The organism is Arthrobacter sp. TJ-58 (assembly GCF_058269295.1).
Genome location: NZ_JBZCNM010000003.1, coordinates 632,647 through 688,638 on the forward strand (window position 1 = coordinate 632,647; position 55,992 = coordinate 688,638).

Below are 55,992 nucleotides of genomic sequence, written 5' to 3' on the forward strand. Positions count from 1 at the left end.
CCGTGCCCCCGGTTCCCGAGCGGACCGTCCGGAACCTCACTCCGGCCACGCCCATTCCGCAGCGCACCGAACAGCTGCAGCTCTCCGGCGACGTGACCTACACCCTGCCGCCGTCGGAATTCCTGCCCGCCGGGCCTCCCGCCAAGGAACGCTCCGAGGCCAACGACGCCGTCGTCGACGCGCTGACCAATACCCTGGACCAGTTCAAGGTGGAAGCACACGTCACCGGATTCAGCCGCGGTCCCACGGTGACGCGCTATGAAATTGAGTTGTCGCCGGGCACCAAGGTGGAGCGGGTGACCGCTCTGTCCAAGAACATCTCCTACGCCGTGGCTTCCTCCGACGTTCGCATCCTCTCGCCCATCCCCGGGAAGTCCGCGATCGGCATCGAGATTCCCAACGCGGACAAGGAAGTGGTGGCCCTGGGCGATGTGCTTCGCTCCAACGCCGCCCGCAAGACCGAACATCCGATGGTGATGGGCGTCGGCAAGGACGTGGAGGGCGGCTTTGTGGTGGCGAACCTCGCCAAGATGCCGCACCTCTTGGTGGCCGGTGCCACCGGTGCAGGCAAGTCCTCGTTCGTGAACTCCATGATCACCTCCATCCTGATGCGCTCCACCCCTGATGAAGTGCGCATGGTGATGGTGGACCCCAAACGTGTGGAACTCACCGCGTATGAGGGCGTGCCGCACCTGATCACGCCGATCATCACCAATCCCAAGAAGGCCGCCGAGGCCCTGCAGTGGGTGGTCCGTGAAATGGACACCCGCTATGACGACCTGGCCAACTTCGGTTTCAAGCACATCGACGACTTCAACAAGGCCGTCAAGCTGGGCAAGGTTGTTCCGCCGGCCGGTTCCAAGCGCGTAGTGCGTCCCTACCCGTACCTGCTGGTGATTGTGGATGAGCTCGCGGACCTGATGATGGTGGCCCCGCGCGACGTGGAGGACTCCATTGTCCGCATCACCCAGCTGGCCCGTGCCGCGGGCATCCACCTTGTCCTGGCCACCCAGCGTCCCTCCGTGGACGTGGTCACCGGCCTGATCAAGGCCAACGTGCCCTCCCGCATGGCCTTCGCTACGTCCTCCGTCACCGACTCCCGCGTGGTGCTGGACCAGCCAGGCGCCGAAAAGCTCTTGGGCCAGGGTGACGCGCTGTTCCTGCCGATGGGCGCCAACAAGCCCATCCGCGTGCAGGGTGCCTGGGTCACCGAGTCGGAAATCCACCGCGTGGTGGAGCACGTCAAGGGACAGCTGGGCGCCGTCTACCGCGAGGACGTCACGGTCACCGCGCCGAAGAAGCAGATCGAAGATGACATCGGCGATGACATGGACGTCCTGCTTCAGGCCACCGAACTGGTGGTCACCACCCAGTTCGGGTCCACCTCCATGCTCCAGCGCAAGCTCCGCGTCGGGTTCGCCAAGGCCGGACGCCTGATGGACCTGCTGGAGTCCCGCGGCGTCGTCGGGCCCTCCGAAGGCTCGAAGGCCCGCGACGTGCTCGTCAAGCCCGATGATCTGGCAGCCACGCTGGCAGCCATCAGCGGGGGAGAGGGCGCCAGCGGGCCGTCGGCCGCTGAAACTGCCGCCCTGGCGGACAACGCCAACGTTAACCACGGGTTCGACTCCGATCCGCTCGCCGGCCCCGTGGACCTGGTGGCCCAGGACCTGGAGGGCCGCCAGCAGGCGACCGAGTACCACGACGGGGGAGACGACGGCGAGGACGGCGGATCCGAGGACGCGTGGAGTCTGACCGGCCGCTGAATCCCCGCTAGGCTGGATGTGTGAGCAACTCTTCTACCGGGAACGCCCCCCTCCTGAACATCGCCAACGTCCTGACGGTTGTGCGGATCCTGATGGTTCCGCTTTTCATCTGGCTGCTCCTGGCCGATGACGGCCGGCACGGCCTCTACCGCTGGCTGGCCGTGGCCACCTTCGCCGTCGCCATCTACACCGACAAGCTCGACGGCGACCTGGCCCGCAGCCGGGGACTGATCACCGACTTCGGCAAGATCGCGGATCCGATCGCGGACAAGCTGCTGATCGGTTCAGCATTGGTGATGCTGTCCGCGCTGGGCGAGCTGTGGTGGTGGGTGACCATCGTGATCCTGGTTCGGGAAATCGGCATCACGCTGCTGCGGTTCGTGGTGATCCGCTACGGCGTGATGGCAGCCTCACGCGGCGGCAAGCTCAAGACAGTGATCCAGACTTTCGCGATCTTCCTCTTCCTGCTGCCGCTGACCACGTGGCTGGGCAGCTGGGCCTGGTGGATCAGCGCCGTGGTGATGGCCGCCGCACTGGTGGTCACCGTGGTGACCGGTGTTGACTATGTCGTCAAGGCGCTGCAGCTGCGCCGCAGGGCGCTGCAGAGTCCGGGCGCCAGGTGACATCGGCTCCCGATGCGGCCGCTGTGGTTTCTGCGGCTTCGGACGCAGGCCTCACCGTGGCAACTGCGGAGTCCCTCACGGCAGGCATGGTGGCTGCCGAGCTGGGCGCGGTTCCAGGCGTATCGGCAGTACTTGCCGGCGCAGTGGTGGCTTACTCCAACTTTGTGAAGAATAAAGTCCTGGGAGTCGACGCCGACCTGCTTGCCGCGGCGGGATCCGTCGACGCCGGGGTGGCGGGGCAGATGGCCGAGGGTGTCCGGCGGTTGCTGGAGACGGACCTGGGCGTGTCAACCACGGGAGCCGCCGGGCCTGAGCCGCATGACGGCAAGGCTGTGGGCTGCGTGTTTATCGCCGTCGCATCGCCGCAGGGCACTGTGGTGGAAGAGTATTTGTTTTCCGGAGACCGGGCAGCCATCCGCCGGCAGGCCTGCGACGAAGCACTTGTACTGCTGGGCCGGGTCCTTGCGGAGCACCCCTGAATCGGGTCCTGAGAACCGGGCAGCGGCAACGGGAACAAATCCCGGAGACGCTCAGTTGTTAGTATCAGGAACCGCCAAGGTTTCCCGATTACGATCTTTAAATATCTGCGGGGCAACCGCAGCCGGACCACATAGGGAGCAGGACGATACAGATGGTTAAGCAACCCGTATCCGTGAACGGCGTTATTCGCTGGCGGGATGTAGGGTTGGCGGAAGATGCACACCGGGAGCCAAAGGAGCGCAAAATGGTTGTTCTTCGTCATGAAATTGGCGATGTCTTGCGCGATGTCCGTCAGCGTCAGGGTCGTACCCTGCGCGAGGTATCGCACAGCGCACGCGTTTCACTTGGCTACCTTAGTGAGGTGGAACGAGGCCAGAAGGAAGCATCATCGGAACTTCTGTCCTCCATCTGCACCGCACTTGATGTGCCATTGTCCCTGATGCTTCGTGAGGTCAGTGACCGGGTGGCGAGTGCAGAAGGCATCGCCATACCTGACACCGTGCCGTCGGAATTCTCGCGCGAGTTTGCCCGCGAATTCCCCGAGGACATGGCTCGGGACCTGGCCCGCACACCGTAGACCTACATCAACAAGGCTGCAGCTCCTCGGCAGCTTGTCCACCAAAACCAAAAAGGCCCCGCCGCAAGGCAGGGTCTTTTTGCTGTCTCCACAGGCTGTTCACCTCTCGCGGCCTTTTGAGGTTCGGGCCGGCGGGCTCAGTGTTCGCGGGCGTACGAGTCGTTGAGCTTGGTCAGCAATGACCCCAGCTGGACAAGGTCCTCTTCCACCCAGTCCTGGAGCAGGGTCCGGAACAGGTCCTTGCGGGCCGCCTGGGTCCGCGCCAGTGCCTGTGAACCGGCCGGAGTCAGCGAAATGGTCTGGGCCCGGCCGTCGAGCGGGTCGGCATGCTTCTGCACCAGGCCAAGGCTTTCCAGCATGACAATCTGGCGGCTCACGGACGGCTTCCCGATGCCGATGCTTGCCGCGATATCTGTCAGCCGCATCTCCTGATGCTGCTGCAGCAGCACCAGGAGGCCGTAGGCCGCCGGTTCCATATCCGGATGCACCTGACGGGCAACCTTGCTCGAATTCGAACGGGCACGGCGCCACAGTACTGACAGCTCATGTTCAAGGGTGTCTATCGCGGTTTCATTGTGCTGCAGTTCGGGGGAGGACTCCGTCTCGCTCATAACTCCTATTCTAGGCATTTGAGCACAGGGTCCCCTGCGGAGGCCCTTGGCCTGAGCCGGTACGAAGTCATCAGCCGGCTCCTGCGGACGTGAGAAGATTAAGCGATGCGACTCAGTGATTTTTGGCGGCTTATGGACGACGAATTCGGTTCGGCCTACTCCCGTGTGCTGGCTTCGGACCTCGTTCTGGGCTCCCTTGGCGGCAAGACGGCAGAAGAGGCGCTGAAAGGCGGAATTGAGCCCAAATCCGTGTGGCTGGCAGTCTGCGATGTTCAGGAAGTGCCCCCGGAACGGCGGCTGGGCAGGGACATTCCGCCAAAGAATTAGCAGTTGGCTTGATCTGCAGCAGGACACGCCGAAGCACATATTCGAATACCTGTTCGGATGCGGCTATGCTCCTACACAAGGGCGATGCGACCGCAGAACTGCCCCGGATATCCCCACGGCAGTCCGCTCCGCTGTTTTGTCAGTGCCGCCGCATATGGTCGTAGGTGAGCAGGACAACCGGCCTTCGGGCCACGTAAAACTCAAACAACCGAGGTGAAGAATGGCAGCAGCAGTCGACCGCGCAAAGGCTCTTGAAGCAGCGCTGGCCCAGATCGACAAGCAGTACGGCAAGGGCTCGATCATGCGGCTCGGAGACGAGGTCCGTGCTCCGGCAGAAACCATCTCCACCAGCTCGATCGCGCTGGACCTGGCGCTCGGCATAGGCGGACTCCCGCGGGGCCGCGTCGTGGAAATCTACGGCCCGGAATCCTCGGGTAAGACCACCCTGGCACTGCATGTTGTGGCCAACGCCCAGAAGAACGGCGGCATTGCCGCCTTCATCGATGCGGAGCACGCCCTGGACCCCATCTACGCCGCGCGCCTGGGCGTAGACACCGATTCCCTGCTGGTATCCCAGCCGGACACCGGTGAACAGGCCCTGGAAATCATGGACATGCTGATCGGTTCAGGATCGGTGGACGTAGTCGTCATCGACTCCGTGGCAGCCCTCGTTCCCCGCGCCGAAATCGAAGGCGACATGGGCGACAGCCACGTCGGCCTTCAGGCCCGCCTCATGAGCCAGGCGCTCCGGAAAATCGCCGGTCGCCTGAGCCACACCAACACCACGGCAATCTTCATCAACCAGCTCCGTGAAAAAATCGGCGTGATGTTCGGCAGCCCGGAAACCACCACCGGCGGCAAGGCCCTGAAGTTCTATGCTTCAGTGCGCATTGACGTGCGCCGCATTGAGACGCTGAAGGAGGGGACGGTTCCGGTAGGTAACCGCACCCGCGCCAAGATCGTCAAGAACAAGATGGCCCCGCCCTTCAAGCAGGCCGAGTTCGACATCATCTACGGCACCGGAATCTCCCGTGAAGGCGGGCTGATCGACATGGGCGTGGAGCATGGCTTCGTCAAGAAGTCCGGCGCCTGGTTCACCTATGACGGAGACCAGCTGGGCCAGGGCAAGGAAAATGCCCGCAAGTTCCTGCGCGACAATCCTGAGCTCACGGATGAACTGGAACGCCGGCTGCGCGAAAAGCTGGGCATCAACGGACCGGCATCCGAGGAAGCTCCGGCTGAACCGAAGCTCAAGGCCGTTCCGAAGAACTCATAGTTCACATGCACGAGCAAAACAGCGGGTTTTCCGGTGCCGATGAGGCGGCCGGAGAGCCCGCTGCCGTTCCTGCGGACCGTGAGCGGGATCCGTATGCCGCAGCACGCAACATTGTGCTGCGGCAGCTGACGAGTTCTCCGAAGAGCCGCCGCCAGCTGGCCGTCAAACTGGCTGAAAAGGAAATACCCGAGGACGTTGCCGGGGCCGTGCTGGACCGTTTCGAAGAAGTGCAGCTGGTGGACGACGCTGAGTTTGCCCGCATGTGGGTGGCCAGCCGGTCCCGGTCCAAGTCCCTGGCCCGGGGAGCCCTCAAAAGGGAACTGGCCGAGAAGGGCATCTCCGGGGACCTGGCCGCCGAGGCGTTGGAACAGGTCAGCGACGAGGACGAATATGGTGCAGCCAGGGCACTGGCCCGCCGCCGGCTGCAGTCCTCAGTGGACCTTTCGGACCGGGCGGCAAGGGACAAACAGGCCAGGCGCCTGGTGTCCATGCTGGCCCGCAAGGGCTACTCCCCGTCGGTGGGCTACCGGGTTGTCAATGAAGTCATCGGCGATGTGCTGGACCAGCCGCCCGAAGAGGACTGGTAAAAAACCCTAGGTTGATCCGTGGGCGGTACCGTATGCTGAGCCACGATGTTAACACTGTTGCTGCCGGGGAAGAAGTCAACTGCTGCTTCCCTAGGTTCCGTCGTATTGGCCGGAGTGCTTACCGCCTCCGCCTTTACTGCTGTGCCTGCGGTGCTCGCTCCTGCCCCTGCTGCCGCGGCGGACTACCCCTCGTGGGAAGAAGTTGAGCAAGCCAAACGCAGCGCCGGGGCCAAAGCGGACCAGGCCGCGGAAATTGAAGCACTTCTGGATGAACTCTCTGCTGACGCCGGCACGCTCGGAACCGCCGCCGTGCAGGCCTCTTCCGACGCCCGGAGAGCGGCCGCGGAAGTTGATGCCGGCAGCCGTGCCGTTGACGTCTTATCCGCCCAGCGGGCTGAGGCCGCCGGAGCCGCAGCGGCGCTCACCGAGCAAATGGGCGCCCTTGCCGCGCAGACTTACAAAACCGGCGGAATGGACTCCAACTTGATAATGCTCCTGGATGCCGATGCAGGGGCCGGAGCTCTGGACCGGCTCGCCGCGCTGCAGGGGATCAGCGGCCGGACGGACAGCCTGCAGGCTCAGGCCGCGGCCGCCGAATCCGTTTTGGGGAGTCTCGAAGAGCGGGAAGCTGCCGCCCTGAAGAGCCGGGAAGAATCCGCTGCCGAGGCCCGCCGGCTTGAGGCCTCGGCCCGGGCCGCGGCAACTGACGCAGATGCTGCGGTACGGGAAGTCCAGGTGCGAAGCGCTGTCCTGCTGGAACAGCTGGCGGCCCTTCGGAGCACCAGTGCGGCAGTGGAAGCAGAGCGGCTGAAGGGCATGGAGGCGGAGCAGACATACATCAGGCAGCAGCAGGAAGCGGAAGAAGCGGCCCGAAGAGCCCAAGCAGAAAAGGATGCTGTGCCGGACAGCACACAAAAGCCTGTTCTTCCACCTTCTGCGGGCCCGGATCCGGTGATTAATCCCACGGTTGCGCCCTTGGTACCAGCTCCCCGTCCTGCCACTCCAGCCCCATCACTCCCTCCGTCCTCACCCGCTCCGCAACCGGATCCAAGGCCGGAACCTGCGCCGGCCCCCGGTCCGGAGCCCGTTCCAACCCCGTCTCCCGGGCCGGTCGACGACCCTGCGGGGGCACAGGCCTACGCTGCCGGACGGCTGGGCGCCTATGGTTGGGGACAGGACCAGCTCAGGTGCCTGATCAACCTGTGGCAGCGTGAGTCCGGCTGGCGGACCAGCGCAAACAACCCCTACAGCGGCGCCTACGGCATCCCCCAATCCCTGCCCGGGGACAAGATGGCAAGCATCGGACCGGACTGGCGCACCAACTACCGGACCCAGATCGAATGGGGTCTGGGGTACATCCAATCCCGGTACGGCAGCCCCTGCTCCGCCTGGCAGCATTCTGAAGAAAAAAACTGGTATTAGAACTTCTTCTTCCTGGACCTGTCAATCCGGCCGTTACCGATTCGAGACACTGACCCAGAATCCATCTGTACCGTCTCGGTGCTATGACTTCCCCCCACAAAGATGCCCTCGGCAACGAAGACACCGCAGTACGGAACGCCTCCGGCCAGGACGGCTCCCACCACATCCTCAACCAGGAACGCCTGCGGATCCACCGCAGCCGCAAGCTCCGTATTGGTGCCGTTGCCGTGGCAGGCGCGCTGGCGTTCTTCGGTATTGCCGGAGCCTCGGTACAGAACGACCAGCTGCGCGCCAACCTGGTGAGCCTGACTTCACCGACAGCTGCACCGGAATCGATCTCCACCCCCTCCTCAGAGGACGACGCGGAGCCCGCCGCGGACGCCACCCCTGAAGCGCAGCAGAAGGCGGCCGACGAAGCGGCTGCCGCGGATGCGCAGAGCCAGGAGGCCGAAGCGGCCGCATCAGCCGAGCAGGCCAAAGCAGCACAGGACGCCAAGGCAGCAGAGGACGCGAAGGCAGCAGAGGATGCAAAGGCCGCCGAAGCGGCCGCCGCAGACGCAGCCAGGGCCGCCGAAGAAACCAAGGCTGCAGAAGCCGCCGCCGCCGAGGCCGCCGCCGCGGAAAACGCCCGGCTTGCGGCCGAGCAGGAAGCAGCGGCACGGGCAGCTGCAGCCCGGGCTGCCGCCGACCGTGCGGCAGAGGAAGAAGCTGCTGCAGCTGCAGCAGCGGTCCCCGTGGATGATCCCGCCGGAGCCAAGAGCTACGCGGCGTCGGCCCTGGCCGGCCACGGCTGGGCAGCCTCCGAGATGACCTGCCTCAACACGCTGTGGGAGAAGGAATCCAACTGGATGACCAGCGCCACCAACGCCAGCAGCGGAGCGTACGGGATTGTGCAGTCACTTCCCGCGGAGAAAATGGCCTCATCGGGACCGGATTACCTCACGAATCCCAAGACCCAGATCAACTGGGGCCTGAGCTACATCGAATCCCGGTACGGCAGCCCCTGCTCCGCACTGAACTTCCACTACGCAAACAACTGGTACTAAACCCGGCAGCAACTTCCCCCGGGGGCAGCGCCCGCCCGGGCGTCCTGCGGCAGGTACCCTAGGACTGTGAGTTTGACTGTATCTTCCCCCGAATCTTCCCCCGTATCTGCGCCGCTTGCTGCCGAGCACCTTGAGCACCCGCGCACCTATCAGGTGCGCACCTTCGGCTGCCAGATGAATGTCCACGATTCCGAGCGCATCTCCGGACTGCTGGAGAACGCCGGTTACGTGCCGGCTGTCGGGGAGGAAGCCGACGTCGTCGTCTTCAATACCTGTGCGGTGCGGGAGAACGCGGACAACAAGCTGTATGGAAACCTGGGCATGCTGGCCCATGTCAAGGAAACCCGTCCGGGCATGCAGATAGCCGTGGGGGGCTGTCTGGCGCAGAAGGACCGCGACACCATCCAGCGCAAGGCTCCGTGGGTGGACGCCGTGTTCGGCACGCACAACATCGGATCCCTGCCGGCACTGCTGGAGCGGGCCCGGCACAACGACGATGCACAGCTGGAAATCCTGGAATCCCTGGATGTTTTCCCGTCCACGCTGCCCACCAAACGGGACTCTGTGTACGCGGGGTGGGTCTCCATTTCCGTGGGATGCAACAACACCTGCACGTTCTGCATCGTTCCCTCCCTGCGGGGCAAGGAACGTGACCGGCGCCCCGGCGAGATCCTTGCCGAGATCCAGGCGCTGGTGGACGACGGCGCCATCGAGGTCACGCTGCTGGGACAGAACGTGAATTCGTACGGCGTGGAGTTCGGCGACCGCGGCGCGTTCGCCAAGCTGCTGCGTGCCTGCGGCAGCATTGAGGGCCTGGAGCGGGTGCGCTTCACCAGCCCGCATCCGGCGGCCTTCACACAGGACGTCATCGATGCGATGGCTGAAACCCCGAATGTCATGCCGCAGCTGCACATGCCGCTGCAGTCCGGCTCGGACAAGGTCCTCAAGGACATGCGCCGGTCCTACCGGTCCAAGAAATTCCTGGGCATCCTGGACAGCGTGCGTGAACGGATGCCGCACGCGGCCATCTCCACCGACATCATTGTGGGCTTCCCGGGGGAGACGGAAGAGGACTTTGCCGCAACGCTGGACGTCGTGGAGAAGTCCCGCTTTGCCACGGCCTTCACCTTCCAGTACTCCAAGCGCCCGGGCACTCCCGCCGCTGACCTTCCGGACCAGCTGCCCAAGGCCGTGGTCCAGGAGCGCTTTGAACGGCTGACCGCGCTGCAGGACCGCATCGCCGCCGAGGAAAACGCCAAGCAGGTGGGAACCACGGTGGAAGTCATGGTCACGGCCGGCTCCGGCCGCAAGTCCGAGGAGACCGGACGCCTCTCCGGCCGCTCCCGCGACCAGCGCCTGGTGCACTTCTCCGTTCCCGAGGGCTGCGAGGTGCCCCGTCCCGGAGACCTCGTCACCGTGCCCGTGACCTCCGCGGCTGCCTTCCACCTGGTCTCGGATCCTGCCACCGCGGCCGACTATTCCCTGCGCCGCTCGCGTGCAGGGGACGCATGGGACCGTTCGCAGGCAGAATCCTGCGGAGTTCCCGCTCCCGGAACAACAGGGGGCAAGACCGGGGTTTCCCTCGGCATGCCAGCCCTGCCGCCGCGCTCCTAATGCCGGGCTTTATCTTCCGGTGCGGCCGGTGCGGCCGGTGCGGCCGGTGCGGCCGGTGACTGCCGCAGCCAACGCGCCCGCCCGCCCGGTCATCGCCGTCGTCGGACCCACCGGCTCCGGCAAGTCGGACCTCGGCGTGTCCCTGGCCCTGCAGCTCGGCGGGGAAGTCATCAATGCCGATGCCATGCAGTTCTACCGGGGCATGGACATTGGTACCGCCAAGATCAGCGTCGAAGAGCGCCGCGGCGTTCCGCACCACCTCCTGGACATCATGGATGTCCGGGAGGAAGCCAGCGTTTCGGCCTTCCAGGCCTCGGCCCGCGATCTCATCACGGAGATCCAAAACCGAGGAAAGTATCCAATCCTGGTGGGCGGTTCCGGTCTCTATGTGCGTGCGGCGCTTGATGTGCTGGAATTTCCCGGTACGGATCCGGCCATGCGCGCTGCCCTGGAACAGGAGCTTGAGGAAGTGGGCCTGGAGGCGCTGCGCGAGCGGCTGCGGGCAGTGGATCCGGTGTCCGCGGACCGGCTCGGCGACGGCCGCCGGGTGGTGCGCGCCCTGGAAGTCCACCGTCTGACCGGCAGGCCGTTCAGTTCCTTCATGCCCGTCCGCGAGTACTTTCAGCCGGCCGTCCAGATCGGCCTGAGCGTGGAACGCAGTGTGCTGCACCGCCGGCTGGCAACGCGCGTGGACCAGATGGTGGACCGCGGGCTGCTGGCGGAAGTGGAAGTGCTGGCGGGGCGCGGGCTGCGCGAGGGCCGGACCGCCGGCCGCGCCCTGGGTTACTCCCAGTTCCTGCGGGTGCTCGACGGCGAATCAACCGTGGCCGAGGCAGCCGAACAGACCGTGGTTGCCACCCGCCAGTTTGCCCGCCGCCAGCTGACCTGGTTCCGGGCAGACCCCCGCATCACCTGGCTGGACTGGGATGATCCCGATCTGACCGCCAGGGCCGCCGCCGTTATCCTTGAACAGTGAACACAACTCTTTCTGCTCCGCTGTCCGCTTCCGGCCTGCCCGCGTCCCTGGCCGGTCTTCCCTTTGCCAAGGGCCACGGCACCGGCAACGACTTCATCCTGGTGGCCGACCCCGCCGGGGAACGGAACGTCACCGCCGAGGAAGTGGCCGCCGTGTGCGACCGGCACCGCGGCATCGGCGCCGACGGCTTCATCCGGGCCGTGCGCTCGGAGCACCTGCCGGAGGGCCAGGGCCTGCTGCAGAGCGACCCCGCAGCGGAGTGGTTCATGGACTACCGCAACTCGGACGGCAGTATTTCGGAGATGTGCGGCAACGGAGTCCGCGTCTTTGTGCACTTTCTGCTCGCCGAAAATCTCGTGACCCTGGAAGACGGCGAGACCCTGACCATCGGCACCCGTGCCGGCCTTAAGACCGTCACCCGGGTGGACAGCGGCTACGCCGTGGACATGGGCCCGTGGGAATTCATCTATCCCGACCATGCGGCCGCCAAGGCCATGGACGCCGTCGTCAACGCGGCAGGCCTGGAAGTTCCGCGGCCCGGACTGTCCGTCAGCATGGGAAACCCGCACACCGTCGTGGCCCTGGCCGAGCTGTCGGAACTCGCCGCAACCAGCCTAACCGTGGCACCGACCGTCCAGCCCGAACCGGAGCACGGCACCAACGTGGAATTCGTGGTCCCTGCCGAGCCTTTGGTGGAGAACGGCGTGGGAATGCTGACCATGCGCGTGCATGAACGGGGAGTGGGAGAGACCCTCTCCTGCGGCACCGGAGCCTGCGCCGCTGCCGTCGCCACCCGTTTCTGGGCCGGCCGCGAAGCCCCGAACGACTGGGCAGTCACCGTGCCCGGCGGCGTCGTCGGCGTCCGGTTCCTGACCGCCGAGGACGGCCGCGAACACGTGGAACTCAGCGGCCCCGCCGTCCTCGTGGCCCGCGGAACCCTGCTCTAGCAAGCACCTGCGGAGCCGGCCCTGGGCAACGGCCCGAGGCCGGCTCCGGGAGCGGGAAATGCCCGGCTTACCGCCGGAATAAAGCACTGCGGGGTGCTGTTGAACCAGTCATGGTATTGAGCACGCAGTTAGATCCACCCCACGGTTAGGCACTTAGCCAACGGCGGGCTTACGCACAATCTTCAGCACACGGAAAGACTTCGCGGTGCTGTGCCGGGACACCGAGTAGGCAGTCCCCAGTTGATCAGCAATCCACTTTTGCAGCGAATCGGCACCCAAATTCTTCTGCACCACCAGCCACGCGGTTCCCTCCGGCGCCAGCCGGGGAAGCCACAGGAGCAGCAGGGCATGGAGTTCGTCCTTGCCGATGCGGATGGGCGGATTGGACCAGATGGTGTTGAACCGGAGGTCCGGATCCACGTCTTCGGGCTTGGAGACGCTGACGTTGTCCAGGCCGAGCGCGGCGGCATTGTCGCGGGTCAGGCCCAGGCTGCGCTCATTGACATCCACCGCGTACACGCGGGCACCGGGGGACTTCAGTGCCATGGTCAGGGCCACCGGTCCCCAGCCGCAGCCGATGTCCAGCAGGTTGCCGGTGGGGGAGGGCGCAGGAACTTCATCCAGAAGCACCACCGTCCCCTTGTCAATGGCATCGGGGCTGAAGATGCCGCCGGAGGTAACGAGCGTGCGTTCGCGCCCGTCCAGGAAAACGTGGAGCGGCCGGCGGACCTCGGGCCCGGACGGCTGTGAACTGAAGTAATGGTCTGAACCCATAACAAACCAGATTAGTGGGTCTGCTGCAGGCAGCGGAAACCGGATTCAGCGGCGGGCAAATTCCGCCCCCAAATGTCCGTGCCCTGACTTACCATGGATAACACGGCTTATAAGGAGAATATGACGATCAACAATTCCCGTCCTGGCACGTCCGGTTCCGCTCAGCCCACACCGGAGCTGAGCCCCGAAGACATCCAGGGGGTCATTGACAGGATCCTCGCCAAGGAAAGCGCTGCGGAGGCCAAGGCTCCCGCCCGGGACGCCCCGCGGGGCAGGGCCCAGGCCCTCTCCTCCGAGGACGCCGGGCACTCGGTGCACGACGGCGACCAGGAGGACCTGCGCGAGCGGCACGCACTGCGGCGCGTGGCGGGCCTGTCCACCGAACTCGAAGACGTTACCGAAGTTGAGTACCGCCAGCTGCGCCTGGAGCGCGTGGTGCTGGCCGGCCTGTGGAGCGAAGGAACGGCGGCCGACGCCGAGAATTCCCTGCAGGAACTGGCAGCCCTCGCCGAAACGGCAGGCTCCGAGGTGCTCGACGGCGTCATCCAGCGCCGCCTGAAGCCGGACCCCGGAACATTCCTGGGCTCGGGCAAGGCGCAGGAGCTCAAGGACATTGTGGCCGCCACCGGTGCGGACACCGTCATTGTGGACAGCGAACTGGCCCCGTCCCAGCGGCGCGGACTTGAGGACATCGTCAAGGTCAAGGTCATCGACCGGACGGCCCTGATCCTGGACATCTTTGCCCAGCATGCCAAGTCCCGCGAGGGCAAGGCCCAGGTGGAACTGGCGCAGCTCGAATACCTGCTGCCGCGACTGCGCGGCTGGGGTGAATCCATGTCCCGGCAGGCCGGTGGCCAGGTGGGCAGCGCAAGCGCCGGTATGGGTTCGCGCGGTCCCGGTGAAACCAAGATTGAGCTGGATCGGCGGAAGATCCGCACCCGGATGGCGAAACTCCGCCGGGAAATCGCGGGCATGAAACCTGCACGCGAAACCAAGCGTGCCAACCGGCAGCGCAACCAGGTTCCCTCCGTGGCCATTGCCGGTTACACCAACGCGGGCAAGTCTTCGCTGCTGAACCGGCTGACCGACGCCGGTGTCCTGGTGGAGAACGCCCTGTTCGCCACCCTGGATCCCACCATCCGCAAGGCCCAGACCGAAGACGGCATCGGCTACACCCTGGCCGACACCGTCGGGTTCGTCCGGTCGCTGCCGACACAGCTGGTGGAAGCTTTCCGCTCCACGCTGGAAGAAGTCGCGGACGCCGACCTGATCCTGCACGTCGTGGATGCATCCCATCCTGATCCCGAGGGCCAGATCGCTGCGGTGCGCACGGTGCTCACCGACGTCGACGCCCGCAACGTGCCGGAAATCATTGTCCTGAACAAGGCCGATGCCGCCGACCCGTTTGTCCTTGAACGGCTTCGCCAGAAGGAACGCCGCCACGTGGTGGTCTCCGCCCGGACCGGCGAAGGTATCGACGAGCTGCTGCAGGCCATCTCCGAGGGGATTCCCCGTCCGGCCGTGGACCTGACACTGATGGTTCCCTATGACCGCGGAGACGTGGTGTCGCGGCTGCACAGCCCGGACACCGAGATCCTCTCCGTGGAGCACTCCGAAACCGGAACCAGGCTGCACGTCAGGGTCCGCGAAGGCCTCGCTGCTGAACTGGAGCCGTTCGTCACCCATGAGTAAGGACACCACCGGCGAAGTCCTGGAACTGCTGGACACCGCCGTTGCCGGCATGGGCGGCCAAAACCGCCCGGGCCAGCATGAAATGGCCCGCCAGGTTACGCAGGCCATTGACGAAGGCAAGCACCTGCTGGTCCAGGCCGGCACCGGGACCGGCAAATCGCTGGCCTATCTGGTCCCGCTGATCCACCACTCGCTCGAGAGCACCAAGCCCACGCTGGTCTCTACGGCCACGCTGGCCCTGCAGTCCCAGATTGTGGGCCGGGACCTGCCGCGGCTGCTCGAGACGCTCAAGCCCCAGCTGCCGCGGGAAGTGGACGTGGCACTGCTCAAGGGACGCAGCAACTATGTCTGCCTGCACAAGACCGGCGGGGGTTTTCCCGAAGAGGAAGACCCCGCCGGTGCTTTGTTCACCCTCGGGGACGACCACGGAGTGGCTCACCCGTCACCGGCTCCCACCTCGGCCATGGGCCGCGAGGTGGTGCGGCTGCGCGAGTGGGCCGAGGAAACGGACACCGGAGACCGGGATGACCTGGTTCCGGGCGTCAGCGACCGTGCGTGGCGGCAGGTCTCTGTCACCTCCATGGAGTGCCTGGGCGCCCAGCGCTGTCCCGTGGCGGCCGAGTGCTTCAGCGAGCGGGCACGCGCCTCCGCCGCCGTGGCCGACGTCGTCATCACCAACCATGCGATGCTGGCCATCGCTGCCTTTGAGGGTTTGGCTGTGCTGCCGGACTATGACGTGGTGGTCATTGATGAGGCGCATGAACTGCAGGACCGCGTCACCGGAGCCGTTACCGGGCAGCTGTCCGGCACTGTCGTGTCTGCAGCTGTGACGGCTGCGCGCAAGCACACCTCCGCCAGCGTGGAAGAGCTGGCGCAGGCGGAGCGCGCCTTCGAGAAGTCCATGGAGGGTGTGCCGTCGGGGCTGCTGGCCAGCGGGCTGAACGAGGAGCAGGAGCAGGCCGTCAACCGCATCCGTGAAGCGTGCCGCGTGGCCCTCTCCGATTCGAAGCCCGAACCGGGGGAATCCGCCGACGGCGGCCGCCAAACGGCGCGCTCACGGCTGATGGCGGTGCTGGAGGTCTGCGAACGGCTGGTCTCGGCTCCGGCGGCCGGCGAGGTGATCTGGGCCTCCCGGCCCAGTTCGTTCTCGCCGTCGGGCGGGTTCTCGCCCCCGGACGAAACGGCACCGGCCACCTTGAACGTGGCTCCGCTGTCAGTGGCGGGGCGGCTGCGCGAGGGATTGTTCGACGGGCATACCGTAGTCCTGACCTCGGCCACCCTGGCGATCGGCTCCGAGTTCGGCCCGGTGGCCGGTGCCCTGGGCCTGCTGGGCCCCGGTGCGCCGTCCTGGACCGGAACCGACGTCGGCAGTCCCTTCGACTATCCCCGCCAGGGGGTGCTGTACGTGGCGAAGGACCTGCCGAAGCCCGAGCGCGGCACTTCGGAGGCCCAGCTGGACGAGATTGAAGCGTTGCTGAAGGCGTCCAACGGCGGTGCCCTGGGTTTGTTTTCCTCGCGCCGGGCGGCTGAAGACGCTGCGGATGCCATGCGCACCCGGGTGGATTTCCCCATCCTGTGCCAGGGGGAATCTTCCATGTCCTCCCTCGTGAAGCAGTTCTCGGAGGAACCCGACACCTGCCTTTTCGGCACCATGTCACTGTGGCAGGGCGTGGACGTTCCGGGTGCCGCCTGCCGGCTTGTGCTGATCGACCGTATTCCGTTCCCGCGCCCCGATGATCCGCTGATGACCGCCCGCACCCGCGCGGTGGCCAAGGCCGGGGGCAACGGCTTCATGTCCGTGGCGGCCACCCACGCCGCAGTGCGCCTGGCGCAGGGCGCCGGGCGGCTGATCCGTGCTGCGGGGGACCGCGGCGTGGTTGCCGTGTTGGACTCGCGGCTCGCGACGGCCCGCTACGGAGGATTCCTCCGGGCCGCCCTGCCGCCGTTCTGGTCCACTACGGATCGTTCCGTGGTGCTGTCGGTCCTGGGCCGGCTGGCGGAGCAGTCCGCTGCCGAGGAGCTTGCCACAGACAAGCCGGGATCCCGGACGTAAGAGGGCGGAACATCAGGGGAACGCAAATGGCGGCCGGAAGAATCTTCCGGCCGCCATTTGCGTCCCGGCGTTCTGGCCCGGGACGGGGATTCTCGCCCTAGAGCGAGCGCATCACCGAGACAACCTTGCCCATGATGACTGCATGGTCGCCCACGATGGGCTCGTAACGCGTGTTCTGGGGCAGCAGCCAGGTGTGGCCGTTGCGCTGCCGAAAGGTTTTGACGGTGGCCTCGTCATCCAGGAGGGCGGCCACGATGTCGCCGTTTTCCGCTGTCGGCTGGCGGCGGACAACCACCCAGTCACCGTCGCAGATGGCGGCGTCCACCATGGAGTCACCCGAAACCTTCAGCATGAACAGGTCGCCGTGGCCCACCAGCTGGCGCGGCAGCGGCATGATGTCCTCCACAACCTGCTCGGCGAGGATGGGCCCGCCGGCTGCGATACGGCCAACGAGCGGCACCATGGCGGTATCCACTGCCGTGGCCAGCTCCGTAACGGACGCCAGTGCCGGGGCAGGAGCAGGCGCACTTCCGGCGCCTGTGGGGGCATCAGATGCGGCGTCAGCGCCGGCGGCTGCCGACACGGATCCTGCCGCGTTCCCGGCAGCGCCGGTCTGGCCTTCAGCGGAGCCAGTGGCTGCAGTGCCGTCCCGCAGCATCAGCGGAATGAGGATTTCCATGGCGCGGGGACGCTTGGGATCACGGCGGATGTAGCCGAGCTTCTCCAGCTGCATGAGCTGATGGGTGACGCTGGAGAGGCTGGCCAGCCCCACCGTGTCACCAATTTCCCGCATGGTGGGCGGGTACCCGTTGGTGCTGACTGACCGCTGGATCATCTCCAGGACGGTCTTCTGCCGTGGTGTGAGCCCCTTGACACGCGCACGGGTGCCTGCGGCAGCTGGCTTGTTGGTGCTGTCTTCGGAAGCAGTGGTGCGGGCCACGTGGGGTTCCCTTCGGGTCAGCTGGTCCGGGAGGTGCCGGAGCTGGTTTGGTCTATGGCTGGTCGGGTCAATCTGTAACGCTGGAACATCTTTTGAAGCTGGAACATCTGTAGCTGAACATCTGTAGCTGAAACGTCTGTTGCTGGAACACCTGTAACGAGAACCGGATCGCTGGGTCAGCCGTCCCGGCGGTTATGTCAGAGGCAGCTGGTTCAGTGGTCCCAACGAACCATTCCGGGGCCAACGCTCCGGATCCGGTCCGGTTGACACCGGCTGAACCCCTTCCATGTCCTCAACGCTAAGGGAGTGGAGCAGCGTTTTCAAACATTTGTTCGAGCGAGTCTCGACTTTGTTAGTAGATAGGTGCTAGAAATGACTTCACAACAATCGAACACACTTTCGACAAAAGTTCTCCGCTGCGGCGCAGTGATGTCAGATAACTTCCAATCGTTCGAACATCGCTTCGGGTTATTTCCGAAGCTGACGAACCGGAAAGGTGCAGCAATGCCCACTCAAACCTTCAGGCCCATTCAGATCGCCAGACCCAAGCGGGCCAAATCCAACTCAGCGCTCACGCCCAAACTGACCGTTGTATCTGACCAAAAGGGTGTGCCCGGCAAAAGCCTGCTGACGGACCGGACGGAGATGACGCCGTCGGTAACGCCCAGCCAGTCGGTGACGCCTGCTGCCCCGGTCTCCGGGCCTGCCGTGAAATCTCCCCGCCTTTCTCGTTTGCGCATTCCTTCCAAGGCGTCCTCCTTGTGGGCCCGGGCTGCGATGCCGGCTCCCTCCGCGGATTCGTCACCCTCTGGTCTGGTCTCTCCAGTTGCTCTGGCGTCTTTAGCAGCACCGGCTGTTTCAGCTGCACCGGCCATGGGAACTGCAGCAGCTATTGGGGCTGCACCGGCTGCGTCCGTTCTGCCGGAGACTCCGGCCCGCCAGCATGGACTGCATCTCACGCGACGGGGACGGCTGGTGTTTATCGGCCTGCCGATAATGCTTACCGCCGCAGCGGCGCTTACGCTTCTTGCGTTCTTCACGGCTCCTGCCATGGCCTCCAGCGGAGCCCCGGAGGTTACCCGGACCATCCAGGTGAGTGTGGCTGCCGGTGAGTCTCTGTGGGAACTTGCCGAAGAATTCGCTCCGGAACGCGACCCGCGGGATGTGGTTGCAGACATCATGGAACTGAACAACCTTTCCGATGCCAGCATCCCCGTGGGGATCCAGCTGTACATCCCCGTTGAAGGCTGACGCTGTCATAGCGCTGCACAACACGGCGTAACAACGCCGGCCCGTCCGGGCGGCGATTCTTCCCGCTCGACAACAAGTCTTAAGCTGTACAAGTGACTGATCAGCTGGAAAGACTCAACCGACTTCCCCTGCGCGATGACCTTCGCGGCCTGACGCCCTACGGCGCGCCGCAGCTGGACGTGCCCATCCTGTTGAACGTCAACGAAAACACCCATGGACTGCCGGAGTCGGTGCGCAAAGCGATCACGGCCTCCGTGGATCAGGCCGTGTCAGGCCTCAACCGTTACCCGGACCGGGAGTTCACCGAGCTGCGCAAGCGCCTCGCCGCCTACCTGGGCCACGGACTCGGCACCGAGAACATCTGGGCCGGCAACGGCTCCAATGAAGTCCTGCAGCAAATCCTGCAAGCCTTCGGCGGCCCGGGCCGCACTGCCATGAGCTTCCCTCCCACCTATTCCATGTACCCGCTGCTGGCCAGCGGTACCGGCACCCGCTATGTCACGGGCACCCGCAGCGATGACTTTGGGCTCACCGCCGAATCGGCGGCGGAACAGGTCCGGGCGCAGGCGCCGAACATCGTCTTCCTCTGCACACCGAACAACCCCACGGGCACCGCTCTGCCGCTGGATGTGGTGGAAGCCGTGTATGAAGCCGGGGAAGCATCGCAGGCCATTGTGATTGTGGACGAGGCCTACGGAGAGTTCTTCCATGCCGGAACCCCCAGCGCCCTGGAGCTGTTGCCGGGACGGGAGCGGCTCATCGTTTCACGCACCATGAGCAAGGCTTTTGCGCTGGCCGGAGCGCGGGTCGGCTACATGGCGGCCGCCCCCGAGGTTACCGATGCCCTGCGCCTGGTCCGCCTGCCCTATCACCTCTCCGCCATCACGCAGGCCACCGCCAACGCAGCCCTGGACCACGCCGACGCGCTGCTGGCCAACGTTGAAGCCATCAAGGTCCAGCGTGACCGCATTGTCTCCGAGCTGCTGGCCATGGACCTGAAGCCGGCTCCGTCCGACGCGAATTTCGTATTCTTTGGCGGGCTGGAGAACCCGCACGCCGTGTGGGAAGGCCTGCTGGAAGCCGGCGTGCTGGTGCGCGACGTCGGGATCCCCGGACACCTGCGCGTCACCGCCGGGACGGAGACCGAAACCAGCGCCTTCCTGGACCGGCTCCGCGAGCTCCTCGCCGCAGGCATCCGCTAGGCTCCCGCCGCCTGTGTATCAGCGCGGAAGGCTTCCGCGCCAGACACTAAACTGTTAGACGAGACTCCCTTCTTTCAAAGGAAAACCATGACCGTGGAGACCACCACCGGACGCACAGCCCGCCTCGAACGGGTCACCAGTGAGTCGTCAGTGGTAGTGGAGCTGGACCTGGACGGAACCGGCCAGTCCAACATCAGCACTTCCGTGCCGTTCTATGACCACATGCTGACGGCTCTGGCAAAGCACTCCCTGATGGATCTCACGGTCCAGGCCACCGGCGACACCCATATCGACGTCCATCACACAGTGGAGGACATCGCCATCAGCATCGGCGAGGCGCTGAAGACAGCGCTGGGCAACAAGGCCGGCATCCGCCGCTTCGGCGAGGCCACCGTGCCGCTGGACGAGGCGCTGGCCAACGCCGTCGTCGATATTTCCGGCCGGCCCTACCTGGTGCACACGGGTGAACCTGCCGGCCAGGAATACCACCTGATCGGCGGGCACTTCACCGGCTCGCTGACCCGCCACGTGTTCGAGGCCATCACGCTGCACGCCCAAATCTGCCTGCACATGACCGTTCTTGGGGGCCGCGACCCGCACCACATCGTGGAAGCCCAGTTCAAGGCCTTCGCGCGTGCGCTGCGTGCCGCCGTCGAACCTGATCCGCGAGTAGAAGGCATTCCGTCAACCAAGGGAGCCCTGTGAGCAGCCGCAACGTCACCGTTCTTGACTACGGCTCGGGCAATATCCGGTCCGCTGTACGGGCGCTGGAACACGTCGGTGCCAACGTCACCCTCAGCAGCAAGTCCGACGATGTCCTCAACGCCGACGGACTGCTGGTGCCCGGAGTGGGTGCCTTTGCCGCCGTCATGCAGGGCCTCAAGGAAGTGGATGCCCTTCGCCTGATCGGCCGCCGCGTTGCCGGCGGACGACCCGTCATGGGCATCTGCGTGGGACTCCAGGTGCTCTTTGACGAGGGCGTGGAACACGGTGTCCGCACCCCGGGCATGGGGGAGTGGCCCGGAGTCGTGGAGCGGCTGGACGCTGAAGTGGTGCCGCACATGGGCTGGAACACGGTGCAGCCACCCGAAGGATCCAAGCTGTTCGCCGGGATCGAGGACGAGCGGTTCTACTTTGTGCACAGCTACGGCGTGCAGAAATGGGATTTCGACGTCACGCAGCCCGCAATGCGCGCACCGCAGGTCACATGGGCCGAGCACGGCAGCCGTTTTATTGCCGCTGTGGAAAACGGGCCGCTGACCGCCACGCAGTTCCATCCGGAAAAGTCCGGTGACGCCGGAGCGGCGCTGCTGGAAAACTGGCTGAAGACGCTGGGCTAGAGCCATGTGGAGCATTCTTCTGATGGGCTTGGCCGGACTCCTGATCGGCGGAGCCATTTCCTTCCGCCGCCAGGGCATGTCCCGGATTATCACCGTTAGCTTCTGGGTCCTCGCAGGATTATCCCTGCTCGGCGCCTACCTCCTTATCGACAGCAGCGTCTGAGCATTCCGCCGCTGCCGAAACACCACGAAAGCAGAATCATGTCACTTGTTGAAACACCCGTCCTTGAACTCCTGCCCGCCGTGGACGTAGCGGACGGCCAGGCTGTCCGCCTGGTCCAGGGGGAAGCAGGCAGCGAAACCAGCTATGGCGATCCGCTGGATGCCGCCATGGCTTGGCAGAACGACGGGGCCGAATGGGTTCACCTGGTGGACCTGGACGCTGCCTTTGGCCGCGGGTCCAACCTGGCGCTGCTCAAGCGCGTGGTGGACCAGCTGGACATCAAGGTGGAGCTTTCCGGCGGCATCCGTGACGATGCTTCCCTGGACATGGCCCTGGAACTGGGCGCCAGCCGCGTCAACCTGGGCACCGCCGCGCTGGAAAACCCGGAGTGGACCGCCAGCGCGATTGCGCGCTACGGCGAGGCGATCGCCGTCGGCCTCGACGTCCGGGGCACCACCCTGGCCGCGCGCGGCTGGACCAAGGAAGGCGGAGACCTCTGGGAGGTCCTGGCCCGCCTCGAAGAGGCAGGCTGCCCGCGTTACGTGGTGACGGACGTGACCAAGGACGGAACGCTGCGCGGACCGAACCTGGAGCTCCTGCGCGAGGTCCTGCTGCGTACCGACCGGCCAGTGGTGGCCTCCGGCGGCATCTCGTCACTGGATGATCTGGCGGCCCTGCGCGAGCTCGTTCCCCTCGGACTGGAAGGCACGATCGTGGGCAAGGCGCTCTACGCCGGCGCCTTCACCCTGCCTCAGGCCTTCGACGTCGCCGGACACCCGGAGCGCTAGAACCCATGGCTGAACGTGCTCTTCCCGGCCACATTGCCGCTGCCCTTGCGGGCGCCGGCGGCCCGGCCGACTCCGCCGGCCAGTCCTGGTCCGGTCGGGATCTTTCCGGCGAGGGAAACCCGCTGCACAATTTCGACGCCGACGACGGCAGCGCCGACGCCGGCTACCTCGCCGCCCTTGCCGCACTTGAGGCAGGCACCGGCACTGAAGCGCAGGTGGTCGCCTCACTGGCGACCGCCCGCGTATTCGTGCCCATTGTGGCGACGCTTGCCGAGGAAGCGGAATCCGACCACGGACTGGCCGCGGACAAGGAAGCGGACATGGCTCTGGTCACCCTGACCGCACCGGACGGACGCAAGGCCCTTCCGGTGTTCACCTCGGTGCCCGCTCTGCAGCAGTGGCATCCGGAAGCCCGCCCGGTAGCGGTCTACGCCGCCCGTGCCGCGCTCTCCGCTGTCTCGGAGGAGGCCCAGCTGCTGGTTGTGGATCCCGGTGCCGACGTCACCTTTGTGGTGCGCCGGCCCGCCATGTGGGCGCTTGCCCAGCAGCGGGCGTGGACGCCGTCGTACGCCGACGAAGAGGTGGCCGGCGCCGTGTCCGCAGCGGTCCACGCCGAACCCTCCGTCACCGGAGTGGAATTGGTCCAGGGGCCCGGAACTGCGGCGAGATCGGCCCGCGGGACGGTCCTGGCAGGAGGCGGTGCCGGACCTGAGCTTAGAATGGTTCTTCACCTGGCACCGGGACTGGATGCGCAGGCGGTGCAGAGCATCGCCGGAACGCTGCAGCAGCGACTGGCTGCCGATCCCTTATTTGTTGAGCGTGTAGATTCCCTGGAACTCAAAATCACGCGCTGACCCGTTGGGCGGGGGACCGCCGGAAGAGAAGTGCCGTGAATTTTGCCGCCTACGGGGAGCTGCTCCGCATTGCCCCGATCCGACGCCTGCTGCTGGTGGGCATGATTGCCCGGTTCCCGCATTCGGCGGCCGGAGTGCTCCTGACCCTGCACGTGGTCCTGACCATGGACATGGGTTACGCCAAGGCCGGCGCAGTTGCTGCCGTGGTCACCGTAGGCATTGCCTTCGGCGCCCCGTGGCGCGGTCGGCGCGTGGACAATGTGGGACTTCGCCGGGCCCTGATTCCCTCGGTGATCTCCGAGGCGGTCATCTGGTCGGTTGCTCCGCATGCCAGCTATGAGTGGCTGCTGGTTCTGGCACTGATCGGCGGGGTCTTCACGCTTCCTGTGTTCAGCGTGGTCCGGCAGTCGCTGGGTGTGCTGGCAAAGGGGGACCAGCGGCGCACGGCGTTTGCGCTGGACTCCATTGCCACCGAAGTGGTCTTCATGGGCGGGCCGGCGCTGGGCGCCGTCCTGGCCACGTCCTTTTCCTCCGTGATCGGCCTGACCCTGGTGGGTATTACGACGTCGCTCGCCGGGCTTCTCCTGATCTGGTTCAACCCGCCCACACGGTCCGAGAATCCGCTTGATTCCGCCAGCGAGGTCCAGGAACGCGAGGCCGCCAACGCCGCCGTCGTCGCCGCAGCCCCCGCCCATCTGGCCGAAGCCTCCTCCGAACTGCAGCCGCTTGCCGTGTTGAACCGGCGGGCGCGGCTGCGCTCCGGATTCTCCTGGTTCACGCTCAGCGTGGCGGTGGTCTTTGCCGTGGCGGTGGGCGCCGGACTGCTGTTGTCCAGCTCCGACGTCGGCATCGTGGCCCTGGTCGAATCCTCCGGCCAGCCCGGGCAGGTGGGCGTGGTGTTCGTTGCCTGGTGCGCAGCGTCAGTGGTGGGCGGCGTCATCTACGGCGCGATGCACCGCAGGATTTCGCCGATGCTGCTGCTCCTGGCAATGGCTGTCCTGACTCTGCCCATGGCTCTGGCAACCGACACCCTGAGCCTGGCACTGCTCTCCATTCCTGCCGGTCTGCTCTGCGCCCCGGTGCTCTCTTCCGCGTCGGAACGCGTGGCGGACCTGGTGTCTGAAGAGCGCCGCGGTGAAGCCATGGGCTGGTACGGTTCTGCGCTCACCTCCGGCACCGCCCTGGGGGCTCCGCTGGCTGGTATGGCAATTGACCTTGCCGGACCATGGGCGGGCTTTACGTTTGCCGGTGTTTCGGCGTCGCTGCTGGTGCTGGTCACCCTGACCGTGCGGAAGTTCAGCCGGCGCGGCGAGCGGCTCTCAACGGTGTGACCTTCGGCGGGGAGCTGCACAGCAGTCTCGGAGGCAAATCCCAGTACCCGGCGGGTAATCAACTTCCGGTCTGAGCGCAGTTAGCCGCCGTTGTTCAGGCGCGAATAGACAGCCACGTCCATGCGTCGGTTCCCCACCGGGAGCGCGGAGCGCAGGACACCGTGCAGGTCGAAGCCCAGCCGCTTGGCCACTGCCGTACTGCGCTGGTTGTCAGCAACCGTTCGGATTTCCACCCGGAGCATGCCGGCTTTCCGGGTGTGCTCCAGCAATGCCCGGCAGGAACGGGCCACGGCGCCCCTGCCTTCATAACCCGCGTCGATCCAGTAGCCCAGCTCCGCGGTTTTCAGGTAGGAGTTGAGCCGCACGGACGCGGCGCCGATCAGCGAGTCTCCGCAAATGATTACGGCGGGAAGTACGGTTCCGGCAACGAAATCCGCAAGCTGTGCGCGGGTGAAATCCACCGACCCTGACAGGGTCTGTGCCTCATGAGCCCAGGGTTCCCAGGCCCGGAGCCGGTCCAAGTTCCGAAGCGTCAGCTGATGCATCTCCTCGGCCGTGTCCAGCGTGCGCAGTCCAAGGGAAAAGCCGCCGCCGATGTCATGGGTGAATTGCATGAGGTACATCCTGCCGTGCCGCCCGGTGGACGCAGCGTGTATCCCTTAGCGTGTCCAATGCTGGCTTGGGCTAATCCAACGGAGTCTTTAACGACGTGTTCAGAGGTCAGGCCTCGCCCTGTGTCCGGTGCCACCGTCTGCGCAATCCGCCGCGCAGACGGTGCACCCACCCGCGAAGTCCGGGCTGCTGCGTCCTGGCCGCCGTCCCGCCCGCGGCAGCTTCCGCAATGCGGACCCCGGCTTCCGCGCCCGGTGCCACTGCGGGCAGCCCCCGGCGCTCCCGCCAGCCCCGCACTTCGTCCTCAACTCCGCGGATCCTGGTGATGACGGGAGGCCCGCCCAGCAGCTGGCGGCGTGCTTCGATGACCCGCGAGTTAAAGTCCTCCACGGCGTCGCGCACCTGGCGCTCGGACGGGAGCTCGTCCAGGCGGGACGCAAAATTCTCATCTTCCACCCTCAGCAGCAGGGCCGGCGGACCCAGCCCGCTGATGTTCTCCCTTTTGATCAGCCGCTTGATCCACCAATCGGGATCGGGGTCATCAAGTCCGGGAATGAGTTTGCCTGCATAGCGGAGGTTGTCGAATTCACCGCGGTTCATGGCGTCGCGAATAAGGTAGTCCGCTTTTTGCGCCTCGGTGAACTTCCGGCGTTTCTCGCGTGCCTCCACGCTCTCGGAAGCGCCCAGCCCCTCGGGCACTTTGTACCCGGCCGCTTCGGACGTTCCTGCGGCCTTGAGCCGTGCCGCATGCTCCAGCCGTTTCCGGTATGCCTCCGCACCGCTGCCGGTCATCACTCGTCACCGCCTTTGTTGAATGTCCCCAACAGGTTACGCAACCGGAACGGGCAGATAAAAGCCCGGCGGGCCAGCCGCGAACGGCAGGCCCACCGGGCTTCGAAGGGTGGAGAGTTTAGTTGACGGGGCCGGTGAACTTCTCGCCCGGACCCTTGCCCGGAGCGTCCTGGAGTTCAGAGGCCTCGCGGAAGGCCAGCTGCAGCGAACGCAGTCCGTCGCGCAACGGGCCGGCATGCTGGCTGCCGATTTCCGGAGCTGCTGCGGTCACGAATCCGGCCAGGGCGGTGATCAGTTTCCGGGCTTCGTCCAGATCCTTCAGTTCTTCGGCGTCGTCGCCGTCGGCCAGGCCGCACTTGACGGCGGCAGCGCTCATCAGGTGGACGGCAGCGGTGGTGATGACTTCAATTGCGGGGACTTCGGCGATGTCACGCATCTGTGCCGCCACTTCCTGCTCTTCAGCGGAAGGTGCGTGCACCTCTTCCGTGGTGCCGGGGAAGGAATGGCGGGTGGGTTCGCCCGCCGGGTTGCTCTGTGGGGTACTCATACTGGTAAGCTTGTCACAGACCGACTGGTTGTCGTTACTTTCACTGCCCTCACCGGCGCCGCCCCTCACGGAGCGGCCGTTGAATGTCTCGCATCAGCCAGTATGCAAGCGGAGACTCCTCCCACCCGCGTCAGCCTGAATCTTCAGTCCGCGTGCCCCAGGGCGTGTGTGCAGAAGCAGAGTTGCCGGGTATGGTCGGCCCCCTGTGGCGGGTCCAGGCACTGCCTGGCCAACCATCCAGGGAGGTTGCTGCTGATGCAGCTCCCGCCGACCCCTCGAGGCCTCCGATTGCGCTTGCAATTGGGGGCCTTCTTCAGTTGCAGGCGGTAGCCGTTTTGAATTAAACAGGAGCTGCAACATTAGCGAGCCAAGAATCAATGATCGAATCCGCGTCCCTGAGGTGCGGCTGGTAGGACCGGCTGGAGAGCAAGTTGGGGTCGTCCGTATCGAAGACGCCCTGCGTCTCGCTGCTGAATCCGACCTGGATCTTGTTGAGGTGGCACCGCAGGCCAAGCCTCCGGTGTGCAAACTAATGGACTTCGGCAAGTACAAGTACGAAGCCGCCGTCAAGGCCCGTGAGGCACGCAAGAACCAGACGAACACCGTGCTGAAGGAAATCCGGTTCCGCCTGAAGATTGACACTCACGACTACGAAACCAAGCGCGGCCATGCCATGCGCTTCCTCGCAGCCGGTGACAAGGTCAAGGCCATGATCCAGTTCCGCGGCCGCGAACAGCAGCGTCCGGAAATGGGCATGAAGCTGCTGAACAAGTTCGCAGCTGACGTCGCCGAGGTGGGCATGGTTGAGTCCACGCCCCGCATCGACGGCCGCAACATGGTCATGGTTATCGGCCCGCTGAAGAACAAGGCCGAGGCCAAGGCAGAAGCACGCCGTGCAACACAGCGTGCCGACGCCAAGGCAGCCAACGAAGCTGTCAAGAACGGCGAGGCACCCGCCCGGGTGGATACCTCCGCTGAGAACAAGGCGCCCCTGACGCAGAGCCTGGCGGATCTTCTGCCGGACGGCCTGCGACTGGGTTCCTCCGCTGCCGAGGCCGACAAGGCCCGTGCAGAGAAGGAAAAGGCTGACAAGGAAATGGCTGAGAAGCGCGCGCAGGCAGCAGCTGAAAAGGCTGCGTCGGATGCACGCCGCGCAGCACAGGCAGCCAAGGCGCCGGCTCCCCAGCCGGTTGCAGAGGCTCCCGCCGCTCCGGCCGCTCCCGCGGAGTCGAAGCCTGCAGCCGCGCCCAAGCCGGCTGCTGTGCCCAAGCCCACGGCAATGAAGCCTGCACCCAAGCCCGCAGCGCGGCCGAAGCCGGCTGCTGCGCCCAAACCTGCTGGCAAGGCTGCTCCTTCACGGGGCGCAGCAAGCCAGAACAAGCCCGGAACTGCGGAGTAAAGTCTCAGCTTTTCCCGCAGGACGTCCAGGCGTCCAGTAACCCCTGGCATCTGCAAAGGTGCCCAAAGCCCCGCGGGCCAGCCCGCGGAAACCTAAAGGAGATCGGTAGTCATGCCGAAGATGAAGACCCACAGTGGCGCCAAGAAGCGCTTCAAGCTGACCGGTACCGGCAAGCTCAAGCGCCAGCAGGCCAACCGCCGCCACTACCTCGAGCACAAGCCGTCCACGCTGACGCGCCGCCTCGCCAGTGACAAGCTTGTTGCCCCGGCAGACGCCAAGGTCATCAAGAAGATGCTCGGCATCTAGTCTTTCCCCCTCGACAGGCGGCCCGTCCGGGCCGCCGTCACCCCATCAAGCTTTTCCGGGCCTGAGTACCAGGCCGAGCACCTCGCAGTGCACGGAAGATTTATCTAAAGGAGTACGCACGTGGCACGTGTGAAGCGGGCGGTAAACGCCCACAAGAAGCGTCGGGTTATTCTCGAGCGCGCCAAGGGTTACCGCGGACAGCGTTCACGCCTGGTCCGCAAGGCCAAAGAGCAGCTGCTGCACTCATTTGTGTACAGCTACGGCGACCGCCGCAAGCGCAAGGGTGACTTCCGTCGCCTGTGGATCCAGCGCATCAACGCTGCATCCCGCGCCAACGGCCTGACCTACAACCGCCTGATCCAGGGCCTGAAGGCCGCCGAGATCCAGGTTGACCGCCGCATGCTGGCTGAACTGGCCGTCAACGACGCCGCCGCGTTCGCCACGCTGGTCCAGATCGCCAAGAACGCTCTGCCGTCCGACACCTCCGCTCCGGCCGTTGCCGCTGCTCCGGCTCCCGCTGCGAAGGCTGCTCCGGCTGCCTCCAAGCCGGCTGCTGCTGTCGCCGACGCTCAGGGTGGCTTCAAGGCTTCCGAGGGCGACGCTCCCGAGGGCTTTGTCATCAAGGGCAACCTGGGCTCCGGCAAGTACCACGTTCCGGGTTCCACCTGGTACGAGCAGACCGTTGCTGAGTACTGGTTCAACTCCGTCGAAGCCGCCAAGGCTGCCGGCCTGGAGCCTGCTGGCGGAGAATCCCGCCAGAAGTTCCAGGGCTAGAAATCGGTTATTAGCCGATCATGAGTATCGATGGGCGCCCGCCGGCTCCGCTGATGTCCAACCCCCGAGCAGATCGGGTCAGGGATGTTGCGAAGCTGGCCGGGCGCCCAGCGCGTTTAAAATCCGGCCGCTTTGTGGCCGAGGGTCCGCAGGCTGTCCGTGAGGCACTGCTGTCCCACCGGGACGACGTCGAAAACGGCGGTCCCGGCGTCGTGCTTGAAGTCTTTGCCACCGAGGGCTGCCTGGACCGGCTTCCCGAACTGGCCGATCTGGCGTCGGGCGTGACGCTGCGCCTGGCCACCGATGAGGTCATCGGAGCCATGGCCACCACTATTTCTCCGCAGGGGATCGTGGCAGTGTGCCGCATCGCGGAGTACGACCTGGATGATGTGCTGGCCTCGGGAGCCCGGCTCATTGCCGTCCTGTGCGAAGTCCGGGACCCGGGCAATGCCGGCACCATCCTGCGGGCTGCCGATTCGGCCGGTGCCGATGCAGTGGTGCTGACCGCCTCCAGTGTGGACATCCACAACCCCAAAGCCGTGCGTTCCACCGCCGGTTCCCTGTTTCACCTGCCGGTGGTTACCGGCGTCGAGTTCGACTTCCTGATGTCCGCCTTCCGCGCCCACGGCCTCACCGTCCTGGCCGCCGACGGGTACGGCAGCGTGGACCTGGACCGGCTCCAGGACGAAAGTGCGCTGCGCCGCCTGGCTCCGTCACCTTCGGAAGAGGCCGACGGCGGGGACGCGACGAACGCTGCCGTTGAGCCGTCCCAGCCGCGGCTGGAAAACTCCACGGCCTGGCTCTTCGGCAACGAAGCCCAGGGCCTGTCCAGAATCCAGCTCTCCGAGGCCGACTACCGCGTGGCCGTGCCGGTGTACGGCAGGGCTGAAAGCCTCAACGTGGGAACCGCCGCCACTGTGTGCCTCTACGCCTCTGCGCGCGCCCAGAACCGCTGAAAGAGCAGCCAAAACCGGGAGTAAAGTAGGCGCAGGACAGATCCCGCCCAGCGGGGTACACCACTCCTACGAAACAGGTCTTAGCCATGTCTGCCAGCGGCGGTAACAAGGCGGTGGTTGCGGCACTGTCCGCCAACCTCGCCATTGCGGTTCTCAAATTCATTGCGTTTGCTCTGACGCGTTCTTCGTCAATGCTTGCCGAAGCGATCCACTCGGTGGCGGATTCCGGCAACCAAATCCTGCTCCTGATAGGCGGCAAGCGCGCGGCGCGCCAGGCCAGCCCCGAGCACCCGTTCGGCTACGGACGCGAACGCTACATTTATGCCTTTATTGTTTCAATCGTCCTGTTTAGCCTGGGCGGTCTTTTTGCCCTTTACGAGGCCTACCACAAGTGGCAGGATCCGCATCCGATTGAGGGGCAGTGGTGGTGGGTTCCGCTGGCCGTCCTGGTGGGCGCCATCATGGCGGAGGGCTATTCCTTCCGGACAGCGATGCGCGAATCCAACCACACGCGCGGCAAGAAGTCCTGGGTGGAATTTGTGCGCACGGCCAAGGCGCCGGAGCTTCCCGTGGTTCTGCTGGAGGACTTCGGTGCCCTGCTGGGTCTGCTGTTCGCGCTCATCGGCGTGGGCATGACCCTGATTACCGGCAACGGACTGTGGGATGCGGCCGGCACCGCCATGATCGGCCTCCTGCTGGTGGCCATTGCCGCCGTCCTTGCGGTGGAGACCAAGTCCCTGCTGCTGGGCGAGTCGGCCACCTCGAGTGATGTGCGCAAGATCGAGGAAGCCATCACCTCGGACGGCACCCGGATCATCCACATCAAGACTCTGCACCTGGGTCCGGAGGAACTGCTGGTTGCCGCCAAGATCTCGGTGGCCGAGTGCGAGACAGGCCAGCACATTGCCGAGGCCATCAACGGCGCCGAAGAACGGATCCGTGCCGCAGTGCCTATCGCGCGTCAGATTTATCTGGAACCGGATGTGTACGCGCCGAGCGCGCAGCAGCTGCCCGCGGATCCTTCCGGTCCAGCCAGCCACTAAGCAGGGCGATGCCCAGTCCCATCAGGGCCAGGACCGCGCCGACGACGGCGGGGGAGCGGTAGCCCCAGCCCCAGGCAATAACCAGCCCGCCCAGCAGGGCTCCGAGCGCATTGGCCATGTTCAACGCCGAATGGGTCAGCGATGATGCCAGGGACTGGGCATCGGGGGAGACATCCAGCAGCCGGGTCTGCAGCGGCGGAACGAGCATGGATCCGATGGCTCCGACCAGGAACACCAGGGCGAGGGCTCCGGCCTTGTACTGCACCAGCCAGGCGTAGGACGCCAGGATGACGACGGTGCCCGCCAGGATTCCGTAAATGCTGCGCATGACACTGCGGTCCGCCAGGCGTCCTCCGGCAATGTTCCCGAAGACGTTCCCCAAGCCGTACAGGCCCACGATCAGGGGCAGCAGGTCTGAGTTGAATCCGGCCACATTGGTCATGGTGGGGGAGATATAGGCGTACACGGCAAAGAACCCGCCGAAGCCCACCGTTCCCACCAGCAGTGCCAGCCACACCTGGATCCTGCGCAGGGCGCCGAGTTCGCGCCGGATGCTGGCTCCGGGAAGGACTGCTTCGTGCGGAACAAACCGCACCATCAGGGCGACCGTCAGCAGCCCTATCGCCCCGACCAGGACGAACATCCAACGCCACCCCGCCTGCTGTCCCAGCCAGGTGGCAAACGGAACACCGATAACGTTGGCGATGCTCAGTCCCAGCATCACCATGGAAATGGCACGGGCGCGGCGGGTGGGCGCCACCAGCGAAGCGGCGATCACGGCAGCAACGCCGAAGAAGGCGCCGTGCGGCAGTCCCGAAACAAACCGGCTGACCAAAAGCCAGTGGTAGTCGGGTGCGAAGAACGAGGACAGGTTGCCGACGGCGAAGAGCATCATCAGCCCCACAGCCAGCCGCTTCCGGGGCATGCGGGCACCCAGAGCTGCAAGGACCGGAGCGCCGACCACCACGCCCAGCGCGTAGGCGGAAATCACATGGCCGCCTGCCGGCACGGAAATGCCCAGATCGGTCACCATTTCCTGGAGCAGACCCATGATGGTGAATTCAGTGGTGCCAATGGCGAATCCGCCTACGGCAAGGGCGAATATGGCCAGTGAAGCCCGCTTGGCTTGGAGCGCGGGGGTGGAAGACATGAAACTCTTTCAGAACGAATGTGGGTTGAGGGCACGGATGCCGCGGATTACACGCAGAAACCGGAAGAACCTGCAGCTGCCTGCGGGGGGGCCGCAGACCGGTGCGGACGAAAAACCCTGAGATTCGAAAGGGACGCGCAGGGACCTCCGGCGGATCGGAACACCGGGGCTTCGCGGTAACCGCAACAGCGCTGTCCAATCCAGCTTAGTTCAGGGCTGCCCGTAGACTCGATCCGTGTCTATTTCCGAACTGAAACAAGTTGTTGGCGCCGCTGTCGTGGACAGCCTTGCCGCTCCTACAAAAATGCTGGCCGCCCGGCGCACGGCTCCGGAGCAGTATGCCGGGATGTGGGAATTTCCCGGGGGAAAAGTGGAACCCGGTGAAACGTGCGAAGAAGGCCTGCACCGGGAGCTGCAGGAAGAACTCGGTATCCGGGTCCGGCTCGGTGCCGAGGTCCGCGGACCGGGGAAGCAGGGATGGCCGCTGAATGCAAAGGCGGCCATGCGGGTGTGGCTGGCCGAGGTTACCGAAGGCACTCCGGCTCCCCTGGAGGATCATGACGAGCTGCGGTGGGTACCGCTTGATCCGGAGGAGCTGAAGCTGCTGGCCTGGATCCCCGCCGATCTGCCCATTGTCGGAGCGATGCTGGAGACAGCCTGCCGGCCGTAGCAGGCACAATTTAAATCCGGCCGCGACCGCCACGACGTGAATCCAGACGTACCTGGCACGCTCAGAACAGGGTTTGTACAGCGGGCTCCGAGAGTGCGGGCCCGGACAGGGCCGGCGCCGCCTGGGCTGCCCCGGTGATACGGGTCGGCTGCTCCGGCCGGTTGGCGGCCGCACTCCGGGAGGGAAGGAACTCGGCCCTGGACGTGAAGCCGTGCTTTTTCTTGAAGTACTGCACACGGCCCGCAAGCCACTGGCGGTATTCCTTGGAGGCGTATGTTCCGCCGCCGTAAAGCCGGGCATATTTGCCGGACAGATGAGGGTAATCGCGGGCGATCCAGGCGAGGAACCATTCCCGGGCTCCGGGGCGCAGATGCAGCGCTCCGGCAGTGACCCCGGTGGCGCCGGCGGCCGACAGGGCACCGAAGAGGGCGTCCAGCGACTCATCGCCGTCGGTCAGCCAGGGCAGGATCGGCATGGCCATGACGGAGCAGGGCAGCCCGGCTTCGCGCAGCCGGCTGATCAGCTCCAACCGGGCCTTGGGCGCCGGGGTGCCCGGTTCCACCCGATGCGCAAGATCCGGATCCAGCAGTGCCAGGGAGATGCCCATTCCAATCTCCGTGTCCCGGCCGGCGCTCTTGAGCAGGGGAATGTCCCGGGCCAGCAGAGTTCCTTTGGTCAGGATCGAAAACGGTGTTCCGGAGGCCGCCAGCGCCTTGATGATGTCCGGCATCAGTTTGTACCGGCCCTCTGCCCGCTGATACGGATCGGTGTTGGTGCCCATCGCCACGTGCTCACGCTGCCATGACGGACGGGCCAGCTCCCGGCGCAGGACCTCCGCCACGTTGGTCTTCACCACCAGCTGGCTGTCAAAGTCCAGCCCGCTGTCCAGGTCCAGATACGTGTGGGTCTTCCGGGCAAAGCAGTACACGCAGGCATGGCTGCAGCCCCGGTAGGGATTAATGGTCCACCCAAAGGGCATGCCGGAGGTTTTGCCCACCTTGTTCAGGGCGGATTTGGCGATGACTTCGTGGAAGGTGATGCCGGCAAACTCCGGGGTCTTGACGCTGCGCACCACGCCCTGCAAAGCCAGCAGGGCATCCTGCGAACCTGCGGCCTTGGGTTCCTGCGCTTCCCATCTCATGCCCACCATTAGAACACATGTACTAATGCGCGGAAAGATGGAAGACAGATCAACGGGCCGTCATCGACAACCTCACATCCGGTGCCGGCGTGGTGGGGTTCGGCGTTCCCGGGTCTCGTAGCCGCCGTCGTGCAATCCTGCCCATTGCTCAAAGACATTGCCCGACGCCGGATCCCCCTTCCGCAGCACGGAGACTCCGGCGGCAGCAAAGTACAGCGGATAGAAGAGCAGTCCCAGTGCCGCGTACTGGCTGCTGTGCCGGGCTTCGTGGCGCAGCAGCGGACTCTGCCCCGCTTTGCCTCGTCGGGGCCCATGGCGGTCCGGACGAAATGAACCGGCAACCCGGGAACGGTAGAGGATTACGTTGCCTACGGTGAAGGCGGCGGCTTTGGGCAACATCCAAGACCAGCCTTCCGCCAGCAACAGTCCGTCGGGTCCGGGGGTGAGGCGGCACTTCCCAATGCGGGCCAGGACCAGTCCGGCCGGTGTCGTCAGGTTCACCAGATTGGCGAAACGGCGAATCCGGACTGCGGAACTCAGGGGGAGAAGCGGGCGGGGATTCACGCTGCCAGTGTATGTCGGACCCATCCCGCCGGTCCCTTGACCGGCCGCATAAAGTGATCCTGTTGAGCCAGCTGCAGGAAGGCACCCATGGAGTTCACCAGCCCCCAGATCATCCTCTTCGTTTCCGACGTGGAGCGCGCCGCGCAGTTCTATGCCCTTTTCGGATTCGTCGAGACTTTCCGGCATCCCGAGATCAACCCGGCCAAGATCGAGACTTCCCTGGCCGGCTTCGAAGTCGGATTTGCGCTGCCGCGGCCGGCGGCTCAGGCACATGGGATAGATCCGGTTACCGAGGGTCACAGGGCATGCCTCACCCTATGGACGGACGACGTCACCGCCGCGTACCGAGCCGCTCTCGACGCCGGAGCAAAGGACCACCGCGGACCACACCCATTCCGTGGCGGGGAACTGCTGGTGGCCTTCGTCGAGGACTTGGACGGGCACCCGATTCAGTTCGTGGAACGAGTGAAATAAACGGCGGGGCCGAACATCTGCCCCGCGCCCGGCGTCGCCCACCCTCTCGTGTCACATCCTGCCATCCCGTCATCCAGCCGCTTCTGCCCCGGTTCGCAGGCTGCGTTGGTTAGACTGGAAGCTACGGGCATTTTCGCTTGCTTTTACATAAACCAACGCCCATCAAAACGTCCATCAACAGGGCCGGAAATAGGTAAGAACTGTACATGTCGAACTCCATACCGGGGACGCACTCCCCAGACACCGTCCCCGAACCGCCCAACCCGCTCGATGAGGCGGCCGTCGCTGCCGCCGTCGACTCCGCGCTCGCAGCCATTGCCGCTGCGGAAGATCTGGACGGCCTCAAAGACGTCCGCATCGCCGTCGCCGGTGACAAGTCGCCGCTGAGCCTGGCCAACCGGACCATCGGTTCCCTTCCCAAGGATCAGAAATCTGCCGCCGGCAAGCTCGTGGGCCCCGCCCGCGGACGCATCAACGCCGCGCTCGCCGCCCGCACCGTTGAACTGGAAGCAGAGCGCGACGCACGGATCCTCGTTGAGGAGGCGGTGGACGTCACCGCCGCGCCGCGCCGCCGCCGCATGGGCGGCCGCCACCCGCTGTCCACGCTGCAGGACCGCGTCATCGACGTCTTCGTGGGCATGGGCTGGGAAATCGCCGAAGGCCCCGAAGTGGAATCCGAGTGGTTCAACTTCGACGCGCTGAACTTCAAGCCGGACCACCCGGCCCGCGAAATGCAGGACACCTTCTTCGTGGAGCCGCCCGAAGCCCACCTGGTGATGCGTACGCACACCTCGCCGGTGCAGGTGCGTTCCATGCTGGAACGTGAGCTGCCGATCTACGTGCTGTGCCCGGGCAAGGTATTCCGCACCGACGAGCTCGACGCCACCCACACTCCCGTGTTCCACCAGTTCGAGGGCCTGGCCATCGACAAGGGCCTGACCATGGCTGACCTCGTGGGCACGCTGGAGCACTTCACCCGCGTGCTGTTCGGCGAGGAAGCCAAGGTGCGCCTGCGCCCGAATTATTTCCCGTTCACCGAGCCCAGCGCCGAGCTGGACATCTGGCACCCGGGCGCCAAGGGCGGCCCGCGCTGGATTGAGTGGGGCGGCTGCGGCATGGTCAATCCGAACGTGCTGCGCGCGGCCGGCATTGATCCCGAGGTCTATTCAGGTTTTGCCTTCGGCATGGGTATTGAGCGCGCACTGATGTTCCGCAACGAAGTGGGGGACATGCGCGACATGATCGAGGGCGATGTACGTTTCAGCGAACACTTCGGGATGGAGATCTAAGTGAGAATCCCACTTTCCTGGCTGCGCGAGTATGCCCAGGTTCCGGCGGATGCAACCGCCGAAGACGTCATGGCGGAACTGGTCAAGGTAGGCCTGGAGGAAGAGGACGTCCACCGTCCCTCCGACGAGCTGTCCGGTCCGATTGTTGTGGGCCAGGTGCTCTCCATGGAGCCCGAGCCGCAGAAGAACGGCAAGACCATCAACTGGTGCTCCGTCCGCGTGGTGCCCGAGGGCGCCGGGCAGCCGCTCACCGGCGACGGCATTGACCCCTCCGGCGTGCAGGGCATTGTCTGCGGCGCCCACAACTTCACGGTGGGCGACAAAGTGGTGGTCACCCTTCCCGGGGCCGTGCTGCCCGGAGACTTCCGCATCAGCCCGCGCAAGACCTACGGCCACGTGTCCGCCGGCATGATCGCCTCGGTGCGCGAACTGGGCATCGGCGATGACCACGACGGCATCCTGGTCCTGTCCCGTCTGGGACTGGACCCCGAAGTTGGCACCGACGCCATGGACCTGCTGGGCCTGCATGACGAAGCCGCCGAAATCAACGTCACCCCTGACCGCGGTTACGTGTTCTCCATTCGCGGCGCCGCCCGCGAGTACGCCCACGCCACCGGAACGAAGTTCACGGACCCGGCTGCCGCCGTCGTCGTGCCCGAAGCGGACGGCAACGGTTACGGCGTGCGTCTGGAAGACCAGGCTCCGATCTACGGCAAGGCCGGCTGTGACCGCTTTGTGGCCCGCACCGTCCGCGGCGTGGATCCCACCCGCCCGACTCCGCCGTGGATGGCCGCGCGCCTGCGCCTGGCCGGAATGCGCTCGATCTCGCTGATCGTGGACATTTCCAACTACGTCATGCTTGAACTTGGCCAGCCCCTGCACTTCTACGACCTGGACAAGCTTTCCGGGGACATCGTGGTGCGCCGGGCCGCCTCCGGGGAGACGCTGAAGACGCTGGATGAAAAGGTCCGCACCCTGGACCCCGAAGACCTGCTGATCACCGACGACTCAGGCGTTATTGGCATTGCCGGCGTCATGGGCGGTGCAGAGACGGAAGTTTCGGACGGTACCCGCAACGTCCTGATCGAAGCTGCGCACTTCGAGGAAGTCAGCATCGGCCGCTCGCGCCGCCGTCACCGCCTCCCCTCGGAAGCATCCAAGCGCTTCGAACGCGGAGTGGACTGGAACGTTGCCGACATCGCGGCGCAACGGGCCGTGGACCTGCTGACCGAATTGGCCGGCGGAACCGCCGATGCCTCAGTGACCGACGTCGGGACCGCTCCGGAGACCAAGGACATTGACCTGCCTGTGGACTTCGCCTCCAAGCTGATCGGCTACGACTTCAGCGAGGACCAGATCACCGGAACGCTGACCGATCTGGGTGCCACAGTGGTGAAGACGGCCGCCGGCTACTCTGTGACCCCGCCGAGCTGGCGCCCCGACCTGGAGACGCGAGAGGACCTCACCGAGGAAATCATCCGTCTGGTGGGCTACGACAATATTCCGTCCACGCTGCCCACGGCTCCTCCCGGCCGCGGCCTCACCCGGATCCAGCAGCAGCGCCGCCGCCTGCAGCAGGCACTCGCCGCTGCCGGACTGACCGAGGTGCTGTCCTACCCGTTCGTCACGGAAGAGGACAACAACACCTTCGGAACGCCCGACGCCGGTGCCCCGCTGCGTGCGGTGAAGCTCGCGAATCCGCTGAGCGCCGAGTTCGGTTTCCTGCGCACCTCGGTGCTGCCGGGACTGTTTGAGGTGGCCAAGCGCAACCTCTCGCGCGGGTTCCGGGACCTGGCCCTGTTTGAGTCCGGTTCCGTGTTCCTGCCCGGCGAGCAGCTGGGAACGCCGTCCATTCCTCCGCTGGGTGTCCGACCCTCGGAGGAAGTCCTGGACGCCCTGTACGAGGGAGTTCCGGATCAGCCGCTGCACATTGGCGTCCTGTTCACCGGCCACGAGTCGCAGCCCGGCGCGGGTTTCACCCCGCGTGCCTGGGACTGGGCCGACGCCGTGGACACTGCGCGCCTGATGGGCGACGTGCTGGGCGTGGAACTGGTGGTGAGCCAGGGCGAGCACCAGGCCTTCCACCCCGGCCGCACCGCCAAGCTCTCCCTGCGCAGCGGCGAAACCGTGGGCTACGCCGGCGAGCTGCATCCGAAGCTGCTGGCGGCACGGGACATGCCGGCCCGCACCGTGGCTTTGGAGCTCGACGCCGATGCCCTGTTCGACGCCGCGCCCGAGGTGATCGTGGCCCGGAACATCTCTTCCTTCCCGGCCACCACGCAGGATGTGGCGCTGGTGGTAGAGGCCGGAATTCCCGCCGAAACCGTGCTGGAGACCCTGCGCGAAGGTGCCGGAGAACTGCTGGAGGACATCTCGCTGTTCGATGTCTACTCCGGCAAGGGCATTGACGAGGGGCACAAGTCCCTGGCCTTCGCCCTGCGCTTCCGCGCTCCTGACCGGACCCTGACAGCAGATGAGGCGTCCGAGTCCCGGGCTGCCGCCGTCGCGCTGGCTGCCGAACGCTTTGGTGCCGTGCAGCGGTAACTGGGTTCTGCCCGGGGGATCCAACCCCCCCCGAAGGGCTCCGCCGAAAGGGCTCCGCCGGATCACCTCCGCCGGATCACCTGAGGCGGGGCCCTTTTTGCTCATGTGTTCCGTCTGCTTGGCCGCGCGGGCGGTCAGGCAGCGCCCCTGGCAAGCCCCGGGCGGCTGAGCTACTTCCCGTACTTGGTATCGAACCGCTTCATGAAGGCCGCCATGGCATCACGTTTCACAGCTGTTAAGGGACGGAAGGTCGTGGTGCCGTTTGCCTCAGTCCAGCCCGTGGAAATGCCTGATGAAGCGAGCCAAGAGATTTCCCGGTAGAACGCGTTGCCAATAGGAACATCCTGGAAGGCCGGTCTTAGGGGAGCCGTGTAGTCCGGGGACCCCGCAAACCTGTGCAGGAAGGCAGCCATGGCGTCGCGGTTTATCGCCTGCAGCGGCCGGTAGGTCCGGGTGCCGTCTGCCTCGAGCCAGCCGGTGGAGTTGCCTTCTTCGGCCATCCAGAGGATCTCGTCGTAGAACTGCGTGCCCGGCGGAACGTCAGTAAACACAGGTTGGACGGCGTCCGCAGGGCAGGCCCACCGCTCCGCCGTGAGATCCAGCGGCTTGAGCATGGATGAGAACCCCCGCCGCCGGGACTCAGCACAAAAGTCCAGCTCCCCTTGGTATTCGACGTGCAGCACGGCTTTGCCCGCATCGGTGAAGGGAGTGTAGAGATCACACTCGTCATAGAAGATGCACTCTTCATTTACGGCGAAGTCGAAGCTGTCCACCAGCTCCGGGATCTGGTCGAGGTCGTTCTTCAGTGCCACCGACAGCCCGCGGTCATGGGCCAGCCCGGCAATTGCCCGGTTATACGCCAGTTGGTCGTCCGCGGTCAGGCCGAACCCCGACTCGTTTTGGTACCCGTCCACATTGTCCGGTTCGACGGCGTCGAACCCCTTGTCCACGCAGGTATCCATTCGTGCTGCCATGATCGGCAGAAGGAGGTCCGTGCGCCTGATGTCCAGCCACCGTTCGTCCGGCCAGCCGTCCAGCACCTCGCCCAGGACGGCGTCCGGGAACTCGGCAGCATCTGGTCGGAATTCCTCCCAGGAACCCACCGAGAGGTAACAGACCGTCCGACGGCCGTCCTGCTTCAGCCTGTCGAGATCCGCTTGGGTGGTCGTTTCGTAGTCAACGTCGAAGATCTCCGCCTCCACCTCGAAATCCAGGGCGCCGCTCAGCTGCCACTGCCAACCGGCACCAGGGGCAGGCACCCAGTACGGGACCGAACTGCCCGCCTGCTCCTGAGCAGCGTTGCCCCGGCTGTCCGCCCGGCCGGGGTCCGGAGCACACCCTGCCAGGGCCAAGGCGAAAGTCAGAAGCGCTGCGCAGGCTGCTCCCCGGCGGGTGTTCTTCATCGCTGAATCCGATCGCGCCCGGCCCGGAGGAAAGCGGAAACCCCGGCGGTACGGCCCGGCAGTGCGTGGAGCAGAGAGGGGTGCAGCTCATCCGGCATTGTGTCTCCCACTTGGTAGAGCCTTTGTCCTGTGAGATCCCGGTCACTGAGCCGGCATCGGAGCGGTTGCGGGATGAAGCTACCACGGCGGCGCTCGCCGGGCAGCCCCCTGCGTATGCCGCATTCCGGAAGGTCCGCTCACTGGCAGACCGCCTGTTGGTCGGAGGCCAATCGGGCGGACACCGCAGTGGGCGTCCCCCGCCACGGGTTGGGCAGGGCACGGTCGGTGGCGAAAGCGTACCCCGCTCCGCGTTTTGCCGCTGCGGTGTAGACGGCGTCGACCTCTTCGGGGTCGCAGCCGTACACCAGATGCCACAGCTGCGACGGCGGCACGCGGCGCGCCCATTCGGGCTGCGCGAAGTCAGCGTAGTCCTTCGCCGTGCCCTCGAAGACGGCCGTGACGTCGAACAGAAACAAATGTTCCGGCGACGGAAACCGGCCGGGATTGGCAGCCAGGAAGGTGATCCCGGCCGCCCGGGCCGCAGCGGCGTATTGAGCACACCTTTCCAGGCTCTCCGGTACGGAGGGAAGTTCATCAAGCATGATTGCCTCAAGCCCGTATGTCCTTTGCCAGCTTTCAATATCCCGGGCGACGTCCGCTACGGGCCGGTTCCCGTAATCGACCGGAACATATCCCAGCAAACGTGCGTGCGGGCGCAGTTCCGCCAGCGCGGCAGGGTAGTACGCGTCGTCGTCGCGCCCCGGTCCGTTGTGGACATTGACGACGGCGAAGGCTAATTTGCGCCGCCGGGCCGCCAGCCAGGCCCATTCCTGCGGAGCTTCTGCCGGATGGACGTACCAGGGAATTGCGGGCCGTGCTTTTCTCATGCGTAGGTCCGCGGATCGGAAACGCGCATCAGCAGTACCCCGATGCCGGCGCACAGGAATGCCACGGCCACGAGCAGGCCGGGCAGGTTTCCCGCGCCAATCCAGGCCCCCGCGGAGAGGCAGGCACCTCCGGCAAAAAGGACTCCGCCGCCCGGCAGTCCAAAGGCGGCAAGCGTTGTTGCCGTGGTGGCCAGGGAGCTGAAGGCCGCGGCGACCAGAACCGTGGTGGCGGTCCTGGTGTCGTCGACCAGGAAAACCACCACAATCATCGACACCGAAGCGGAGATGACAACTATTGCCGCCGATATTGCCATGGTGAGTGTTCGTGCGTTGCGGGCTGCGTTGCGCAGCAGCGGTGTCCGTTTGGAGGACCAAATGAGCCTCTGGCGCATAAGGACCAGGGCCGGGTCCGTGGAGGCGGCGGCGACGACGGTGGCCACGACGAGTGCGGTTCCCTCCCAGTCCGGCAGCCGGGTCAGAGACAGCGACAGCGCGGCAGCGAGGAAGGCGGCCTGGGCTGCCGGTGCGACGGCGGCGCCCCAGCCCCCGCGCCCGAGCAGGCGCCGCTCGCTGCTTGCCCGCAGGTGCTTCACCAGGGCCAGAATGACCGCTGCCAGTACGAGGACTGCCACAGCCAGAACGATGACGGTGGCAGCCCCGTGGCCGAGGACCAGCGCCAGGGCCACGAGGGGAACAGCGACGGCCAGGATCCTCAGCAGATACCAGGAGCGGCCCAGGATGATGAGCATGGAGACGACGCAGGAGTACCCGACCCAGGCCATCACAAGGCCCGCCAAACTCCCGTCACGGCCGGGAATAGCCAGTGAGATCAGCATGCAACAGGCCAAGACCAGCATGATGAGAATGGTTGCTCCGGTTCCGCGGGCAACTCCGCGGTGCACCTGCCCGTCACTGGCGTGTGACCAGACGATGCCCGACACCGACTGCCCGATAATCCAGGCACCGATTCCGGCAATCAGGACTTCCCGGGTATTGGCCGCCATGACCGTGGCGGTGAGGCCGCCCAGGATGGCGCCCAGAATAAGGACGATGCCGCGTCGGACGGCCTCCAGCAGCTCATCCCGGGATACCCAGGACTCCTGGTTGTCAGCGACGTGGGTAACGGCACGCACCTGGACAAGGGAATGTGCGTAATCGAAGACATCCTTGGCTCCGTGGCGTTTCCGTGCGGTACGGTCGCTGACGCCTGACGCCTCCAGCCGGGCGGTGATCTCGTACACATCAACGGCATCGAAGCCGGCCTGGTCATTCTCGAATACGGCCATCGGCTCGCCGGCTCCGGGCACCGCGGGACTGTCCGCGCTCATACGGACAGTCCCAGCTCAGCTGCGTCCACCCGGAACGACGACGACGGCGCCGCCAGGGGAGCCGGCGGCACCAGGACGGCAGCGCTTTGCGTCGGTGCGAGGAGCCGGCCGCTGCGAGCTGCGGCATAGGCCTCCCGATACCGGGTCAGGCACCGTTCCAGCGTGAATTCGGCAAGTGCCCGCTGACGTGCGGCCGCACCCATGGAGGCCCTGCGCTGCGGATCGGACAGGAGCGAGACGCAGGCGTCCGCAAAAGCAACGTAGTCCCGGGCGGCAACCAGCATGCCGGTTTTCTGCTCCTCGTCCAGACACTCACCCACCCCTCCCACATCGGTGTTGACGGTGGCCCGGCCGCACATCATTGCTTCAATCAGGGTGAAGGGCAGTCCCTCCGAGACGCTGGACAGTGCTACTACGTGACCGGCCTCGATCGCGGGCCGGCTGCCTTTGCTGGGTCCTTCCCAGTGGACCGCATCAGCCACGCCAAGTGTGTGGGTCAAGGCAACCAGCAGCTCTTTATAGGATGCGTTTTCCGCCGGCGTCGGACCGAAGATGCGCAACTGGGCGTTCGGCACCCGGTTACGGACCAGGGAAAAGGCGGAGATCAGTGTGTCCAGGTCTTTGAGGGGATCGACGCGTCCCACGAAGCTGATGGTTGGTTTATCGGGTTCCGTGGTGACCGGCAGGAAAATCTGGGGATCGACGCCGTTGGGAATGGTGTGGATGCGCTCCGGAAGCGCGCCGAGCCGGCGCTCCCACCGGGCGTTGAACTGGTTTACGGGAAGGACCATGTGCGCCTGCACGTTGACCACCTGGCACAACCGCCGCAGGAACGCGGTCACCGCACGCCGTACAGGCCACGACAGATTGGCGCCGTAAAGCGCCAGATAGCGTTCGCGCAGGTATACCCCGTGCTCGGTCAGCAGGATGGGAGTTCCGTGGCGCCATGACTGTGCCAGCGCGAGCAGCGACGAGGGGCCGTTGCTGGAGGCATGGACCACGTCCACTTTTCCCAGCCGGTGATCGACTAGGGCAAGTGCGCGGTCCACGATGCCGGCAGCCATGACCGCATCTGCGACCGAGATGGGAGGCTCACCGGCACTGACCATGTGCCGTGTCCACGCAGCGATGATGGGGGCCACGGATCCACGGGTTGCAAGAGAGTGGGCCAATCCGACACGGTCGCTGATGCCTACCAGGTGCTGCAGTGCGCTCGCGGTCCGGCCCACGGGGTCATGCTGATCGGATCCGAGGGCGGCGTCCCACAGCCGGGTCAGTTCATATTGGGTGGATTCAATCCATCTCCGGCGCCGGAGGGTGGGACGAAGCGGAGAGGCGGAGGGTCCCCACACCGGAATCAGGCGGAGCGACCGGACGTTCGGCGGCACCTCCCACACGGGCTTGTCGGCTCCGCTGCCGGTCAACGCGACGATGTGGAAGTCGTGCTCCGGAATTCCGCTCAGGAGCTGGTTGCACCAGGTGCTTACGCCGCCGGTGACAACCGGGTAGGTCCCTTCAGTGATCAGCGATATTTTCATGCGGTTGCCCCTTCGGCTCGGCTGCGAAGCCGAGATGTCAGCGGGTTTCCCATTTCGGGCAGGACGGATATACAGAACATCTGAGGCTTTCGGACGAGATTGGCGACATCGGTTGCAACGGTCAATGCCGTCGGCAGATATCGATCCCAGTAAATATGCTGTCCGTGCCGCAATCACGAGTAACACCTACGTGCCTGCTACGTACGCACTCTTGAATAGGTGTTGAGGGAGGTTTGTGCTTCCCGGTGTCATCCGTCCCGGAACCGGGTGGCAGTACCCATCGCGGCTACGGAACCAGCAGCACCTTGCCCGTGGTTTTCCGCCCTTCCAGGTCCTCCTGTGCGCGGGCAGCCTCGGCCAGCGGATAAGTGGCGCCGATCCGTACATCCAGGGTTCCCTCGCGGACCATCTCAAACAGGTCGTGTGCCCGCCACTGGCGTTCCTCCGGGGTCAGCAGGTAATCGCCCAGCGTGGGACGGGTGAGGAACAGGGATCCGCCGGAGTTCAGCCGCTGGATATCGAAGGGCGGAACCTGGCCGGATGCGCCCCCGAACAGGACCAGCATGCCGCGCTTGCGCAGGCTGGAGAGGGAACCGTCGAACGTTGCCTTGCCCACGCCGTCGTACACCACGTCCACGCCCTTGCCGTCCGTCAGCTGACGCACCTCCTCGGCAAAGGTGTCATAGCCGAGGGCATGGTCGGCACCCGCGGCGCGGGCCAGCTCCCGCTTCTCATCAGTGGAGGCCGTGGTGATGACCCTGGCCCCTTTGGCCTTCAGCAGCTGGATCAGCAGCAGGCCGACGCCGCCGGCTCCCGCGTGGGTCAGGACAGTCTGGCCCTCCTCAACGGGGAAGGTTGAGTTGCACAGATAATGGGCGGTCATGCCCTGCATCGGCAGGGCCGCGCCCACCTCGTCGCTGACGCCGTCGGGAAGCGGCAGGGCCTTGTCCGCCTCCACGATCATGTACTCCGAGTAGGTGCCGCCGCCCTCGGCGGTGGCAACCCTGGCGCCCTCACGGAAGGCTGCCACGTCGCGGCCGGCGCTGACCACGGTTCCGGCGGCTTCCACGCCGGGGATGAAGGGATACTCCATGGGATAGACGCCGCTGCGCTTATAGGTGTCGATGAAGTTCACACCGGCGGCGGCCACGCGCACCAGCAGTTCCTTGGGGCCGGGCTCGGGAAGGTCCACGTCTTCAAAGCGCAGGATTTCCGGCCCGCCGGGTGCGGGGACCACAATAGCTTTATGCATGGAATGTCTCTTCCGTCACGGCGTTCGTTTAGCTGCCATGGTAGGGCAGCGGCGACCATCCGCACAGCTCCGGGCATGAACCCCGCCGGTGGGGCAGGATGGCGCACCCCCGTCATCAATGCATAAATATGAACATCCCTGTATAAATCTGCTGTAGGGTGAAGCTATGACGATTTCAGTTGCTGTCTCAGGAGCCTCCGGTTATGCCGGCGGCGAGGTGCTGCGCCTGCTGGCCGGACACCCCTCCGTCTCCATCGGCGCGATCACCGCGCACAGCAACGCCGGTTCCCGGCTGGGGGAGCTGCAGCCGCATCTGCATGCGCTCGCGGACCGGGTCCTGGAGGACACCACCGTGGAGAACCTGGCCGGACACGACGTCGTCTTCCTGGCACTGCCGCACGGCGCCAGTGCTGCCATTGCAGCTCAGCTGGACCCGTCCGTCCTGGTGATCGACGCCGGAGCCGACCACCGGCTCGAGGATCCGCTGGCCTGGGAAAAGTTCTACGGTTCACCGCATGCCGGGTCCTGGCCCTACGGGCTGCCGGAACTGCCGGGCCACCGTGACCGACTCAAGGGCGCCACCCGGATTGCCGTCCCCGGCTGCTATCCCACGTCCTCACTGCTGGCGCTGGCTCCGGGGTTCTCGGCCGGACTGCTGGAGCCCGACGACGTGGTCATCGTTGCTGCCTCCGGAACCTCCGGTGCGGGCAAGGCCGCGAAACCGCACCTTCTGGGATCCGAGGTCATGGGCGGAATGAGCCCCTACGGAGTGGGCGGCGGACACCGCCACACACCGGAAATCGAACAGGGTCTCTCCGCAGCGGCAGGTGAATCCGTGGCCGTGTCCTTCACTCCCACCCTGGCCCCCATGGCCCGCGGCATCCTCACCACGGCCACCGCGAAGGTGCGCCCGGGCGTAACCGCCGAACAACTGCGCGCTGCCTGGCAGGAAGCGTACGGCAATGAGCACTTTGTCCGTCTGCTTCCCGAGGGCCAGTGGCCGGCCACCAAAATGGTGGTGGGTTCCAACTACGCTGCCCTGCAGCTTGCCTACGACGCCCGCGCCAACCGCGTCATTGTCACCTGCGTGATTGACAACCTGAACAAAGGCACCGCCGGCGGCGCGGTGCAGTCCATGAACATTGCCCTTGGCCTGGACGAAACCGCAGGCCTCATGACGCAGGGAGTTGCCCCGTAATGAGCACCACCGAAAACAGCATCGATGCAGCGCACGAAAGCTCCGAGACCGGTGCCGCCAGCGGAATCACAGGCGTCACCGCTCCGGCAGGCTTCCGTGCATCGGGTATCACTGCCGGGTTGAAGCTCTCCGGCGGACGCGACATGGCACTGGTGGTCAACGAGGGCCCCGCCAAGGCCGCCGCCGCCGTCTTCACCCGCAACCGGGTTGCCGCCGCGCCGATCCACTGGTCCCGGCAGGTCGTTTCCGACGGCCGGGCCGACGCCGTCATCCTCAATTCCGGCGGCGCCAACGCCTGCACCGGACCGCAGGGCTTCCAGAACACGCACGCCACGGCCGAGAAAACGGCCGAGGTTCTGGGCATATCGGCCGCCGACGTGGTGGTCTGCTCCACCGGACTCATCGGCGAGCAGCTGCCCATGGAGAAGATGCTGCCCGGTGTCGAGGCCGCAGCGCAGGCACTCGCGGCCGACGGCGGTGCTGCCGCCGCCGAAGCCATCATGACCACCGACACCGTTTCCAAGCAGGCGGTGTTCTCCGGCAGCGGCTACACCATCGGCGGCATGGCCAAGGGCGCCGGCATGCTGGCTCCGGGGCTTGCGACCATGCTTGTGGTGCTGACCACCGACGCGAAGCTCCCCGCAGCCGACCTGGACGCGGTGCTGCGGACGGCAACCGCCGTCACGTTTGACCGCACCGACTCCGACGGCTGCATGTCCACCAATGACACCGTGCTGCTGATGTCCTCCGGTGCTTCCGGGACCGAACCGGATGCCTCCGAGTTCGCCGCCGGCCTCACCGAGGTATGCCACTGCCTGGCCCAGCAGCTGATCACGGACGCCGAAGGTGCCAGCCACGACATCGCCGTGACCACAATCAACGCCGCCACCGTGGCCGACGCCGAAACCGCCTCCCGCGCCGTCACCCGCTCCAACCTCTTCAAGACCGCAATCTTCGGCAACGATCCGAACTGGGGGCGGGTCCTCTCCGCCGTCGGCACCACCGACGCGGCGTTTGAACCCGACCGGATCAATGTCACCATCAACGGAGTGCAGGTGTGCCGAAACGGCGGCATCGGTGATTCACGCGATCTGGTGGATCTGACGGGACGCAAGGTCACCGTGGAAATCGACCTGAACGCCGGCACGGAAAGCGCCACCATCTGGACCAATGACCTGACCACGGACTACGTCCACGAAAACTCGGCCTACAGCAGCTAATCGGGGACTGACATGAGCACAACAGCAGAAGTTCGGGAACAGCTGGCCGCACAGGACAAGGCCGCCACGCTCATTGAAGCGCTGCCCTGGATCCAGCGGTTTGCCGGCAGCATCATGGTGATCAAATACGGCGGCAACGCGATGGTCAACGATGACCTGCGGCGCGCCTTTGCCGAGGACATCGTCTTCCTGCACCACGTGGGAGTGCATCCCGTGGTGGTGCACGGCGGCGGTCCGCAGATCAATTCCCTGCTGGAACGCCTCGGCATCAAGTCCGAGTTCAAGGGCGGCCTGCGGGTCACCACCCCCGAGGCCATGGACGCCGTCCGCATGGTCCTTACCGGCCAGGTCGGCCGCCAGCTGGTAGGCATGATCAACGCCCACGGCCCCTACGCCGTCGGGCTCTCCGGCGAAGACGGCGGGCTGCTCCAGGCCGAACGCATCGGAACCGTCGTCGACGGCGAAGAAGTGGACCTTGGCCTCGTGGGCGAGGTGACCGGAGTAAATCCCGCCGCCATCGTTGACCTGCTCGACGCCGGCCGCATCCCCGTGATTTCCACCGTGGCTCCCGAGATCAACGCGGACGGTGAACTTACCAGCGACGTCCTGAACGTCAACGCGGACACCGCCGCGGCTGCCCTGGCCGTGGCCCTGGGCGCGTCCCGGCTGGTGGTCCTGACCGACGTCGAGGGTCTGTACTCCAACTGGCCGGACAAGACGTCCCTGATCTCCGCCCTGACTGCGGGAGAGCTGCGGGAGATGCTGCCCTCCCTGGAATCGGGCATGATCCCCAAGATGCAGGCCTGCCTCACAGCGGTCGACGGCGGCGTGGACCGGGCTGCCGTGGTGGACGGCCGCATGGCCCATTCCATGCTGCTGGAAGTCTTCACCACCGCCGGCATCGGCACGCAGGTTGTTCCGGAGGAGCAGGCATGAGCAATTTGACCCCCTTGCAGAACGAAGCGGACACACCGGATGCCGCCGGGACGCTGAACACCCCGGTCTCGGCCGGGGATGCTGCCCTGGCCGGGCTTACCGGCTCGTCCGAGGACTGGCTGCGGCGTTACGGCTCCGCCCTGATGGGAGTCTTCGGGACACCCCAGCGGGTCCTGGTCCGCGGCAGCGGCTGCACCGTGTGGGACGCTGACGGCAAGGCCTATCTTGACCTGCTGGGCGGCATTGCCGTCAACGCGCTTGGCCATGCCCACCCGTTCCTCACCTCCGTGATCGGCAGCCAGCTCGCCACTCTCGGCCATGTCTCCAACTTCTTCACCAGTCCGACGCAGGTTGCCCTGGCCGAAAAGCTGCTGCAGCTCTCCGGAGCCCCCGAAGGTTCCAAGGTTTTCTTCGCCAATTCGGGCACGGAAGCCAACGAGGCAGCGTTCAAACTGGCCCGGCGCAACACCGGAGCGCAGCCGGCGGATGCTGCGGGGGACGGTAAAGCAGCGAACGGGGACAGCGGGCAGCCCCGGCGCACCCGGATCATCGCGCTGGAGGGCGCCTTCCACGGCCGCACCCTCGGCGCGCTGGCCCTGACGGCCAAGAAGGCCTACCGGGCGCCGTTCGAACCGTTGCCCGGGGGAGTGGAGCACGTGCCCTTCGGCGACGTCGAGGCGCTCCGGGCAGCGGTGGATGACACTGTTGCCGCCGTCTTCGTGGAGCCCATCCAGGGCGAAGCCGGTGTGGTCCCGCTGCCTTCGGGGTACCTGCAGGCTGCCCGGGAAATCACCGCCGGCGCCGGCGCCCTGCTGATCGTGGACGAGGTCCAGACCGGCATTGGCCGCACCGGAAAATGGTTCGCCTCCGAGGGTGTGACGCCGGACGCCATGACCCTGGCCAAGGGCCTGGGCGGCGGGTTCCCCGTGGGCGCGCTGATCACGTTCGGGGAGTCGACGTCGTCGTTGTTGGCCGCCGGGCAGCACGGCACCACGTTTGGCGGCAACCCCGTGGCCACGGCAGCGTCGCTGGCCACGCTGCACGTCATCGAATCCACCGGGCTGCTGGACCAGGTCCGGGACACGGGCGAATATCTCCGCGGGGCACTGGCCGCAGTTCCCGGCGTCGTCCAGGTCCGCGGGGATGGCCTGCTGATCGGCTTTGACCTGGCCGGGGATACGGCACCGGCCGCGGTGGCTGCCGCCCTGGACGCCGGATTCATCATCAACTCCACCGGACCGCACACCCTGCGCCTGGCCCCGCCACTGATCCTGACCCGTGAACAGGTTGATTCATTCGTGACTGCGCTGCCGGGAATCCTGGCGTCCGCAGCCGCACGGACCACCGGAAAGACAGAAGGAAAATCATGACCCGCCATTTTCTGGTCGACACCGACCTCACCCAGGCCGAGCAGGCCGAGGTGCTGGATCTTGCCGACGTGCTGAAGAAAGATCCGTACAAGTACCAGCCCTTCGCCGGTGACTCCACGGGCCGCAAGACCGTGGCCGTCATTTTCGACAAGACCTCAACCCGCACCCGCGTGTCCTTCGCCGCCGGCGTGGCCGACCTGGGCGGTGTTCCGCTGATCATCGGCGCGGGCGAGTCCCAGCTGGGGCACAAGGAAAGCGTTACGGACACCACGAAGGTCCTGGAGCGCATGGTGTCCACCATTGTGTGGCGCACCTACGCGCAGGCCGGGCTGGAGGAAATGGCAGCCGTTTCCCGGGTTCCCGTGATCAACGCCCTGTCTGATGATTACCATCCCTGCCAGCTCCTCGCGGACCTGATGACCATCCGCGAGCACAAGGGAACGCTCGCCGGGCTCACCCTGACCTACCTGGGTGACTGCGCCAACAACATGGCCAACTCCTACCTCCTGGCCGGTGTCACGGCGGGAATGCACGTCCGGGTTGCCGGCCCCATCGGCTATCTTCCGGATCCCCTGGTGGTCGACGCCGCCGCCGCCCGCGCGGAGGAAACCGGCGGATCGGTAATGATCACCACCGACGCCGCTGAAGCTTTGGCCGGAGCCGACGTCGTCGCCACCGACACGTGGGTCTCCATGGGCCAGGAAGATGAGAAGGCGGCCCGCTCGGAGCTTTTCCGCAGCTATGCAGTGGACGCTGCCGCCATGGAGCAGGCTGCGGACGACGCCGTCGTTCTCCATTGCCTGCCCGCCTACCGCGGGTACGAAATTTCCGCCGATGTCCTCGACGGGCCGCAGTCCGTGGTCTGGGACGAAGCGGAGAATCGTCTGCATGCACAGAAAGCCCTCATGCTCTGGCTGATGGCCCGTTCCGGCCTGACCGGTGTTCCCGAGGGCAAGTTCGCGGAGGAGGCCGCATCATGAGCATGCCCGCCACCAAGACGGCACGGCAGGCCCGCATCCGCGCCCTGCTGACCGGACTGTCGGTGCGTTCCCAGGCTGAGCTCGCTGCCCTGCTCGCGGACGACGGCGTCCAGGTCACCCAGGCCACCCTGTCACGGGACCTGGTGGAACTGGGCGCGGTGCGCATGCGCGGCAAGGACGGCGTCCTGGTTTATGCGGTGCCTTCAGAGGGTGGGCAGCGGGCGCCGCAGTCCGGCGTCTCGCCTGAGGTCCTGGACGCACGCCTGGCCCGGCTCTGCGGTGAACTGCTGGTCACAGCGGAGGCCTCCGGCAACATTGTGGTGCTGCGGACCCCTCCCGGTGCGGCAAACTTTCTGGCTCTCGCCATCGACCACTCGGTGATTCCGTCCATTCTTGGCACCATTGCCGGTGATGACACCGTGGTGATGGTGACCCGCGAACCCAACGGCGGCGCCGACGTGGCAGCACGCTTCCTGCGCATTGCGGACGAAGCCACCGCCAACGGCCAGGCTCCGGACAGCCGCATCCTGTGATGCCGGATTCGTTCCCGGCTCCGGCCCCGTAACTTTCCACTTACCTTCATCAACACAGCAGCCCGCAGCGGCTGCGCACTACGCAAGAGGAGCATATTTCGTGAGCGAACGCATTGTTCTGGCCTACTCCGGTGGCCTTGATACTTCGGTAGCCATCGGCTGGATCGCCGAAGCAACCGGTGCCGAAGTCATCGCCGTGGCGGTGGACGTTGGACAGGGCGGCGAGTCCCTGGAAACCATCCGCCAGCGCGCCCTGGCGTGCGGCGCCGTCGAAGCCTATGTTGCCGATGCCCGGGACGAATTCGCCTCCGAGTACTGCATGCCGGCCCTGAAGGCCAACGCCCTCTACATGGATTCCTATCCTCTGGTTTCCGCCCTTTCCCGTCCGGTGATCGTCAAGCACCTCGTTGCAGCGGCACGCCAGTTCGGTGCCACCACCGTGTCCCACGGCTGCACCGGCAAGGGCAACGACCAGGTCCGCTTCGAGGTCGGCATCCAGACCCTGGGCCCGGACCTGAAGTGCATCGCACCCGTCCGCGACCTGGCCCTGACCCGTGACAAGGCCATTGCCTTCGCCGAGCAGAAGAACCTGCCGATCGTCACGACCAAGAAGAACCCGTTCTCCATCGACGCCAACGTCTGGGGACGCGCCGTGGAGACCGGCTTCCTGGAAGACATCTGGAACGGTCCCACCCCGGATGTGTACGAGTACACCTCCGATCCCGCAGCCGGCCTTCCCGCCGACGAAGTGGTCATCAGCTTCAAGGAGGGGGTACCGGTCGCGATCGACGGCAAGCCCGTCACTCCGCTGCAGGCCATTGAGGAAATGAACCGCCGCGCAGGAGCCCAGGGCATCGGCCGCATCGACATCGTGGAAGACCGCCTCGTAGGCATCAAGAGCCGCGAAATCTACGAAGCCCCCGGCGCCATGGCCCTGATGACCGCCCACCGTGAACTCGAAAACGTCACCGTTGAGCGCGAGCAGGCCCGTTTCAAGAAGACCGTGGGCCAGCGCTGGACCGAGCTGGTCTACGACGGCCAGTGGTTCTCTCCGCTGAAGAAGTCCCTGGACGCCTTCGTGGAAGACACCCAGAAGTACGTGTCCGGCGACGTCCGCATGAATATGCAGGGCGGCCGCGCAGTAGTGACCGGGCGCCGTTCGGATTCCTCGCTGTACGACTTCAACCTGGCCACCTACGACACCGGTGACAGCTTCGACCAGTCCATGGCCCGTGGCTTCATCGAGCTGTTCGGCATGTCCTCCAAGGTGGCCTCCGGCCGCGACCAGCGTTTGGCAGAAGGTAAGTAAGAAATGAATCACGGCAAGCCGCCGGCGAAACCGGCCGGACCCGCAGCAGCAGGTTCCACCGTCCAGGGCGCGTTGTGGGGCGGCCGATTTGCAGGCGGTCCCGCTGACGCCCTCGCGGCGCTGAGCAAGTCCACCCACTTCGACTGGCGGCTTGCCGGCTATGACATTGCCGGCTCCCGGGCGCACGCCCGCGTGCTGCACACGGCCGGCCTGCTCGACGACGAGGAGCTGGCGGGCATGCTCGCCGCCCTGGACGAGCTCGACGCCGATGTCCGCTCGGGTGCCTACACGCCTGCGGACTCCGATGAGGACGTCCACGGTTCCCTGGAACGCGGACTCATTGAGCGCGCCGGACCGGCTCTGGGCGGAAAGCTGCGCGCGGGTCGGTCCCGCAATGACCAGATCGCCACCCTGGGCCGGATGTACCTGCGCGACCATGCCCGCATCATCGCAGCCGGGGTACTGGCCACCGTCGACGCTCTCGTTGAACAGGCGGAAAAGCACCTGGGCGTGGCCATGCCCGGACGCACCCACCTCCAGCACGCCCAGCCGGTGCTGCTCAGCCACCACTTGCTGGCCCATGCCTGGGCACTGCTGCGCGATGTGCAGCGTCTGGTTGATTGGGACAAGCGCGCAGCGGTGTCCCCGTACGGTTCCGGTGCTTTGGCCGGCTCGTCGCTGGGGCTGGATCCCAACGCGGTGGCCACCGAGCTCGGATTCACCTCAGCCGTCTGGAACTCCATTGACGGAACCGCCTCGCGCGATGTCTATGCGGAGTTCTCCTGGGTGGCCGCCATGATCGGTGTGGACCTGTCCCGCATCAGCGAGGAAATCATTGTTTGGGCCACCAAGGAGTTCTCCTTTGTGACCCTCGATGATGCCTTCTCCACCGGCTCGTCCATCATGCCGCAGAAGAAGAACCCTGACGTGGCGGAGCTGGCCCGCGGCAAGGCCGGCCGCCTGATTGGTGATCTCACCGGGCTTCTGGCCACGCTCAAGGGTCTTCCGCTGGCTTACAACCGTGACCTGCAGGAGGACAAGGAGCCGGTGTTCGACGCTGCCGACACCCTTGAAGTGCTGCTGCCCGCGGTTTCGGGCATGATCGCTACGCTCACGTTCAACACCGAGCGGATGCAGGCTCTGGCACCCCAGGGGTTTGCTCTCGCTACTGACATTGCGGAGTGGCTGGTCCGCCAGGGCGTGCCTTTCCGCGAAGCGCACGAACTCTCCGGTGCAGCCGTGAAGCTGGCGGAAGGCCGCGGCGTCGAGCTCTGGGACCTGACCGACGAGGAGTATGCAGGTATTTCTCCGCACCTGACACCAGAGGTCCGCTCCGTACTGAGCACCGAAGGATCCCTGGACAGCCGCAGCGGCCAGGGCGGAACGGCCCGGTCTGCCGTGGAAGCGCAGCTCGCAGCCCTGAAGTCTGAGGTGGAGACGGTTCGCAGCTACGCTGCTTGATCAGAACCGCTGCCTGAATACACGCACCTCGGAAGGACCCCGGAGAGCTGATCGCTTTCCGGGGGCCTTTCGGCTTCTCTCGGGACGCTTTCCGTGTGGCTTCGAGCGCCGTGGGCGTGCCGCATATCCGGCGGCTACCCTTAGGCCATGAGCGACTCCTTCCGATTGATGCTGCGCGCGTTGCCCGACTTCCCTGAAGATCTTCCGGGATTCGACCCTGCCCGGGCGCCGGCTGATCCTGCTGATCTGTTCCGTTCCTGGCTCGACGAAGCCCTCGCCGCCGGCGTACGCCAGCCCCATGCCTTTTCGCTGGCGACGGCAGATGCAGGCGGGAACCTGTCTTCACGGATGCTCATTCTGAAAAACCTCGACGACGACGGCTGGCACTTTGCGACTTCCCGCACCTCGCGGAAGGGCCGGGAACTCTCAGCCAATCCCCGTGCCGCGATGAACTTTTACTGGTCCGAGCTGGGGCGGCAAATTCGGGTCAGCGGCAGCGTGGTCCAGCTGTCTGACGAAGCATCGGCACGGGACTGGGACGAACGTCCTGCCGGTGACGGCTCGGCCAACCCCGAGTGGCAGTTGTACGCACTGCAGCCCGTCGAGATTGAGTTCTGGCAGGCTGACCCCGGTCGACGGCACATCCGCCACCGTTACCAGCTCTAACCAGTTCTAAAAGCAGTTCTCAACCAGCTCTGATTGCGCTTCTAACCAGTTCTCAACACGTCAGGAGCTGCTACCGGCCCGGTTGAAGCATCTGACACGTGCCGGGGTTTCGAGTGCACAAGATTCCGGGTGCCCTGAATCCCGGGTGTACCAATCCCGGGTGCCTAAATCCCGGGTGCCTAAATCCCGGGTGCCCTGAATCCCGGGTGTACCAATCCCGGGTGCCTAAATCCCGGGTGCACCAAAAGCCGCTCCGAGTGGTGGCAAACCGGTTCCGGCGCTCTATGGTGTGTCAATGACTGGTCCCTCCGATGCCACGGGTTCCTCCCGGCCCTCCGTTCCCAAGCCGTCGCCCCGGCCGTCTTCCTCCCAGCTGATGTCTTATCTGGAGTCCGCCGCAGCAGGCTTCATGGAGCACGCGGGTTCTCTGCAGGATGCCGATGTCCGGGATGCGTCGCGCCTTCCAGGATGGACACGCGGACATGTTCTGGCGCACGTGGCCGGAGTCGCTGATGCCATGGAACGACAGCTCAGATACGCTGCGGACGGCGAGACCATTGACATTTACGACGGCGGGTCGGACGGCCGCAACCGGGCGATCGAAGAAGGAGCCGTGCGTTCAGCCGAGCTGCACAGACAACAGCTGGATGCAAGTTTGAACGGCGCGTTGTCTGCCTTCCGCAACTTGCAGGAGTCCGACTGGCGCATTCCGATCTCGTACCGCGGCGGAGTGGTGCGGGACGGCGGACTGGCACTGTGGCGTGAACTCGTTATTCACGGAACCGATTTGGGAACCGGAGGCGAAGCCGACGCCTGGTCCCCGCAGTTCTGCGAACATCTCTTTGGTTTCCTCTCCGCCCGCGTTCCTTCCGGAGTACGGCTGAGGATCCAGCCGATTGGAATGTCCCCTCGAGTCCTCGCAGCCGTTCCGCTGGCTTCAAGCTCAGCGGGGGACGGAAGCACTGGCTCGGTGC

55 protein-coding genes (2 of these 55 cut by a window edge) are annotated in these 55,992 nt (G+C 65.6%); 41 read left to right on the top strand and 14 right to left on the bottom strand.

Translation table 11 applies throughout. The features are described from left to right. From AC4D2W_RS13225 to AC4D2W_RS13240, 4 genes are all read left to right on the top strand, one after another. Positions 1–1,763, top strand: partial view of an FtsK/SpoIIIE family DNA translocase gene (locus AC4D2W_RS13225; RefSeq protein ID WP_490927363.1) — the 3' portion only. Its footprint begins 1,186 nt before the window's first position; 1,763 of the gene's 2,949 nt are visible here — the last part of the coding sequence; its start codon lies off the left edge, out of view; the stop codon is at positions 1,761–1,763. Between the two features lie 20 nt (positions 1,764–1,783). Further along, positions 1,784–2,386 (top strand): CDP-diacylglycerol--glycerol-3-phosphate 3-phosphatidyltransferase, encoded by a 603-nt coding sequence (pgsA, locus tag AC4D2W_RS13230; RefSeq protein WP_490927364.1) that lies wholly within the window; start codon positions 1,784–1,786, stop codon positions 2,384–2,386. Beyond that, positions 2,383–2,865 carry a CinA family protein gene (locus tag AC4D2W_RS13235; RefSeq protein WP_490927365.1) on the top strand — a complete coding sequence of 161 codons (483 nt, stop codon included), beginning with the start codon at positions 2,383–2,385 and terminating at the stop codon, positions 2,863–2,865. The genes pgsA and AC4D2W_RS13235 overlap by 4 nt, the downstream gene beginning before the upstream one ends. A 152-nt stretch (positions 2,866–3,017) precedes the next feature. Next, positions 3,018–3,443, top strand: coding sequence for a helix-turn-helix domain-containing protein (locus AC4D2W_RS13240; protein WP_269436918.1), 426 nt, complete (start codon positions 3,018–3,020; stop codon positions 3,441–3,443). Positions 3,444–3,580: 137 nt separating this feature from the next. Here AC4D2W_RS13240 and AC4D2W_RS13245 read toward each other — a convergent pair whose 3' ends face one another. Then, positions 3,581–4,054, bottom strand: a complete 474-nt coding sequence (locus AC4D2W_RS13245; RefSeq protein WP_490927366.1) for a MarR family winged helix-turn-helix transcriptional regulator — start codon at positions 4,052–4,054, stop codon at positions 3,581–3,583. A gap of 105 nt (positions 4,055–4,159) precedes the next feature. Here AC4D2W_RS13245 and AC4D2W_RS13250 point away from each other — a divergent pair, with 105 nt between their 5' ends. The 8 genes from AC4D2W_RS13250 (at position 4,160) to dapF (ending at position 12,249) form a co-directional block, all read left to right on the top strand. Beyond that, the gene (locus AC4D2W_RS13250) at positions 4,160–4,381 is read left to right on the top strand and encodes a DUF3046 domain-containing protein (protein ID WP_490927367.1); all 222 of its coding nucleotides are present in this window, start codon (positions 4,160–4,162) and stop codon (positions 4,379–4,381) included. A 220-nt stretch (positions 4,382–4,601) separates the two neighbouring features. After that, positions 4,602–5,657, top strand: coding sequence for a recombinase RecA (gene recA, locus AC4D2W_RS13255; protein WP_400925918.1), 1,056 nt, complete (start codon positions 4,602–4,604; stop codon positions 5,655–5,657). 5 nt (positions 5,658–5,662) lie between these two features. Next, positions 5,663–6,244 (top strand): regulatory protein RecX, encoded by a 582-nt coding sequence (locus AC4D2W_RS13260; RefSeq protein WP_490927368.1) that lies wholly within the window; start codon positions 5,663–5,665, stop codon positions 6,242–6,244. Between the two features lie 114 nt (positions 6,245–6,358). Then, complete coding sequence (locus AC4D2W_RS13265; protein ID WP_490927448.1) at positions 6,359–7,666, top strand: coiled-coil domain-containing protein; 1,308 nt, start codon at positions 6,359–6,361, stop codon at positions 7,664–7,666. An 83-nt stretch (positions 7,667–7,749) separates the two neighbouring features. Beyond that, the gene (locus tag AC4D2W_RS13270; RefSeq protein WP_490927369.1) at positions 7,750–8,712 is read left to right on the top strand and encodes an aggregation-promoting factor C-terminal-like domain-containing protein; all 963 of its coding nucleotides are present in this window, start codon (positions 7,750–7,752) and stop codon (positions 8,710–8,712) included. A gap of 66 nt (positions 8,713–8,778) precedes the next feature. Beyond that, on the top strand, positions 8,779–10,326 hold the full coding sequence (gene miaB / locus AC4D2W_RS13275) for a tRNA (N6-isopentenyl adenosine(37)-C2)-methylthiotransferase MiaB (protein WP_490927370.1): 1,548 nt from the start codon (positions 8,779–8,781) through the stop codon (positions 10,324–10,326). Positions 10,327–10,381: 55 nt separating this feature from the next. Continuing rightward, entirely contained in the window at positions 10,382–11,302 is a 921-nt protein-coding gene (gene miaA / locus AC4D2W_RS13280) for a tRNA (adenosine(37)-N6)-dimethylallyltransferase MiaA (protein WP_490927372.1), read from the top strand. Beyond that, positions 11,299–12,249: a diaminopimelate epimerase gene (gene dapF, locus AC4D2W_RS13285; RefSeq protein ID WP_490927373.1), complete on the top strand. Its 951-nt coding sequence runs from the start codon at positions 11,299–11,301 to the stop codon at positions 12,247–12,249. Before miaA ends, dapF begins: the two co-directional genes overlap by 4 nt. 153 nt (positions 12,250–12,402) lie before the next feature. On the opposite strand, the gene AC4D2W_RS13290 is transcribed toward dapF, so the two are convergent. Next, on the bottom strand, positions 12,403–13,023 hold the full coding sequence (locus AC4D2W_RS13290) for a class I SAM-dependent methyltransferase (protein WP_490927374.1): 621 nt from the start codon (positions 13,021–13,023) through the stop codon (positions 12,403–12,405). 120 nt (positions 13,024–13,143) lie between these two features. Between AC4D2W_RS13290 and hflX the strand changes: the two genes are divergently transcribed. Continuing rightward, entirely contained in the window at positions 13,144–14,715 is a 1,572-nt protein-coding gene (gene hflX / locus AC4D2W_RS13295) for a GTPase HflX (RefSeq protein ID WP_490927375.1), read from the top strand. Further along, the gene (locus AC4D2W_RS13300) at positions 14,708–16,768 is read left to right on the top strand and encodes an ATP-dependent DNA helicase (protein ID WP_490927376.1); all 2,061 of its coding nucleotides are present in this window, start codon (positions 14,708–14,710) and stop codon (positions 16,766–16,768) included. Before hflX ends, AC4D2W_RS13300 begins: the two co-directional genes overlap by 8 nt. 97 nt (positions 16,769–16,865) lie before the next feature. On the opposite strand, the gene lexA is transcribed toward AC4D2W_RS13300, so the two are convergent. Beyond that, positions 16,866–17,603 (bottom strand): transcriptional repressor LexA, encoded by a 738-nt coding sequence (gene lexA, locus AC4D2W_RS13305; protein ID WP_490927449.1) that lies wholly within the window; start codon positions 17,601–17,603, stop codon positions 16,866–16,868. 978 nt (positions 17,604–18,581) lie between these two features. On the opposite strand from lexA, the gene AC4D2W_RS13310 reads away from it, so the two are divergent. The 8 genes from AC4D2W_RS13310 to AC4D2W_RS13345 all read left to right on the top strand — a co-directional run bounded on the left by AC4D2W_RS13310 (position 18,582) and on the right by AC4D2W_RS13345 (position 24,637). Next, positions 18,582–18,959 (top strand): LysM peptidoglycan-binding domain-containing protein, encoded by a 378-nt coding sequence (locus AC4D2W_RS13310; RefSeq protein WP_490927377.1) that lies wholly within the window; start codon positions 18,582–18,584, stop codon positions 18,957–18,959. A gap of 92 nt (positions 18,960–19,051) precedes the next feature. Further along, positions 19,052–20,161, top strand: a complete 1,110-nt coding sequence (locus AC4D2W_RS13315; RefSeq protein ID WP_490927378.1) for a histidinol-phosphate transaminase — start codon at positions 19,052–19,054, stop codon at positions 20,159–20,161. An 87-nt stretch (positions 20,162–20,248) separates the two neighbouring features. Next, a complete protein-coding gene (hisB, locus tag AC4D2W_RS13320; protein WP_400925880.1) occupies positions 20,249–20,866 on the top strand; it encodes an imidazoleglycerol-phosphate dehydratase HisB in 618 nt (205 codons plus the stop codon). Further along, positions 20,863–21,501, top strand: a complete 639-nt coding sequence (gene hisH, locus AC4D2W_RS13325; protein WP_490927379.1) for an imidazole glycerol phosphate synthase subunit HisH — start codon at positions 20,863–20,865, stop codon at positions 21,499–21,501. The genes hisB and hisH overlap by 4 nt, the downstream gene beginning before the upstream one ends. 4 nt (positions 21,502–21,505) lie before the next feature. Then, positions 21,506–21,664, top strand: a complete 159-nt coding sequence (locus tag AC4D2W_RS13330; RefSeq protein ID WP_490927380.1) for a hypothetical protein — start codon at positions 21,506–21,508, stop codon at positions 21,662–21,664. A 38-nt stretch (positions 21,665–21,702) separates the two neighbouring features. Then, positions 21,703–22,452, top strand: a complete 750-nt coding sequence (gene priA, locus AC4D2W_RS13335; RefSeq protein ID WP_490927381.1) for a bifunctional 1-(5-phosphoribosyl)-5-((5-phosphoribosylamino)methylideneamino)imidazole-4-carboxamide isomerase/phosphoribosylanthranilate isomerase PriA — start codon at positions 21,703–21,705, stop codon at positions 22,450–22,452. A gap of 5 nt (positions 22,453–22,457) precedes the next feature. Then, positions 22,458–23,306, top strand: coding sequence for an SseB family protein (locus AC4D2W_RS13340; protein ID WP_490927383.1), 849 nt, complete (start codon positions 22,458–22,460; stop codon positions 23,304–23,306). 35 nt (positions 23,307–23,341) lie between these two features. Further along, entirely contained in the window at positions 23,342–24,637 is a 1,296-nt protein-coding gene (locus AC4D2W_RS13345) for an MFS transporter (protein ID WP_490927385.1), read from the top strand. Positions 24,638–24,717: 80 nt separating this feature from the next. Here the strand turns inward: AC4D2W_RS13345 and AC4D2W_RS13350 are convergent, their stop codons facing one another. From AC4D2W_RS13350 to AC4D2W_RS13360, 3 genes are all read right to left on the bottom strand, one after another. Next, positions 24,718–25,251, bottom strand: coding sequence for a GNAT family N-acetyltransferase (locus AC4D2W_RS13350; RefSeq protein ID WP_490927386.1), 534 nt, complete (start codon positions 25,249–25,251; stop codon positions 24,718–24,720). Positions 25,252–25,357: 106 nt separating this feature from the next. Next, positions 25,358–26,041, bottom strand: a complete 684-nt coding sequence (locus tag AC4D2W_RS13355; protein ID WP_490927388.1) for a DnaJ family domain-containing protein — start codon at positions 26,039–26,041, stop codon at positions 25,358–25,360. Positions 26,042–26,159: 118 nt separating this feature from the next. Continuing rightward, entirely contained in the window at positions 26,160–26,588 is a 429-nt protein-coding gene (locus tag AC4D2W_RS13360) for a DUF1844 domain-containing protein (RefSeq protein WP_354180407.1), read from the bottom strand. Positions 26,589–26,988: 400 nt separating this feature from the next. Between AC4D2W_RS13360 and infC the strand changes: the two genes are divergently transcribed. The 5 genes from infC to AC4D2W_RS13385 all read left to right on the top strand — a co-directional run bounded on the left by infC (position 26,989) and on the right by AC4D2W_RS13385 (position 31,066). Next, positions 26,989–27,987 (top strand): translation initiation factor IF-3, encoded by a 999-nt coding sequence (gene infC, locus AC4D2W_RS13365; RefSeq protein ID WP_490927391.1) that lies wholly within the window; start codon positions 26,989–26,991, stop codon positions 27,985–27,987. A 111-nt stretch (positions 27,988–28,098) separates the two neighbouring features. Further along, positions 28,099–28,293 carry a 50S ribosomal protein L35 gene (gene rpmI, locus AC4D2W_RS13370; RefSeq protein ID WP_104055427.1) on the top strand — a complete coding sequence of 65 codons (195 nt, stop codon included), beginning with the start codon at positions 28,099–28,101 and terminating at the stop codon, positions 28,291–28,293. A 120-nt stretch (positions 28,294–28,413) separates the two neighbouring features. Further along, entirely contained in the window at positions 28,414–29,067 is a 654-nt protein-coding gene (rplT, locus tag AC4D2W_RS13375) for a 50S ribosomal protein L20, sunset domain variant (protein ID WP_490927393.1), read from the top strand. A gap of 20 nt (positions 29,068–29,087) precedes the next feature. Next, a complete protein-coding gene (locus AC4D2W_RS13380) occupies positions 29,088–30,023 on the top strand; it encodes a TrmH family RNA methyltransferase (protein ID WP_490927396.1) in 936 nt (311 codons plus the stop codon). An 86-nt stretch (positions 30,024–30,109) separates the two neighbouring features. Continuing rightward, a complete protein-coding gene (locus AC4D2W_RS13385) occupies positions 30,110–31,066 on the top strand; it encodes a cation diffusion facilitator family transporter (protein WP_490927397.1) in 957 nt (318 codons plus the stop codon). Here AC4D2W_RS13385 and AC4D2W_RS13390 read toward each other — a convergent pair. Beyond that, on the bottom strand, positions 30,975–32,216 hold the full coding sequence (locus AC4D2W_RS13390) for an MFS transporter (RefSeq protein WP_490927398.1): 1,242 nt from the start codon (positions 32,214–32,216) through the stop codon (positions 30,975–30,977). The two genes, AC4D2W_RS13385 and AC4D2W_RS13390, sit on opposite strands and share 92 nt — an antisense overlap. 241 nt (positions 32,217–32,457) lie before the next feature. Here AC4D2W_RS13390 and AC4D2W_RS13395 point away from each other — a divergent pair, with 241 nt between their 5' ends. After that, positions 32,458–32,886, top strand: coding sequence for a (deoxy)nucleoside triphosphate pyrophosphohydrolase (locus AC4D2W_RS13395; RefSeq protein ID WP_490927450.1), 429 nt, complete (start codon positions 32,458–32,460; stop codon positions 32,884–32,886). Positions 32,887–32,947: 61 nt separating this feature from the next. On the opposite strand, the gene AC4D2W_RS13400 is transcribed toward AC4D2W_RS13395, so the two are convergent. Beyond that, positions 32,948–34,027 carry an Rv2578c family radical SAM protein gene (locus AC4D2W_RS13400; protein ID WP_490927399.1) on the bottom strand — a complete coding sequence of 360 codons (1,080 nt, stop codon included), beginning with the start codon at positions 34,025–34,027 and terminating at the stop codon, positions 32,948–32,950. Positions 34,028–34,099: 72 nt separating this feature from the next. Next, positions 34,100–34,591: a hypothetical protein gene (locus tag AC4D2W_RS13405; RefSeq protein WP_490927400.1), complete on the bottom strand. Its 492-nt coding sequence runs from the start codon at positions 34,589–34,591 to the stop codon at positions 34,100–34,102. A gap of 87 nt (positions 34,592–34,678) precedes the next feature. Between AC4D2W_RS13405 and AC4D2W_RS13410 the strand changes: the two genes are divergently transcribed. The 3 genes from AC4D2W_RS13410 (at position 34,679) to pheT (ending at position 38,898) form a co-directional block, all read left to right on the top strand. Next, a complete protein-coding gene (locus AC4D2W_RS13410) occupies positions 34,679–35,065 on the top strand; it encodes a VOC family protein (protein WP_490927401.1) in 387 nt (128 codons plus the stop codon). Between the two features lie 206 nt (positions 35,066–35,271). Continuing rightward, entirely contained in the window at positions 35,272–36,354 is a 1,083-nt protein-coding gene (gene pheS, locus AC4D2W_RS13415; protein WP_490927402.1) for a phenylalanine--tRNA ligase subunit alpha, read from the top strand. After that, the gene (gene pheT / locus AC4D2W_RS13420; protein WP_490927403.1) at positions 36,355–38,898 is read left to right on the top strand and encodes a phenylalanine--tRNA ligase subunit beta; all 2,544 of its coding nucleotides are present in this window, start codon (positions 36,355–36,357) and stop codon (positions 38,896–38,898) included. 170 nt (positions 38,899–39,068) lie between these two features. Here the strand turns inward: pheT and AC4D2W_RS13425 are convergent, their stop codons facing one another. From AC4D2W_RS13425 to AC4D2W_RS13445, 5 genes are all read right to left on the bottom strand, one after another. Beyond that, on the bottom strand, positions 39,069–40,301 hold the full coding sequence (locus AC4D2W_RS13425; protein WP_490927404.1) for an endo alpha-1,4 polygalactosaminidase: 1,233 nt from the start codon (positions 40,299–40,301) through the stop codon (positions 39,069–39,071). Positions 40,302–40,537: 236 nt separating this feature from the next. After that, positions 40,538–41,227: a spherulation-specific family 4 protein gene (locus tag AC4D2W_RS13430; RefSeq protein ID WP_490927405.1), complete on the bottom strand. Its 690-nt coding sequence runs from the start codon at positions 41,225–41,227 to the stop codon at positions 40,538–40,540. Beyond that, on the bottom strand, positions 41,224–42,555 hold the full coding sequence (locus AC4D2W_RS13435; RefSeq protein WP_490927406.1) for a hypothetical protein: 1,332 nt from the start codon (positions 42,553–42,555) through the stop codon (positions 41,224–41,226). Before AC4D2W_RS13435 ends, AC4D2W_RS13430 begins: the two co-directional genes overlap by 4 nt. Next, positions 42,552–44,093, bottom strand: a complete 1,542-nt coding sequence (gene pelF, locus AC4D2W_RS13440) for a GT4 family glycosyltransferase PelF (RefSeq protein WP_490927407.1) — start codon at positions 44,091–44,093, stop codon at positions 42,552–42,554. The genes AC4D2W_RS13435 and pelF overlap by 4 nt, the downstream gene beginning before the upstream one ends. Positions 44,094–44,379: 286 nt before the next feature. Then, positions 44,380–45,345: a quinone oxidoreductase family protein gene (locus AC4D2W_RS13445; protein WP_490927408.1), complete on the bottom strand. Its 966-nt coding sequence runs from the start codon at positions 45,343–45,345 to the stop codon at positions 44,380–44,382. Positions 45,346–45,511: 166 nt separating this feature from the next. Between AC4D2W_RS13445 and argC the strand changes: the two genes are divergently transcribed. The 10 genes from argC to AC4D2W_RS13495 form a co-directional block, all read left to right on the top strand. Beyond that, positions 45,512–46,543: an N-acetyl-gamma-glutamyl-phosphate reductase gene (argC, locus tag AC4D2W_RS13450; protein ID WP_490927409.1), complete on the top strand. Its 1,032-nt coding sequence runs from the start codon at positions 45,512–45,514 to the stop codon at positions 46,541–46,543. Next, positions 46,543–47,763 carry a bifunctional glutamate N-acetyltransferase/amino-acid acetyltransferase ArgJ gene (gene argJ, locus AC4D2W_RS13455; RefSeq protein WP_490927410.1) on the top strand — a complete coding sequence of 407 codons (1,221 nt, stop codon included), beginning with the start codon at positions 46,543–46,545 and terminating at the stop codon, positions 47,761–47,763. The genes argC and argJ overlap by 1 nt, the downstream gene beginning before the upstream one ends. A gap of 12 nt (positions 47,764–47,775) precedes the next feature. Then, positions 47,776–48,699: an acetylglutamate kinase gene (gene argB, locus AC4D2W_RS13460; protein WP_490927411.1), complete on the top strand. Its 924-nt coding sequence runs from the start codon at positions 47,776–47,778 to the stop codon at positions 48,697–48,699. Further along, positions 48,696–50,069 (top strand): acetylornithine transaminase, encoded by a 1,374-nt coding sequence (locus AC4D2W_RS13465; protein WP_490927412.1) that lies wholly within the window; start codon positions 48,696–48,698, stop codon positions 50,067–50,069. Before argB ends, AC4D2W_RS13465 begins: the two co-directional genes overlap by 4 nt. Further along, positions 50,066–51,049, top strand: a complete 984-nt coding sequence (argF, locus tag AC4D2W_RS13470) for an ornithine carbamoyltransferase (protein WP_490927413.1) — start codon at positions 50,066–50,068, stop codon at positions 51,047–51,049. The genes AC4D2W_RS13465 and argF overlap by 4 nt, the downstream gene beginning before the upstream one ends. Then, positions 51,046–51,582: an arginine repressor gene (locus AC4D2W_RS13475; protein ID WP_400925803.1), complete on the top strand. Its 537-nt coding sequence runs from the start codon at positions 51,046–51,048 to the stop codon at positions 51,580–51,582. Before argF ends, AC4D2W_RS13475 begins: the two co-directional genes overlap by 4 nt. Before the next feature lie 100 nt (positions 51,583–51,682). After that, a complete protein-coding gene (locus AC4D2W_RS13480; RefSeq protein WP_490927414.1) occupies positions 51,683–52,891 on the top strand; it encodes an argininosuccinate synthase in 1,209 nt (402 codons plus the stop codon). A gap of 3 nt (positions 52,892–52,894) precedes the next feature. Then, positions 52,895–54,352, top strand: coding sequence for an argininosuccinate lyase (argH, locus tag AC4D2W_RS13485; protein WP_490927415.1), 1,458 nt, complete (start codon positions 52,895–52,897; stop codon positions 54,350–54,352). A gap of 147 nt (positions 54,353–54,499) precedes the next feature. Further along, entirely contained in the window at positions 54,500–55,018 is a 519-nt protein-coding gene (locus AC4D2W_RS13490; RefSeq protein ID WP_490927416.1) for a pyridoxine/pyridoxamine 5'-phosphate oxidase, read from the top strand. A 295-nt stretch (positions 55,019–55,313) separates the two neighbouring features. Then, positions 55,314–55,992 carry the 5' portion of a maleylpyruvate isomerase family mycothiol-dependent enzyme gene (locus AC4D2W_RS13495; RefSeq protein ID WP_490927417.1) on the top strand. The gene runs 158 nt beyond the window's last position, so the window shows 679 of its 837 coding nt (coding positions 1–679); the start codon lies at positions 55,314–55,316; its stop codon lies beyond the right edge, outside the window.

What these genes read in the sequence shown, in the direction of transcription:
- AC4D2W_RS13240 (WP_269436918.1), top strand. Translation starts at nt 3,018, where the DNA reads ATGGTTAAGCAACCCGTATCCGTGAACGGCGTTATTCGCTGGCGGGAT.
- AC4D2W_RS13245 (WP_490927366.1), bottom strand. Translation starts at nt 4,054, where the DNA reads ATGAGCGAGACGGAGTCCTCCCCCGAACTGCAGCACAATGAAACCGCG.
- AC4D2W_RS13250 (WP_490927367.1), top strand. Translation starts at nt 4,160, where the DNA reads ATGCGACTCAGTGATTTTTGGCGGCTTATGGACGACGAATTCGGTTCG.
- recA (WP_400925918.1), top strand. Translation starts at nt 4,602, where the DNA reads ATGGCAGCAGCAGTCGACCGCGCAAAGGCTCTTGAAGCAGCGCTGGCC.
- AC4D2W_RS13260 (WP_490927368.1), top strand. Translation starts at nt 5,663, where the DNA reads ATGCACGAGCAAAACAGCGGGTTTTCCGGTGCCGATGAGGCGGCCGGA.
- AC4D2W_RS13270 (WP_490927369.1), top strand. Translation starts at nt 7,750, where the DNA reads ATGACTTCCCCCCACAAAGATGCCCTCGGCAACGAAGACACCGCAGTA.
- AC4D2W_RS13290 (WP_490927374.1), bottom strand. Translation starts at nt 13,023, where the DNA reads ATGGGTTCAGACCATTACTTCAGTTCACAGCCGTCCGGGCCCGAGGTC.
- hflX (WP_490927375.1), top strand. Translation starts at nt 13,144, where the DNA reads ATGACGATCAACAATTCCCGTCCTGGCACGTCCGGTTCCGCTCAGCCC.
- AC4D2W_RS13300 (WP_490927376.1), top strand. Translation starts at nt 14,708, where the DNA reads ATGAGTAAGGACACCACCGGCGAAGTCCTGGAACTGCTGGACACCGCC.
- lexA (WP_490927449.1), bottom strand. Translation starts at nt 17,603, where the DNA reads ATGATCCAGCGGTCAGTCAGCACCAACGGGTACCCGCCCACCATGCGG.
- AC4D2W_RS13310 (WP_490927377.1), top strand. Translation starts at nt 18,582, where the DNA reads ATGGGAACTGCAGCAGCTATTGGGGCTGCACCGGCTGCGTCCGTTCTG.
- hisB (WP_400925880.1), top strand. Translation starts at nt 20,249, where the DNA reads ATGACCGTGGAGACCACCACCGGACGCACAGCCCGCCTCGAACGGGTC.
- AC4D2W_RS13330 (WP_490927380.1), top strand. Translation starts at nt 21,506, where the DNA reads ATGTGGAGCATTCTTCTGATGGGCTTGGCCGGACTCCTGATCGGCGGA.
- priA (WP_490927381.1), top strand. Translation starts at nt 21,703, where the DNA reads ATGTCACTTGTTGAAACACCCGTCCTTGAACTCCTGCCCGCCGTGGAC.
- AC4D2W_RS13340 (WP_490927383.1), top strand. Translation starts at nt 22,458, where the DNA reads ATGGCTGAACGTGCTCTTCCCGGCCACATTGCCGCTGCCCTTGCGGGC.
- AC4D2W_RS13350 (WP_490927386.1), bottom strand. Translation starts at nt 25,251, where the DNA reads ATGCAATTCACCCATGACATCGGCGGCGGCTTTTCCCTTGGACTGCGC.
- AC4D2W_RS13355 (WP_490927388.1), bottom strand. Translation starts at nt 26,041, where the DNA reads ATGACCGGCAGCGGTGCGGAGGCATACCGGAAACGGCTGGAGCATGCG.
- AC4D2W_RS13360 (WP_354180407.1), bottom strand. Translation starts at nt 26,588, where the DNA reads ATGAGTACCCCACAGAGCAACCCGGCGGGCGAACCCACCCGCCATTCC.
- rpmI (WP_104055427.1), top strand. Translation starts at nt 28,099, where the DNA reads ATGCCGAAGATGAAGACCCACAGTGGCGCCAAGAAGCGCTTCAAGCTG.
- AC4D2W_RS13380 (WP_490927396.1), top strand. Translation starts at nt 29,088, where the DNA reads ATGAGTATCGATGGGCGCCCGCCGGCTCCGCTGATGTCCAACCCCCGA.
- AC4D2W_RS13385 (WP_490927397.1), top strand. Translation starts at nt 30,110, where the DNA reads ATGTCTGCCAGCGGCGGTAACAAGGCGGTGGTTGCGGCACTGTCCGCC.
- AC4D2W_RS13390 (WP_490927398.1), bottom strand. Translation starts at nt 32,216, where the DNA reads ATGTCTTCCACCCCCGCGCTCCAAGCCAAGCGGGCTTCACTGGCCATA.
- AC4D2W_RS13400 (WP_490927399.1), bottom strand. Translation starts at nt 34,027, where the DNA reads ATGAGATGGGAAGCGCAGGAACCCAAGGCCGCAGGTTCGCAGGATGCC.
- AC4D2W_RS13410 (WP_490927401.1), top strand. Translation starts at nt 34,679, where the DNA reads ATGGAGTTCACCAGCCCCCAGATCATCCTCTTCGTTTCCGACGTGGAG.
- pheS (WP_490927402.1), top strand. Translation starts at nt 35,272, where the DNA reads ATGTCGAACTCCATACCGGGGACGCACTCCCCAGACACCGTCCCCGAA.
- AC4D2W_RS13425 (WP_490927404.1), bottom strand. Translation starts at nt 40,301, where the DNA reads ATGAAGAACACCCGCCGGGGAGCAGCCTGCGCAGCGCTTCTGACTTTC.
- AC4D2W_RS13430 (WP_490927405.1), bottom strand. Translation starts at nt 41,227, where the DNA reads ATGAGAAAAGCACGGCCCGCAATTCCCTGGTACGTCCATCCGGCAGAA.
- AC4D2W_RS13435 (WP_490927406.1), bottom strand. Translation starts at nt 42,555, where the DNA reads ATGAGCGCGGACAGTCCCGCGGTGCCCGGAGCCGGCGAGCCGATGGCC.
- pelF (WP_490927407.1), bottom strand. Translation starts at nt 44,093, where the DNA reads ATGAAAATATCGCTGATCACTGAAGGGACCTACCCGGTTGTCACCGGC.
- AC4D2W_RS13445 (WP_490927408.1), bottom strand. Translation starts at nt 45,345, where the DNA reads ATGCATAAAGCTATTGTGGTCCCCGCACCCGGCGGGCCGGAAATCCTG.
- argC (WP_490927409.1), top strand. Translation starts at nt 45,512, where the DNA reads ATGACGATTTCAGTTGCTGTCTCAGGAGCCTCCGGTTATGCCGGCGGC.
- argJ (WP_490927410.1), top strand. Translation starts at nt 46,543, where the DNA reads ATGAGCACCACCGAAAACAGCATCGATGCAGCGCACGAAAGCTCCGAG.
- argB (WP_490927411.1), top strand. Translation starts at nt 47,776, where the DNA reads ATGAGCACAACAGCAGAAGTTCGGGAACAGCTGGCCGCACAGGACAAG.
- AC4D2W_RS13465 (WP_490927412.1), top strand. Translation starts at nt 48,696, where the DNA reads ATGAGCAATTTGACCCCCTTGCAGAACGAAGCGGACACACCGGATGCC.
- argF (WP_490927413.1), top strand. Translation starts at nt 50,066, where the DNA reads ATGACCCGCCATTTTCTGGTCGACACCGACCTCACCCAGGCCGAGCAG.
- AC4D2W_RS13475 (WP_400925803.1), top strand. Translation starts at nt 51,046, where the DNA reads ATGAGCATGCCCGCCACCAAGACGGCACGGCAGGCCCGCATCCGCGCC.
- argH (WP_490927415.1), top strand. Translation starts at nt 52,895, where the DNA reads ATGAATCACGGCAAGCCGCCGGCGAAACCGGCCGGACCCGCAGCAGCA.
- AC4D2W_RS13490 (WP_490927416.1), top strand. Translation starts at nt 54,500, where the DNA reads ATGAGCGACTCCTTCCGATTGATGCTGCGCGCGTTGCCCGACTTCCCT.